The sequence below is a fragment of the uncultured Faecalibacterium sp. genome, from assembly GCF_900066275.1.
Classification (GTDB): Bacteria; Bacillota; Clostridia; order Oscillospirales; family Ruminococcaceae; genus Faecalibacterium; species Faecalibacterium taiwanense.
Genome location: NZ_FMFG01000002.1, coordinates 63,044 through 120,112, shown reverse-complemented (window position 1 = coordinate 120,112; position 57,069 = coordinate 63,044). Strand labels below are relative to the sequence as shown.

Genomic DNA, 57,069 nt, shown 5'->3' with positions numbered 1-57,069 from the left:
GGAAACGCTGCGCCCGACCTATAAGCTGAGCGTCGGCGTGCCGGGCAAATCCAATGCGTTCCTCATCAGCGAAAAGTTGGGCATCCCGGAGCGCGTGATCGAAGCGGCACAGCAGCATCTTTCCGCAGAGGATAAGCGTCTGGATGCCGTTCTGGGACAGCTGGATGATCTGAAGCTGCAGCTGAAGGAAAGCCAGAACGAGGTGGAAGAGCTGAAAAATGAAGCTTCCCACCAGCTGGAAGCCGCGCAGAAAAAGCGTGATGAGCTGATCCGTCAGGGTGAAAATGAACTGGAAGCTGCCCGAGCCAAGGCTCGTGCGCTGGCACAGCAGGTGGAAAGTCAGGCTTACGCCCTGACCGACGAACTGCGTCAGCTGCAGAAGGACGAGCGCATGAGCACCCAGCAGAAAGCTCAGCGCGCCCGCGAGATCGCCAAAAAAGAATCGGAAAAGCTGTTTATCGGCTCCGAGGCGGTGCATAACCCCGTCAAGGAATTTGTGCCGCTGAAAGAGGTCAAGGTAGGGCAGGAGGTCTGCATTGCAGAGCTGAACCAGCTGGCTACCGTATTGGCCCTGCCGGATAAAAACGGCGATGTTCTGGTGCGTGCAGGCATCATCAAGACCAAAGTTCCGCTCAAGGGCTTGAAACAGCCGGAAAAGCTGGTCAAGGAAAAGAAACCGCAGACGAAAGCACAGCAGCGTTATTCTCGCCTGACCGGCGATGCCAACCGCCCGAACGGCAGGGTAGAGAGGGTACAGCGTTCCGCCAAGATGGAATGCAATCTACTGGGCCTGACGGTGGACGAAGCGCTGCCGGAGGTGGATTCCTTTATCGACCGTGCCATCCTGAACGGACAGACAGTGGTTTATCTGATCCACGGCAATGGAACCGGTGCGCTGCGCACAGCTATCCACAAGCATCTGCGCGGCAACCGCATGGTCAAAAGCTTCCGTCTGGGCCGTTATGGCGAGGGTGAAAGCGGCGTGACCGTGGTAGAGCTGAAATAAAGAAAAAGCTATCCGAAGGATTTTTCGGGTAGCTTTTTCTCACATTGAAGGAATTTGCAGAGCAGGATCGTATTCTATAAAGAATGCTAATATAAGGATGTAAGCCAAAATGGCAAAACGATATTCCAGAGCCGCGCACTCAAAAAGACGAAAACAGACTTCTCATGTGCTCAAAAATACGGTCATTCTGCTTTTTTGCGCAGTGGGCATCTGGTTTGGCAGCTCACTCTGGCATGCAGCGCTGACTCTGCAGACAGCTCAGCCAGCGGAAAGCATCGCCGGTGAAGAATTCCGTCCGCAGGTCGGTGATCCGCCTTACCGCGTGGTGATCGATGCCGGGCACGGTGGAGCAGACCCGGGTGCAAGGGGAGTGATCGAAGAAAAAGATATGACCGCAGCAACCGCCTCGGAACTGATCCGGCTGCTGCAGCAGGACTCTAATTTTATTCCGCTGCAGACCCGTGACAGCTTTGATGAAACCGCTACGCCCGCCCAGCGTGCCGCCAGAGCGGACGAACAGGCACCGCAGCTGTTGCTTTCCATCCACGGCAACTCAGCTGCAAATGGCTCCACTGCATCCGGCTTTGAGTGCTATCCGGCAGTGCCGGGCCGGACTTGGCATCAGGAAAGCTTTTACTTTGCGCAGCTGCTTGCCAAAGGAATGCAGGCTGCAGGAGCATCTCTGCGTGGGCGCGGGGGAGTCCGATACATTTATTATCTGGAAAACGATCAGAAGCAACTGGTGGAAAGTACCCACACCGAGGTGCGTTCAGAGCGAAGCTTTACGTTGCTGGAAGATGTAAATTGTCCGGCAGTGCTGGCAGAGCAATGCTTTGTAACGAATGAAGCAGATGTTGCACAGTTCGGCAGCGAAGAAGGTTGTAAAAAAACAGCCCGCGTTTATTACGAAGCAATCTGTGCATACTTTGGCACACAGCCGCAGGCCGAGCAGCTTGCCGGGTTCACTTTAAATTAAAAAGTATCAGCATAGCATCACCAAGGGAGAAGAAGCGATAACATTCTGAACCCAACACCATACAGCCATCAGTATTTTAAGACCGCTGAACTCATAACCAGAAGAGAAGGGCGGTCTTATTTTTTTGATTACATAATTTTCGTATAATGCACGTTATGCGAAACATAGGGAAGTGAAAAATCTCTATTTTCCTGCATCTGGCCTTTTTCCGCGACCTGCGGATCTGCAGCCATCTGTAATACCGTATGATTCAACTTTTGCGTTTTTTATATTTTTGTGTCTCATTAGTATTTTGGTGCTACAATCTTTTTATGGACTTACAAATTACAAAGCTGCACAGTCTGCCGCTGCCATGCGCGCTTGCATTTTATTTTTACAGATTCTCTTTTTATGTTGCTATAAGTTCGGTGGTCATTCTGATCTTTTTATTTTTCTGTGAACGACCATTTGCTCGTACGATTTCAAATCGCTGGCCAGATCACAGCTTATCATTCCATTATTTATATAAATATATCTATAAAAATACCGCCGATGACATGTCCGCACCTTGGACGCGTCACAGACGGTATCGTTTCATTTCATTTTATGGGTATTCTTATGTGGTTCAGGAATTTCCGTTTCCGGCGTTCGCATCAGGCTTCATTGCAAGCACGGAAGAATCCAGCCCGATGCCATCCTGAGCCGCACCCTCAAAGGCTTTCATGGGCGCAGACGAAAGCTCCTCATCCAGAGCTGAATCCTCTGCTGTCTCCCCTGTTTCCTTTTTTGTTGTATCCAAGATGTGAGAAGATGCTTTGAGCTTTTTGACCTTGCCCAGCGGGTTTTCTTCAATAGCCGCGCGCACCTGAAATTCCTGTAGGTGCGTATAAATTTGTGTGGTAGACACGTTGCTGTGGCCCAAAAGCTGCTTGAGTGTAAGGATGTCCACATTGCCGGTCTGATACATCAGAGTTGCGGCAGTGTGGCGCAGCTTATGTGTGGAAAAGCCTTTTAATCCGGCTGCTTTCATTGCACCGGTCACTAGCTGTTCTACCCTGCGGTTCGAGATACGCTCTTTGCGCCGTCGGGTAATAAAGACCGCCTTTTCCTGCGGCAGAAGTCCCTCCATCGTATTGCGTTTGCCCAGATACAGCCGCAATGCTTCCATGCAGGCATCATTCAGATAAACCATGCGCTCCTTGTGGCCCTTGCCAAACAGACGTATCTGGCGGTTTTCCAAATCAATGTCGTCCAGATTCATGCCGACAAGCTCTGCCAGACGCATTCCACAGTTCAAAAACAGCGTCACCATGCAATAATCCCGCTCCGGAAAATCGCTTTGGGTCTGCGTGCTTTCCAATAACTCCATGGACTGCTCCGCCGTCAGATATTTGGGCAGTACCTTATCCTGTTTGGGTGGGTGGATGGCCGCAGTCGGATCAGCATCCAGCCGGTTGACCTGATTGACCAGGTAATCATAAAAGCCGTGCAGGCTTGCCAGCCGCCGGGCCGTTGAGGACTTTTTGTTGCCGCACTCGCGGTTTAAAAAGTACAGATATTCGTAGATATCCTCCTTTGTTACGGAGGCCCAGAATGCGGTGTCCAGCCCTTTGGGGTCGATATCCTTCATCTCGCTGTCTTCGGGCACAAGCCCACGGCGGCGCTTCATAAAACGGCTGAATCCGCGCAGATCACAGTAGTAGCTGAACGCCGTGTTTGCGCTTTTGCCCGCGATCACTTCCAGATAGCGGACGTATTCCACAATGTCCGGCGCAGCATCATCGAAGGGCTTGTGCTTGCCGGGATTTTTCTCGTCCAGATAGATCGACATTGTTTTTCCTCTTATAAGCGGTCAGATTTCAGGGCATTGATCGCATCGGTGATATAAGCCGCGCCGATCAGCTGCATTCCAGGATAATCTGCCGGACTCAGATGATTCAGGCTGTGCTTCGGGATCACCGCACGTTCAAAGCCGATACGCTCTGCCTCATGCAGGCGCTGTTCCAGATTGGGTACGCTGCGCACTTCACCGCCAAGGCCGACCTCGCCAATGGCGATCAGCTTATCGCTGACGGGCCTGTCTAGCAGCGAGGAGACCATACTCAAGCAGACAGAAAGATCACAGGCAGTATCACGCAGTGCAATGCCGCCCACGATGTTGATATATACATCCAGATTTCCAAAGAAATACCCTGCACGCTTTTCCAGCACAGCGATCAGCAGATTCATGCGGTTGTAGTCGTAGCCGCTGCAGGCACGGCGCGGTGCTGGAAAATTGGTTTTGGTTGCAAGGGCCTGAATTTCGCTCAAAATGGGACGGCTGCCCTCCATGGTACAGGCCACACAGTTGCCGGAAACGCCAAGAGGACGGCCTTCCAGCAGCATCTGTGAAGGGTTTTCAATCTCAGCAAGGCCCTGCCCCGTCATATCAAACATGCCCAGCTCATTGGTGGAGCCATAACGGTTCTTGGCCGCACGCAGGATGCGGTACGGCAGCATTTTATCGCCCTCAAAGTAAAGCACCGTATCCACGATATGCTCCATGACTTTGGGGCCTGCAATGGCACCGTCCTTGTTCACATGCCCCACAATGAACATGGGGATCTCCTGCTTTTTGGCCACGGCCAGCAGGCGGGCCGCACTTTCCTTGACCTGACTTACCGTACCGGCGGAGGACGAGATATCCATGCAGCGCATCGTCTGGATGGAGTCGATGACCACGAGATCCGGCTTTTCTTTTTCGATCAGGCCGCAGATCTCGTCCACATCATTCTCCGCTGCCAGAAAAATGTTATCCTGCGGCACTTTCAGCCGGGCAGCGCGCAGCTTGACCTGCCGCACCGATTCCTCGCCAGTGATATACAAAACACTGTGCTGGTTGGAAATGGCACCGCACAGCTGCAGAAGCATAGTAGATTTGCCCACACCCGGCTCACCGCTCAAAAGCACAACGCCGCCCAGCACAATGCCGCCGCCAAGTACACGGTCCAGCTCCGAAATGCCGGTCAGAATACGGCTTTTTTCTTCGGTCATGCTGATCTCAGAAAGGCGTTTTGCGGTCAGGGTGGTCACCCCTTCCGGGCGGGCGGCTGCCGCCTGTTTGGCTGCGGCCGTACCTGCTTTGGGGGCTTCCGCTACAACGTCCTCGTTCATCGTGTTCCAGCTGCCGCAGCTTGGGCAGCGGCCCATCCAGCGGGGGCTTGTCTCGCCGCAGTTGGAACACACATATACAGTTTTCAGTTTTGGTTCCTTCATCAAAAAAAGCTCCTGTTACATTGTCTTGGCTTTATTATTCTCTATTGTAGCATATAACAAGCAAACCCGCAAGAAAAGCCCTTGCTCAAAGCCTGCTTCCAATGCTTGCAAGCGCTGCAGAAATGCCGCACAGCGGCACAAATAACGTCAGCGTCAGCAGATACTGCCGGATGAATCCATGTGGCCGGACGATCTCCCGGTCAGGCCCTGCTGCAAAAAAGGAACAGACGCGGATCTGGCTGCTCACCCGCAGAGAATCTGTGCCGAGCGTGCACAGCCCTGCAGAAGCAGCTGCCGCAGGCAGAAATGCAAGCAGCAGAAGCCACGTTTCCTTTTTCAGTGCCGTGTCGGAAAGCAGCTGCACAAACAGCGTCCCGTTTCCCAGCCCATAGAACATCGTAAACAAAAAGATCAAAACCGGCCCCAGTGCGGAAAAGCCCATCAGGAACAGAAGGGTCGCGGCCGCAGCCAGCGTAAGATATTCCATTCCGAAAAGGCTGGCCGCAGTATGTGCATCTGCAGCGGCAAACAGGCCGCGCCAGCTTTGCAGGTAATATTGCAGCCAGTCCGGCTGCTGCTTTTCGCAGAAAGCCAGAAGCACGCCAGCTGAGCCAGAGCCGATCAGAAAGGCACAGACGAGCAGCCAGCAGGTTTTCTGCCGGGTTTCCGTGTGATGTCTCTGCAGCGGTGAAGGCACTTCCGGTGCGGATCGTTCTGGCGGCAGTGTTTTCTGCGGCTGCGGCAGAAGCGCAGCTTCACCTGTGGGAAGCGGCTGCGCGGCTTCTGGCAAATGCGCTGGCGTTCCTGTTTGCTGATAGACCCACATGATCGAACCTCCTTGTTTTATTTGTTCAGCTGCGGCGCTTTTTCTCCCGGGTCACCATGCCCAGCAATCCGCCAATACTGCCGCACAGGATCAGCACAGCAAACCGCAGCAGCGGCGGCTCTTCCGTAAGCGTACCGGAAGGAACGCTGAGCACCACGAGCAATGCCGCATAAAACAGGCCCTGTACAAGCCCGCACAGCAGGCCGCGTTCCTTTTTGCAAAATGCAGCGATCCAACCGCTGCAAAGGCTCCCTGCACCAACGGCTGCTGTTGCCAGCGGCGGTGCGGCGGCACCAGAATAGCCCTGTGCTGTCATCAGCGCTGCCATTGCGGCCAGCCAGCCCGCTGTGACCATAACGCCGACTGCCCCCGCCAGCAGAAGAACCCGGAGTTCCGCCGGGAAAAGATTTTTCTCAGACATAAAAACGCGCCTCCCTGCCAGTAATCTATGCAGGAAGACGCGTTTGATATGCTCTTAATTGTTTGAAGAAAAAGCTTACTTCTTGTCAGCCTTGTCCATGTTCAGCTTTTCAACAGCGGAAATTGCAGTCTTGGTGAAGCGGATCTTCACACGGTCAGCACCGGTCTCCAGAACAAAGGTATCGTCCTTGATTGCAACAACACGGCCAATGACACCGCCAATGGTGGTGACCTGATCGCCGATCTCCAGGCTGCTGCGCATTGCGGCATCCTTCTTCTCCTGCTTCTTCTGGGGACGATAGATCATGAAGTACAGCAGAACCAGCATCAGAGCCAGTGTGAAGAACAGGCTGATGTAGCCTTCGGAAGTGGTAGTCAGAAATTGCATGGGGCAAAATCTCCTCTCAAAATTCAGATAAGCTTATTATACCTTTTTAAACGACCTGTTGCAAGGCTTATTCTCAAATTCGGGTATCCAGAAGCTTTACATATTTATCGTGGAAAGCCGTGAAGGTGCCTGCATCCAGCTCATCCCGGATACGCTCCATCAGATGGTTATAGAACCACAGGTTGTGCATGACGGCAAGGCGCATTCCCAAAATCTCCTCCGCTTTGAACAGGTGGCGGATATAGGCACGGGAATAGCTGCGGCAGACCGGACAGCCACAAGCAGGATCAATAGGGCGTTCATCGCGCTCATACTTTGCATTCTTGATGTTGATGATACCGTCCCAGGTGTTCAAGTGGCCGTGGCGTGCATTACGGCTGGGCATCACGCAGTCAAACAGATCTACGCCGCGGGCAACGGCCTCAATGATATTGCCGGGGGTGCCAACGCCCATCAGGTAGCGGATCTTATCCTTGGGCATGTGGGGCTCCACCTGACTGATCATTTCGTACATCACCTCGGTGGGCTCGCCCACAGCCAGACCGCCGATGGCGTAACCGTCCAGATCAAGATCTGCGATCTGCTTCATGTGCTCCACACGCAGATCAGCAAAGGTGCAGCCCTGATTGATGCCAAACAGCAGCTGATCGGGATTCACGGAAATGCCCTCGTGCTTCAGGCGGGCCATTTCAATCTTACAGCGTTTCAGCCAACGGGTCGTTCGTTCGCAGCTGGCCTTGGAATAATCGTGCTGTGCGGGGTTCTCTACGCACTCGTCAAAGGCCATGGCGATGGTAGAACCAAGGTTTGCCTGGATCTGCATACTCTCTTCCGGGCCCATAAAGATGCGGTGGCCGTCCAGATGGGAGGCAAAGGTCACGCCCTCTTCGGTGATCTTGCGCAGCTTTGCCAGACTGAATACCTGAAATCCACCGCTGTCGGTCAGAATGGGGCCGTTCCAGCGGGTAAATTTGTGCAGACCGCCCATATCGGCTACCAGCTTGTCGCCGGGGCGCAGATGCAGGTGGTAGGTGTTGCACAGCATGACCTGTGCGCCAATGTCTTTCAGGTCCTGAGCAGACAACCCGCCCTTGATGGCACCGGCGGTAGCCACGTTCTGAAAAGCGGGCGTCTGCACCGTGCCGTGCACGGTCTTGAACTCGCCCCGCCGGGCATCGTGTTCCTGCTTGAGCAGCTTATAGGTCGTCAAAGAAGGCATAGTTTTTGTTCCTTTCTGTGCACGGAAAACAGCCGTGCGATCTTCATGAAAAAGCCCGGGATCAGGCTCATCAACAACAGAATAGCGGGAAAAATAATCAAAGAATCAGCATCGCATCGCCAAAAGAGAAGAATCTATAACGTTCCTCCACAGCCACCTTATAGGCTGCCATGGTCTTTTCGTAGCCATACAGGGCCGACACCAGCATGATAAGGGTGCTTTCCGGCAGGTGGAAGTTGGTGATCAGGCCGTCGATGCAGTTGAACTTCACGCCTGGATACAGGAAGATAGAAGTGTTGCCGCTGCAGGCGCGAATCTCGCCGTACTTTGCGGCAACGGCTTCCAGCGTGCGGCAGCTGGTAGTGCCCACTGCGATCACACGGTGACCGGCAGCCTTGGTATCGCGGATCATCTGCGCGGTTTTTTCATCGATGCAGTACCATTCGCTGTGCATTTTGTGATCCGAGATCTCATCCTCCTGCACAGGGCGGAAGGTGCCCAGACCCACATGCAGGGTCACTTCGGCAATGTTCACGCCCTTGGCGCGGATGGTATCCATCAGTTCCGGGGTGAAGTGCAGGCCGGCCGTAGGGGCTGCAGCACTGCCAAGCTCCTTTGCGTAAACAGTCTGATACTGGCTCTGATCCTCCAGCTGCTTTGTGATGTAGGGCGGCAGAGGCATTTTGCCAAATTCGTCCAGCTTTTCATAAAGGGTCTCGGTATCGTAATAGAATGTAACGTACTTGTTGCCGTCCTCCATGGTCTCGTCTACCACGGCGGTCAGGCTGCCATCGCCAAAGCTCACTTTGGTGCCGGGCTGCATCCGCTTGCCAGGCTTTGCAAGGCACTCCCACTGGTCGCCCTTGACCTGACGCAGCAAAAGCAGCTCACACACAGCACCGGTGGGCTGCTTGACGCCCACGATGCGGGCAGGCAGGACCTTGGAATTGTTTACCACCAGCAGGTCGCCCGGCTCTAAAAATTCCGGTAGATCGTGGAAGATCTTGTGCTGGATGCTGTCGTCTTTCTGGCTCAGCACCATCAGCCGTGCAGAGTCTCTGGGGTCAGCCGGCTCCTGTGCAATGAGCTCTTTGGGTAAATCATACCAAAAATCTTTTTTTAACATAGCGTTCAATTTGCCTTTCCGATGATTGACACGGACACCGTATCAATGATATCATAAAATCTGTATAAACAGTATCTATTATATTGCATCGCTGTCCGGTTTGCAAGCCGTGAATCTATGTAATAGAAATATTTATTGAGTTCGCTTTCACGAAAGGAAAGGTGCTGGAAATGGAAAAACAGTATAAAGTGGGTATCGTAGGTGCGACTGGTATGGTCGGTCAGCGTTTTGTGACGCTGCTGGAAAATCACCCCTGGTTCAAGCTGACCGTTCTGGCTGCATCCGGCCGCAGCGCCGGCAAGACCTATGAGGAAGCTGTCGGTCCCCGCTGGGCCATGACCTCCCCCATGCCGGAAAGTGTCAAGAAGATGGTAGTTTTGGATGCATCCAAGGTGGAAGAGGTTGCTTCTCAGGTGGATTTTATCTTCTGTGCAGTCAACATGCCCAAGGATGAGATCAAGGCTCTGGAAGAGGCCTATGCAAAGGCTGAGTGCCCGGTGGTGTCCAACAACAGTGCAAACCGCTTTACCCCGGATGTGCCCATGGTGGTGCCCGAGATCAACGCCGACCACATCGAGATCATCCCCGCACAGCGCAAGCGTCTGGGCACCAAGCGCGGCTTTATTGCCGTCAAGTCCAACTGCAGCCTGCAGAGCTATGTTCCCGCCCTGCACCCGTTGATGAAGGATTTTGGTGTCAGCAAGGCTCTGGTGTGCACCTATCAGGCCATTTCCGGTGCAGGTAAGACCTTTGACCGTATGCCCGAGATCGTGGACAACGTGATCCCCTACATCGGCGGCGAGGAAGAAAAGAGCGAGCGCGAGCCGCTCAAGCTGTGGGGCCACATTGAGGGCGACCACATCGTCAACGCCGAGAAGCCCACCATCACTGCACAGTGCTTCCGCGTGCCTGTCTCCGACGGCCACACCGCTGCCGTGTTTGTAAGCTTTGAGAAGAAGCCCACCAAGGAGCAGATTTTGGAGGCATGGGCAAACTTCCGCGGCCCCGCACAGGAGCTTGACCTGCCCAGCGCACCCAAGCAGTTCCTGCATTACTTCACCGAGCCGGATCGTCCGCAGCCCAAGCTGGACCGCAACACCGAGAACGGCATGGCTGTGTGCATCGGCCGCCTGCGCGAGGACACCCTGTTTGATTACAAGTTTGCCTGCATGAGCCACAACACCCTGCGCGGTGCTGCAGGCGGCGGCGTTCTGCTGGCAGAGCTGCTGGCCGCAAAGGGCTATTTTGACTGAGTATATTTTGCGTGCAAACGCATCAAAAGGAGTTTTTAGTCTATGAAGAATCCTGTCTTTACCGGCGCGGGTGTTGCCATTATCACCCCGATGTACGAGGACGGAAGCATCAACTTTGACGAGCTGGGCCGCATTATTGAGGATCAGATCGCGCACCATACCGATGCCATCATCATCTGCGGCACCACCGGCGAGTGCTCTACTATGACCGATGAGGAGCAGCTTGCCGCCATCAAGTATACGGTGGATGTTGTCAACCACCGCGTGCCCGTCATTGCAGGCGCTGGCTCCAACGATACCGACCACGGTTGCGCACTGGCCGCAAAGTCTGCCGAATGCGGCGCAGACGCTCTGCTGATGGTGACTCCCTATTACAACAAGACCACGCAGGCTGGTCTGGTTGCTCACTTTACCGCCATGGCTGAGGCCGGAGGCATCCCGGTGATCATGTACAACGTGCCTTCCCGCACCGGCCTGAACATTGCCCCGGAGACTGCTCTGGAACTGAGCAAGCATCCTCTGATCAACGGCATCAAGGAAGCTTCCGGCAACATCTCTCAGGTAGCCAAGATCGCACAGCTGTGCGGCGACGAGCTGAACATTTATTCCGGCAACGACGATCAGGTGGTTCCCCTGCTGGCTCTGGGCGGCAAGGGCGTGATCAGCGTCGTGTCCAATGTCAAGCCGGAGCTGGTGCACAACTGCTGCAAGGCATTCTTTGACGGCGATACCGCCAAGGCGCGTCAGCTGCAGTTGGAAATGCTGCCGCTGGCTGATGCGCTGTTCTGTGAAGTGAATCCCATCCCGGTGAAGTACGCCATGAATGTGCTGGGCTGGGAAGCTGGCGAGTGCCGTCTACCTCTGGTAGAGCCGAGCGAGGCCCACAAGGAGCAGATTGAAAAGGCTCTGCGTGCAGAGGGTCTTATTACAGAATAAGTTTTTGGCTGCAAAATGCCCGGCGGAGCGCTCTGTCCGGGCATTTTGCGATATGCCGATATGAAAAACGGGCAGGAAAGGATAAAAATTATGACGGATATTGTGATTCAGGGCATCGGCGGCCGCATGGGCCATGTGCTGTGTGATATGATCGCACAGCGCGAGGACTGCCGCGTGATTGCAGGCATCGACATAAAGGATGGCGAACAGAACGGCATCCCTGTGTATGACAGCCTGGAAAAGCTGGACGGCAAGGGCGATGTGATCATCGATTTCAGCTCTCCGGCCGCTGTGGAAAAGGCTCTGCCCTACTGTGAAGCTCACAAGTTGCCCATCGTGGTGTGCACCACAGGCCTTTCGGAAGAGCTGCAGCTCAAGGTGGTGCAGCTATCCCGCACGGTGCCGGTGTTCAAGAGCGCTAATATGTCCATGGGCATCAATGTGCTGTCGGAGCTGTGCAAGCGCGCTTCGGCTATTCTGGGTGTGAACTACGATGTTGAGATCGTGGAGCAGCACCACCACAACAAGCTGGATGCACCCAGCGGCACCGCTCTGATGCTGGCCGATGCCATCAATGAGCAAAACAATGGCGAATATCATTATGTTTACGACCGTTCTTCTGTCCGCCAGAAGCGCGACCCGAAGGAAATTGGTATCAGTTCCGTGCGCGGCGGCAGCATCGTGGGTGATCACGAAGTGCTGTTCTGCGGCCCGGACGAGGTGATCACTCTCAAGCACACCGCTTACTCTCGCAATATTTTTGCAAACGGCGCTGTGAATGCAGCAGTTTACCTTGCAAAAAAGGAGCCGGGCCTGTACAATATGGGTGATATGATCGCTGCACTTTAAAAAGCCTGATTGCTCTGCTTTTGGCAGAAACATGGTGGAAGGATGTGGACGCGGATGAGCAAACAATCCCCGCAACAGCACCGGCGCAGACCGACTGCAAAACGCCGCGCCAGAAGGCAGGCTTTCTGGACAGCCGGAGCGATGCTGATCGTGTTTCTGTTCTGCCTGCCATTGCTGCCAAAGTTCTTTCTGCAGGAAAGCATACCGACGGCAGAACCGGTGAGCACGGAAAGCTCTTCTGCAGGTTCTACCACTGTATCACAGCCGGAAGAAGCAGAGCCTGCGCCAGAGCCGGAACCGCAGCCGCTGGTTCAGATTGTCCGCTTTTCTGCAACAGGAGATAATCTGATCCACGCACCCATTTATAAGCAGGCGCAGCGCCGCGCTTCCGGAGAGGAAGCTTACAGTTTCGATTACTGTTACGAACATATTGCGCCTTTTTATGCACAGCATGATGTGAACTGGATCAATCAGGAAACGCTCTGCACGGATGAATTGGAGCCATCCTCCTACCCATGCTTTTCTACGCCGGGCGATTGCGCCCGTGCGCTTTACCGAGCGGGTGTGCGGGTGTTCAGCCTGTCCAATAACCACACCTACGATAAAGGCGCTTCCGGCATTGCCGCTACCCTGCGCTTCTGGGGCAGCATGCCGGAGGACGTTGTAACAACCGGTTTGTGGAAGGGAGAAAGCGACTACGGTCATATCCCGCTGCAGACTGTCAATGGTGTAACGATCGCGTATCTTTCCTACACAGAGCATACCAATGGCATCCCGCAGAACAGCTCCATGCAGGCCAATGTGATCTATACCAGCCAGACCGATGTGATCGAGCAGCAAGTAAAAGCGGCACGTCAGCTTGCAGATTTTGTGGTGGTGGGTGTGCACTGGGGCGTAGAAAACAGCCATGCCATCGCAGATCCGCAGCGAACTCTGGCGCAAAACCTTGCAGACTGGGGTGCAGACTTGATCATTGGCACCCACCCGCATGTGCTGCAAAATGCACAGTGGCTGACTGCAGCAGACGGCAGGCAGGTGTTCACGGCCTATTCTCTGGGCAATTTTATCAGCACGCAGGAAAAGCCCGATCAGCTGGTCGGCGCAATTTTATCGGTTCAGCTTGAAAAAACGACCGAACCGGACGGCACTGTCCGTTGCAGCGTGCTCTCTCCCAGACTTCTGCCGACGGTGACCCACTATGATGCAGGCAAATCCAATGTGCGTACCTACCTGTTCCGCGATTATACCGAAGCCCTTACAAAGGCCCACGGAGTACGACAGGCGTATCCAGATTTCAGCCTGGAAATGATTCAGTCCATTGCCCGGGAAAATATCGACCCGGAGTTTTTGCAGCTTACCTGAATATTTTTGTATTGTTGAAGCCCGCCTTTCGGGCAGAACGGAGGATCCTTATGTACGGAGTATCGAAGATCAATATTGAGCCGAGCCTCATGATGATCAGTGTGCAGGATGTAGAGTTCAAGGGCAACAGCCTCGCACGTTACCTGCAGATCTTTGCAGATAACGGTGTGGTCGTAGATATGATCAGCCAGAGTGCGCCCCATGGCACCACCATCGATTTCAGCTTTACCGCTTCCAGCAGTGATCTTCCGCTGGTGATGAAGGCTATTTCCGTTGCAAATCTGGACAAGGATGCCAAGGCTTCCCCGCTGATCAGCGTGGGTTATTCCAAGCTGAACCTGTTTGGTGAAGAAATGGTCACCAGCTGCGGCGTAGCTGCCCGTGCACTGAATTCTCTGGCAATGGCCGGCATTGAAGTACTGCTTATCACCACCAGCGATCTGGATATTTCCCTGCTGGTCCACGCAGAGAATGAGGATGCAGCATACGAAGCATTGAAGAAGGCTTACGAGCTGTAAATTCTGCAAGCAAGCGAGCAATCCTCCATCAAGTGAAAAAATGCCGGTGCACTCCAAAACAGAGTACACCGGCATTTTCATGTTCAATATTTTTACAGAGTGACCTTGTGGTAGATCTTCTTGCCCTTCTTGATCACAATACCCTTTGCCAGCTGCTCAGCAGTGAAGCCAACGGTGGGAGCGGCTACCTTCTCGCCATCCACCAGAACACCGCCCTGCACGACCAGACGGCGTGCCTCGCCGTTGGATGCTGCCAGACCAGCCTTGACCATCAGGGTCAGGATACCGATGGAGCCATCGGTCAGGTCGGCATCGGTCAGCTGAGTAGAAGGCATGTGCTCGGTATCCATTGCGCTACCGCTGAACAGTGCGCGGGCAGCATTCTGGGCCTTCTCGGCCTCTTCTTTGCCATGGACCATGCTGGTCAGCTCGTAAGCCAGAATTTCCTTGGCTTCGTTCAGGCGCTGATCCTTCCATGTGCTCATCTCGTCGATCTGCTCCAGCGGCAGGAAGGTGAGCATACGAATGCACTTCATCACATCGGCATCGCCCACATTGCGCCAGTACTGGTAAAACTCGAATGGACTGGTCTTGTTGGAATCCAGCCAGACAGCATTGCCGGCAGTCTTGCCCATCTTCTTGCCCTGAGAGTCGGTCAGCAGGGTGATGGTCATAGCATAAGCGTCCTTGCCCAGCTTGCGGCGGATCAGCTCGGTGCCGCCCAGCATGTTGCTCCACTGGTCGTCGCCGCCGAACTGCATGTTGCAGCCGTAGTGCTGGAACATGTAGTAGAAGTCGTAGCTCTGCATGATCATGTAGTTGAACTCGAGGAAGGACAGGCCCTTCTCCATGCGCTGCTCGTAGCACTTGGCGCGCAGCATGTTGTTCACGGAGAAGCAGGCACCCACATCACGCAGCAGTTCCACGTAGTTCAGGTTCAGCAGCCAGTCTGCATTGTTCAGCATCAGTGCCTTACCCTCAGAGAAGTCGATGAACTTTTCCATCTGCTTTTTGAAGCATGCGGCATTGTGGGCGATATCCTCTTTGGTCAGCATCTTGCGCATGTCGGTACGGCCGGAGGGGTCGCCGATCATGGTAGTGCCGCCGCCAATCAGGGCAATAGGCTTGTTGCCTGCCATCTGCAGGCGCTTCATCAGGGTCAGGGCCATAAAGTGGCCTGCGGTCAGGCTGTCGGCAGTGCAGTCAAAGCCGATGTAAAAGGTTGCCTTGCCATTGTTGATCAGGTCGATGATCTCTTCATCAGTGATCTGGGCTACCAGGCCGCGGGCCTTGAGTTCTTCATACAGAGTCATGATTTTTTCCTCCTGTTTGTGGGCAGAGGGAAAAATAAAACACCCCCTGCCAAAAATGAATTTGGCAGAGGGCGAGAAAATTCGCGGTACCACCTCTGTTTGCCGCTTCCTCACAGAAACGACCTCACGAGTGCACACCCCAGAGTAGAGAGACACTCCTGCGTTTGTAACGCTCGCACGCGGCACAGCCTACTAACCTGAACGGCATTCAGCCTGCAGCTCCGGGAGGTACTTCCCCTGCTGCTCTGCGGCCCCTTACACCAACCGGGGTTTCTCTGGGCAGAACACTTCAAGGTACTTGTTCCCTTCATCGCCATTAACAAGGACTACTTTATCACAATGCTTCGGGCTTGTCAACCCCTTATCTGCAGCGGCTTATTTTGGCTTATTTTGCGCCAAGACCCAGCATTTCGCGGGCATTGGCACGCGAAAGCTCGGTAACGTGGTCGCCGGAGATCAGCCGGGCCAGTGCTTCCACTCTGCCCTCCTCATCCAACGGATGGATCTCGGTATAGGTGCGGTCATTGGCTACATTTTTCTGAATCAGCAGATGGCAGTCCGCCAGTGCAGCGATCTGGGCTGTATGGGTGATGCACAAGATCTGGTGGCCCTGTGCGCTCTGGCGCAGTACCTCACCAATACGCCCGGCGGCTTTGCCAGAAACACCGCTGTCGATCTCATCATAGATCACGGTAGGCACGGCATCCTTATCGGCCATTGCATTTTTGATGGCCAGCGTGATGCGGCTCAGCTCGCCGCCGGAAGCAATTTTTGCAAGGGGTTTGGGCGCCTCACCGGGGTTTGTGGAAATGTAGAACTCGATGCTGTCCTGCCCATGGCTTGCCAGCGGGCCGCGGGTATGGCGCAGTGTCATGCGCACGCCCGGCATGTTCAGAAAATCCAGCGTGCCGGAAATACGCTTGTTCAGCTCTTCAAAAGCGCGCAGGCGCGTCTGGGTCAGTGCTTCTGCCTTTTCACGGGCCAGCGCATAAAGGCGGAGCTTTTCTGCCTGCAGGTGGTCATGCCGCTCCTGTGAGGACTGGATGCGCTCCAGTTCTTCCCTTGCATTCTGTCCAAAAGCAATCACGTCTTCTACCGTATCACCATATTTGCGCTTGAGCTTGTAGATCAGATCCAGACGCTGCTCAATCTCGTCCAGCTCCGCATCGTTGGTATCATAGGAATCCAGCCGACCGATCAGATCTGCGGCAACATCCTTTGCATTGTAATACAGATCCAGCAGCTGACTGGATGCACCGGCAAGTGCATCATCCAGCTGCGCGGCAGCATCCACTGCATTGGATGCCTCGCCCAGCAGATCGACTGCGCCGGAGGCCTCGTCATCGCCCGAAAGCAATGCATAGCTCTGTGCGATCTTATCCCGGATGGCAGATGCATTGGCAAGGATCTTGCGGCGGCTTTCCAGCGCCTGTTCCTCTCCGGCGGTCAGTCCGGCATCCTCGATCTCCTGCACCTGATAGCTCAACAGATCGATCCTGCGTTGCTTTTCGGCTTCGTCGGTGATCATGGCATCCAGCTCCCGCTTGATGCGCACAAGCTCCCGGTACAGGACATAATAGTCCTGAAACTCCGCGCTGTTCTGCGCATAATCATCCAGAATGCCCAGATGTCTTGCCGGGTTCAGAAGGCCCACAGAGTCGTGCTGACCGTTGATATTGATAAGTCCTCCGCACAGCTCCCGCAGAACCGCAGCCGTTGCAGGCATTCCGTTGATGCGGCAGGTGCTTTTGCCCTCGGCTGTGATCTCGCGGCTGAGCATCAGTGCATCCGAGCGCTCGTAGCCCGCCTTCTCAAGGCTGTCCAGTACCGTACCGGGCACCTCCTCAAAGGCTGCACGGATTACCGCCTTGGAGGCCCCTGTGCGCACAAGATCCTTTGAAGTGCGGTTTCCCAGGATCGCATTGATGGAATCGATCAGGATCGACTTGCCGGCACCAGTCTCACCGGTAAGAACATTCAGGCCCGGCTTGAAATGTACTTCAGCCTTCTGGATCACAGCAACATTTTCAATTTGCAGGCTGCTCAGCATATCTTTTCTCCCGCGTTATTTTTATCCAATGTGTCTCGTCAGTTCCGAGCAGATCGTTTTTGCATCACGCTCCGACCGTGCAACGATCAGGAACGTGTCGTCGCCCGAAAGCGTGCCGACCACATTTTTCCACTGCAATGCGTCAAAAACCTCGCATGCGGCGTTGGCCATGCCAGAATAGCACTTTACCAGCACAACATGTCCGGCGTAATCTACCCCCAGCACGGATTCATGAAAGATCGTTTCAAACCTTCCCTGCGTTTTGGGGTTGAAGCTCTCGTTCCGGCTGGAGACATAGCGATACCCCTCTGCCGTGGCAGCTTTTACCAAACACAGCTCCCGGATATCGCGGGAAACGGTGGCTTGTGTTACCTCGAATCCCTCTTTGGAAAGGTGATCCAGCAGAACTTCCTGCCGGCTGATCGGGTGCTCCTGCACAAGCCGGAGAATCACCTGCTGACGTTCTCCCTTGCTTTTTACATCTTCCTTACGGCTGCGCGCCATCGTAAACTCGCCTCCCCTTTATCGTCTGCTGCGAAGCTTCTGGTCAATGGCCTGGAACTGATCTGCTTTTCCGAAGGTGATCAGCTTTACCACCTGATCGGAGAGCCTTACTTCAGCCGTTGCGCCGGCCTTGAGCGGACAGCCAGCTCTGCCATCGCAGCTGATAAACACTTCATCATCGGCCACCTGTCCCACACAGATATTCAGCTTGCGCTCCTGCGCAAACACCATGGCCGGGCTGGCCAGACTGTGCGGGCAGATAGGCGTTACAACAACGCCCTTCGTCTGGGAATCCAGGATCGGCCCGCCCGCCGCCAGCGAATACGCTGTGGAGCCGGTGGGCGTTGCAACGATCACACCGTCCCCACGGTAGTGCTCTACTAAAATATCATCGCAGTAAATGCTGAAATCGATCGCCTGCTGCAGGCGGCCCTTTGTGACCACCACGTCATTCAGGGCGTGGCCCTCCCAGCCATCGTGGCCAAGAACGCGGACATACAGCAGCATCCGGTTGTCTACGCTGAACTCTCCCCGTGCAACAGCGGAGAGCTTGGCTTCCATCTCGCTGACTTCGCAGGTAGCCAGAAAACCACAGCGTCCCAGATTGATGCCCAAGATCGGCTTTGCGTACCGGAGCGAAAGATTTGCCTCATGCAGAATGGTGCCGTCGCCGCCAATGGTCAGGATCACATCTGCCTGCTCAAGGCATTCCTCCAGCGGCAGATAAACCACTCCGGCCGTGCTGCAGCTTGTGCGCGGCTGTTCACACATCAGAACAGCTGCACCATGGTTCATTAGAATCTGCGCCGCGCGCAGTGCGATCTCGTTGGCAGAGGTCTTGCCGGGATTCGGCGAAATATAGATCGTCATGCGGGAAGCTCCTTTTTCTGGTCTGATGGCAGAGCCGCTCAGCGGTCCAGCGTGCTGTGGCTTGCCGCCACCACCTGCTCTGCAACGCTGTCGTCCAGCACGGAAGGTTCACCGCTCTTCTGCACGAACATCAGGTATTCAATGTTGCCCTCAGGTCCCTTTACCGGGCTGAAATCCAATCCGCGTACAGCAAAACCGTTTGCAGCAGCATAGCCCATGGCATTGTGCAGCACTTCACGGTGGGTAGCAGGGTCGCGCACCACACCGTTCTTGCCAACCTTTTCGCGTCCAGCTTCAAACTGCGGCTTGACCAGACAAACGCCCATGGCATCCGGCGTTGTGATTGCCTGTGCCACCGGGAAAATATGGTGCAGCGAGATAAACGAGACATCCACACTGAAAAACTCGATCTGCTCGGCAAGATCCTCCGGTTTGACATTGCGGATGTTCGTGCGCTCCATGTTCACTACGCGCTCGTCTGTGCGCAGACTCCATGCAAGCTGTCCATAGCCGACATCCACCGCATAGACCTTGACGGCACCGTTCTGCAGCATGCAATCCGTAAAGCCGCCGGTAGATGCTCCAATGTCCATGCAGACCTTGCCATTGGGTGTAAGCGGGAAACACTTCATAGCTTTTTCCAGCTTCAGGCCGCCGCGGCTGACATAGCCAATGTCGTGCCCGCGCACTTCCACCTTGGCATCTTCCTTGATCATCTCTCCGGCCTTGTCCACCTTTTGCTCATTGACAAAAACGATGCCGGACATGATCAGCGCCTTTGCGCGCTCACGGCTCTGTGTCAGACCATGCTGAACAAGATATTGGTCCAATCGAATCTTCACAGTAAATTTTCTCCTTTCGTCACGGCCATCTGCACGGCCTGTACAAGATGCGCTGCATCCAGACCGGTTGCCTGTTTGATCTGTGCCACACTGGCATGCGGAAGACACGCGTTCCGCACTGCACAATGGATAAAGCGCCCATTCCATCCGTTTTGCTGCAAAGCATATTCCAGATGTTCACCAATGCTTCCGTTTGCAATGCATTCTTCCGCAAACAGGATTATTTTATATTTCGACAGATCAGCGATCATTTTGTCTGTAAAGGGATATAGCTTTACAGCCTTTATCACATCACACACAATGCTTTTCTGCTGTAATTCACGTTCTGCCTGCAAAAGGTCGGCCAGTTCGTCGGCGTAACTCACCAGAACGATTGTTGCATCATCCGTCTTGCGCAGGAAATCATAATCTTCGCCGGTGCAGCCAAATTCCGCCAGAGCTGCATCCTGCCCACCGCGGGGATAACGAATTGCCCGTGGGCCATGGAAGCGGTCACTCAACAGCTGCTGCAGCCAGTAATTCAGTTCCTGATAATTGGAAGGCGCATACAGCGGCATTCCAAGCTGGCTCAGGAAAGCGGGATCGTAAATGCCCTGATGCGTTTCGCCATCCGCTGGGACAAAACCGGCGCGGTCGATGGCAAAAACTACATTCTCCCGCAGCAGATTTACGTCGTGGATGATCTGATCATAGGAACGCTGCAGGAAGGTGGAATAAATGCATACCACCGGCAGCATGCCCTGACTTGCAAGCCCGGCAGCAAAGGTCACAGCGTGCTGCTCTGCCATACCGACATCAAAAAAACGCTCCGGGTGGCTGTGCGCAAAAAACTGCAGGCCGGTGCCATACTTCATTGCAGCAGTGATGGCGCAGATATTCGGGTTCCGGTCGCCTTCCGTCACAAGAGCATTGCCAAATACCGTCGAGAACGATTCCTTTGGTGCCACCTCCGGGTCGGGCATTCCATCCGGATCAAATGCCGACACGCCGTGATAGTTGCCGGGGTTTACCTCGGCCGGCTGATAGCCCTTGCCCTTTTTTGTGATCACGTGCAGAAAATGTGGCCCTTGCCGGTTGCGGATGGTGCGCAGTGTGCGTTCCAGCTCTTCCACGTTGTGGCCATCCACCGGCCCGATGTACTGGAAGCCCATATCCTCGAACATGGTAGAGTGGTACATTGCCCGACGCAAAAGCGTCTTGCACTCGGTGATGTTTTTTTTCAGTGGAGCGCCTACCAGCGGTACTCCATCCAAAAAGCTGCGCACATTATCCTTGGCATCAAAATAGGCCGTGGTCGTGCGCAAATGAGTCAGATAGCGGGCAAGTGCACCGACATTTTTAGAAATGGACATTTTGTTGTCGTTCAGGATCACAAGAAGGTTGTCCAGCTGTTCAATGTTGTTCATGCCCTCGTAGACCATGCCGCCGGTAAAGGCACCATCGCCGATCACCGCGACCACAAGCCCTGCTTCATGATGCAGCTTTTTGGCCCACGCCATGCCGATCGCAAGCGAAAGCGCCGTGTTTCCGTGCCCGGCAATGAATGCATCGTGCTCACTCTCGTTCGGGTTCGGGAAACCGGAAATCCCGTCGAGCTGGCGCAGCTTATCAAACTGTCCGCGCCGACCCGTAAGGATCTTGTGTGTGTAGCACTGGTGACCGACATCAAACACGATTTTGTCCTGTGGTGTATCCAGAACACGGTGCAGCGCAACGGTAAGCTCTACCACGCCAAGGTTTGAGGCAAGATGGCCGCCCGTCTTGGAAATATTCTCCAGCAGAAACTGGCGGATCTCCGCGCACAGCTGTTTCACCTGCTGTTCATTCAGTTGCTTTAAATCTCTGGGCTGATTGATGCTGTCCAGCAGCAATGCTCCCATAAATCACACGTCCTTCAAATGAAGATTTTCTGTTGCTGCAGTGCATTCCTGCGTGAAAAAAGAATGTCTCAAGCCAGCGGATACAGGAAGCCGACGGCTGCGCCAACCAGTACGCCTGCCACGACCTGCAGCGGCGTATGGCCGACCATCTCCTTCAGATGCATGTTCTGCAGGAAAGGAGCATTCTTCTCGCTCACTTCGATCCACTGATCGATCATCTGGTTCAGGACCTTGGCCTGCTCGCCAGTCTCATGCCGCACGCCCATGGCATCGTGCATGGTAATGATTGCCACCACGCTTGCCACTGCAAAAATGGCAGAGTCAACACCCACACAGCGTCCGGTTGCAATGACCATGGCACAGACCGTTGCGCTGTGGGCACTGGGCATACCGCCATCACCCCACATGCGTTCCAACTGGAACTTGCCCAGCAGGATAAAATTGATGATGGTTTTAAGCACCTGCGCCACAAGCCAGCCGAGCAGTGAAACCGTAAGGATCTGATTGAAAGACAGGATGTTTTGAATAAGCTGCATAATCTTTTTCCTTTATTCTGTATGGATTATTTTTAGTTTTTACGCACAAGAAGCTGCTGCGCAAGCTGTTCCAGAAACGCAGCTTTTTCGCCAAAATTCCGGTGCAGTTCCGTGCAGGTCTCCTGATTCAGGTCATGTGCAAGCTTCATGGCACCTTCCGCACCATAAAGGGTCACAAAGGTAGTCTTTCCATTTTCGCTGTCGCTGCCAATGGGCTTGCCCAGCTGTTCCGGTGTGCTGGTAACATCCAGCACATCGTCCACGATCTGAAAAACAAGACCCAGACCATAAGCATACTGTTTCAGCGCTCTGCACTGTGCTTCATCCGCTTTGGCCGCAGCCGCACCCATCTGGATGGCTGCATTGATCAGCGCACCCGTTTTATTGCGGTGGATCAGCCGAAGCTGGTCTTCTGTTGCGGCCAACGCTTCGTATTTCAGATCCAGTTCCTGCCCATAGACCATGCCGCGGCTGCCAGCGCCTGCACCCAGTGCCCGCGCTGCCTGTACACAGACAGACGCATCTGCCGGGGCATTGGCGACTGTCTCAAATGCTTCTGTCAGCAGCACATCACCGGCCAGCATGGCAGTTGCTTCGCTAAACGCCTTGTGGCAGGAAGGACGGCCGCGGCGCAGATCATCATTGTCCATGCAGGGCAGGTCATCGTGAATGAGCGAATAGCAGTGCAGCATTTCTACAGCAGCTGCAAACTGCTGTGCCGCCTGCATACTGCCGCCCAGCATATCGCAGACGCTGAGAACAAGAACTGCACGGATCCGTTTGCCGCCGCCCATCAGGCTGTAGCGTGCTGCACGGCACACCTCGGATTCTTCCGGCAGAAAACGGCCGCAGGCCGTTTCCAGCGCGGCCATTGCCTGCGCCAGATAATTCTGATACTGCTCCTGATAGTCCATTAGCTTTCCTCCTGCACTGTGCCCGCAAGCTTTGCGTCGATCTCGTCGATCTGCAGCGATGTTTTTTCCAGTGCAGCATGGCAGTACTCCATCAGAGAAGCGGCCTCTGCATACAGTTTGACCGAATCTGCAAGGGTCGTATCCTCGCTCTGCATCTGTGCAAGGAGCGTATTCAGCCGTTCCATGCCTTCCTCAAAACTTTTGGGTGTTCTCATTGATCTCCTCCACCGCTTCCACCCTGCACTTTGCACGGCGGGAAGCGCTGCGAACATAGATTGTTTTTTCCGGCTGCAGATCATCTGCATTTAAAATAGTGCCGTTGGCTGCTGTGACCATCGTGTAGCCGCGCGCCAGCACCTTGTATGGATCCAGCGATCCAGTAAGTGCTGCCGCATGACCCAGCTGCAATTCTGCAGAATGCAGGCGTTTCTGCATCTGCTGACGGATGGCATCCTGCACCTGCTGCAGCTGACCCTGACTTTTTTGCCAGTTTCGGCGTGCAAGGCCCTGCTCCAACACAAAGTTGTATTGTTCCAGACCATTATAGCATAAATCAAAACGTTTTTGCATATTTTTGCGAATATTTTGCTGCAAATCCAGCAATATCCGCTCCTGCTCTGCCCGATCCGGTACGGCCAGCTCTGCTGCAGCCGAAGGTGTGGGGGCACGGCAGTCTGCCACAAAATCCAGAATGGTATAGTCGATCTCGTGGCCGATTGCGCTGATCAGTGGTTTTTTGCAGCGGTATGCAGCCCGGGCGATCATCTCTGCGTTAAAGACCCACAGGTCTTCCCGGCTGCCGCCTCCGCGTGCAACGATGATCTCGTCCACCTCTTTGCGCTGATCCAGCTTTTTGATGGCATCGGCCACCTGCTGCGCGGCTTCAAACCCCTGCACTGTCACCGGACACAGCAGCAGCCGTACCGATGGCCAGCGCCGTGTGAGCACATTGCGGATGTCCTGCAGGGCAGCTCCCGTCTTGCTGGTAACAACACCGATGCATTTAGGAAATTCCGGCAGCGGCTTTTTGTGCTCCGGTGCAAACAGGCCCTCCTGCTCCAGTTTCGCCTTGAGCTGTTCCAACGCCAGCTGTGCGGCACCAATGCCATCCGGGAACATATCGTTCACGTACAGCTGAAATGCGCCGTCGCGCTCATAAAGGGTAGCGCGGCAGCGCACGACTACACACATTCCCTCTTCCGGGCGGAAAGCAAGGCGGCGTGCATCAGTGCGGAACATTACCGCTTTGACGCTGCAGACATCATCCCGCAGAGAAAAATAGCAGTGCCCGCTGCGCGCATTCTGTACAAAATTTACGATCTCGCCGCGCAGGGCAAGGTCAAACAAAGCATCGTTGGCATCCAGCAGCGTTTTTACATAACGGTTGAGTGCTGAAACGGTAATCACTTCAGCCATAATCCGGCCTCCCGCGCTGCCAGGATCGAAACACCGATGGCATTATCGCTGGAATACTGTCCCGGCACAAAGTAGACCTGCGGCAGACGTTTCTGCACCCATGCACGGATGATATCGCTGCTCATCACTCCGCCAGCACATACCACCGGCAGGCCGGGGTATTCCTTCTGCGCAGCTTTGGTCATTTTTACCACTGTATCCGCCACACAGAGCAGGCAGTACTTGCACACATATTCCGGCGTTTTGCCTGCGGCAAGCAGGGCATTGCACTGGTTTTCCAGCCCGGAAAGGCTGCATTGCATCCCCTTCACGCTGGATTTTGGCTTGATCTCCTCAGTGCACTGTGCAGCCAGACGGGAAACCTCGGCACCCGCCGGGAAGCCAAAGCCAAGCCTGACCCCCACACGGTCCACAGCCTGTCCGGCATAAAGGTCTGTGCTGGTGCCAAGCGTTGTGATCCGGCGCACCTGATCGCAGAGCAGCAGGTCCGTGGTGCCGCCGGAAATATGGAACAGCAGAACTTTTTCAACAAACAGCTGTTCCCCCTTAGCTGCAAACAGCGCTGCGGCAGCGTGACCCTGCTGATGGGTCGTCAGCACAAGTGGGATTCCTTTTGCATGTGCAAAGGCCGTTGCAGCATTGACACCTGCAAGAAAGCAAGGCATATAGCTGCCTTCTACCGGGCGGGGCTTTTGCGATACGCCCACAGCATCAATCTGCGTCAGATCAAATTCCTGCGCCAGTTCCTGCATCATCTCCGGCAGCGCGACCGTATGATGAAACAGTGCATCGCTTTGCCGCAGGCCCAGCTGGCCCGCTTTTACCGGCAAAAAGCGCTTCTTTGCGCAAACAACCTCTCCAGCTGTATCAAACACTGCCAGAGAGGTTGCATAGTTGCTTGTATCAATGCCAAGCGTATAACGGCTCACTGTTCGGCCTGCTCCGCATCCAGACCGTGATCCCGGGCCACTGCGCCAAGCAGACCGTTCACGAACTGGTAATCTTCGTCCGCACCATACTTTTTCGTCAGTTCCACCGCCTCGTTGATGGCAACACCGGGCTTATTCTCGCCGCCAAACAGCATCTCGGCAACTGCCAGACGCAGGATGGTCAGGCTGACACGAGGCAGGCGCTCCATGGTCCAGTTGCGCAGATGTGCACGGATCTCATCATCCACCTCGGCAGAATGATCGTAGTATGCGTTCAGCAGATGCTTGCTGAAACCATCCACAGGGTGCTCTTCATCGTTTTCTTCATGGCTGGTAATGGCCTCTGCCAGCGGGATATCACCAAAGGTCTGCGAAAATGCCAGCAAAAATGCATTCTCGCGTGCTTCTCTACGGGGCAAAATATTTTCCATAATGTTCCTCTCGCAGCACGAAGCCTCTCCGGCCAGAGCACAGAGAGGATCGGCTTCCAATTCTGAATTTTATTTTACTTCTCTGCTGCAGTGGTTTCTGCAAGGCCGGCGATCACCAGATTGACGCGGCTCACAGTGACATTGGTCATGTTCTGCACAGCGTTCTTCACGTTTTCCTGCACCTTTTCGGCTACAGCAGGAATGCGTGCGCCAAAGCTCATCATCAGGTTCAGAGTGATGTTTGCGGTACCATCCCGCATTTCCACCACGACCGGAGACTGGATGCTGGATGCTTCCAGCAGATCCTTGAGCTTTTTATTTTGTCTGCCGCAGGAAACCTCGGCAACGCCGTCAATTTCCAATGCTGCGCAGCGTGCGATCTTGCCAATGACTTCGGTGGAGATCTGAAGGCTGCCGCCCCGAAGATCTGTATTCTGAAAATCCATTGTGTTGTCCTCCATTCAAAAGCGGGCACAGCCTGCTTTTTCTTGTTTGAAATGGTCCTGCCTGAAACGATCAATGCCATACGCAGGACAACATCATTCTTTATTGATAGAGTTATTATACCATCAAAGCGGGTGCGATTTCAATACTTGTTTCGGAAAACTCTGCCGCACCTTCTTATTTGACCTCCACCACCGTGATGTTCTGGGCAGTCACAGTGCTTTTGTTCAGCACCACATCCCGGATCTGTGCCACCTGTGCCGCTGTGAGCGGTTCACCGGAGGTCATCACGGTAAGGTCTGCCCGGCCGGACTGCAAAAAGCACAGGCAGTCTGCAAAACCTTTGGCTTTGATCAGCGTTTCGATCTCATTCTCCGCATTCAGATCTTCCAGATTTGCGGTCATCTGGGCGGTATATTCCTTCTTTTCCTCTGCGGAAAGCGACGAGGATTTCATCGTTTTCTTGATGGAATCCATCGCCTCATCGTGGGCCTTCTGCCGCTTGAGCCGAGCCTGCTCAAAAAACTTTGCACCGCTGTCACTGGCAACGCTTACAAGCTGCGCTTCACCATAGTTTTTGTTGGCGCTGGACACCGCTTCGGCCTCTGTGGGCAGCTCATCCAGAACCGTCTGCGCCTGTACCGGGACATCCTCAGCCTCTGCCGCGACCATTGCAGCATTGTCCGGCAGCTCCGTGGGCACATCGCTGCGGGCGTACTGCCAGTTCAAGTATACGGCGATCACCAATGCGGCAGCCAATGTAACAGCTGTGGCCCTGCGGGTATTTCTGGAAAGTGCTCTCATAAATCGTTCCTCCTTATAAAAGCTGCAGGGTCTCAGCCCTTGCGCTGTTCCACACAAATGCGGTTGGATGGCAGATCCAGCAGTGCGCTTACCAGTTCGGTGATCCGGGCAGCAACGCGGATGTCTCCGCCGCCCTCGCACAGCACGGCCACACCGCACACCTGCGGCAGACATACCGTTTCGGTCAGGGCTGAACCATCTTCCAGCAGGACATGGGTCTGCTGGGACTGCATTTCTCCGGACTGTGTATCCAGCGCATAAATGGCTTCTTCCCCAGTCTCCAGCGTGACCATCACGGTCGTTTTGCCAGCACCTCTCATCTGTGAGATCAGATGTTCCAGCCGGTTCTCCAGCTGTGCCTGATATTCCGTGCTGCTCTGGGCAGACTTTGTGTTTTTTGTGCTGCCCGCTGCCGTGTTCTGCGGAAAAAGTTCCGACAGCAGGATCAGCAGCATTGCCAGAACGCCTACTGCCGCAGCAAGCCTTGCTCTGCCCTGTTTCCCTTTACATTTCCGGGCAAAATCTTTCACGGAATCTCCGAACGAAATGCCCCCTGCTTCTTTCATTCGGTGTCCTCCTGTACTTCCAGTATCGGTGCCATGCCAAGCTCCTGCTGCAGATATGCCGCGATCCGGCTCTGCTCTGCGGATGTGCACGCCGCCGGGAGGATCACAAGCACCTTTTCTGCCCGAACGGTCTGTTCTGTCCGGGTCAGTGTGATCTCCAGTTTCACCTTTGTACCAAAGCGCCGCTCACACTCTGCGCAAAGATCCGCTTCCAGCCGTTCCTGCGTTCCCTGCAAGAGCGATGTCTCCGTACTCTGGATGCTGACCGCTGCCGGAGCAGCCGCCGCTGCACTTTTCAGTTCCAGCTTCATCTGCGGGGCCAGCCGGAACAGGATCACTAGAATATATAGCCCGGCAACGGCTTTTATGCATCTGCCCGCCCAGCCTGCGCCCGCCAGCAGCGTCGTGATCTCCGCACAGATACAGGCAATGCAGAACGCTGATGCCGCCGTCTGAAATGCGTGCATTTCCTATCCGCCTCCCGTCATCATCAGAAGCCTCACACCTACCGTCAGCAGTTCAAAAAACAGTGCCGTTACTGCTGCCATGCATTTTACCGCTTCGGCCATGCAGTCAAACAGCGCCTGACAGCGCCGGTTCTCCGCAAGGCCGCACAGAAGCCTGCATCCTGCAAGGAATAGCAAATGGAGCAGAAGCTGCAGATACAGTGGCAGAAATTCGGCCCCGATCACGGCAAGTGCCGCAAAACCCAGACTGCTTTTGAGCAGCTGCATCCCGGCAAAAAATACTTCTGCCGTATCGCTCAGAGCCTGCCCGATCACCGGCACGCCGCCGGTAAGCAGCTGGCCCAACCGCAGTGCAGAACGGTCCAGCTGAACTGTTACCGCTCTTTGCAGCCCTAACAGCACTGCAAAAATCCGCCCAGCCCAGACAAGCCCCCTGCGCAGCAAAGCGCCCATGGCACGGCACGTTTCCGAAAGCCCCTGCTGGGTGCTGATGCAGCACGCCATGCTTACCGCAAGGTAGCTCTGCAGCAGCGGACTGACCACAAGCACCGTACCCTGTGCCAGAAAGCACAGTCCGGTCAGCAGCAGACCGCTTGCCGCTGTGCTGGCATTCACCTCTCCACCGGCAGCGAGCACACCGCTGTACACCGGAAGAAAACCCAGAAGGTAGTTTTTCCACCCCTCCATCCGCTCACAGATCAGCTGTGCAAGGCTGATCAGATCTCCCCACAAAAGAGTGCCGCAGCCCACAGCCGCAGCCAGCTCCAACAAGGCGCTGTCGGCTGCTCCTCCCACCAGAAATGAAAGCACGATCAGCAACAGTAAAAACAGCAGAACATCCGCATAGCAGTGTGCCATCTGCCGGATCATCTCTGCCGGTGATCCCGGCAGGAGCGCGAGCAGAGATTTGAGCGGATCTTTGGCAAAGGACTCTGCACTTTGCGGAGCTTTTTCCAGATAAGGCTGCCAAAGCTCCTGTCCGGGCAGGCCCTGCAGCTGTGCCGCAGCGGCATCAGGTGCAAAAGCCAGAAAGCATACGGTGCACAATACAAACGCTGCCGCTTTTTGCAGGAATTTTTTTATCATGCGGCAAGCCCCCAGATCTTCTGGCAGATCTCTTCCAGCAGAGGAAATGCTGCCGCCAGAACCAAACATCGGCCCGCAAACCCGGCGCACCATGCCAAAGTGTCCGCACCAGCTTCTTCGCACAGGGTCCGCGCGTAATCGGTCAGCAGCAAAATTCCGGCACAGCGCAGCAGACAGGCAAATGCAGGCCCGTCCACCCGGCGGCTGAAAGCCAGTACATTCCGAAGCAGCTCCTGCACCGCCACTCCAAGCTGCAGCAGCACAAACAATGCTGCGCCAACGGACAGCAGAAACGCATAGGCCGGTGCATCCTTCCGCAGCAGAAGCTGCGCCGCTGCAAAGACGACCACTGCCCCCAGAATGGAAAAAGATGTACTCATAGTGCAAACAGCGACTTGATGGTAACGAACAGTGCGCTGATCTGCTTGACAAGGATGGAAAGCACTACCACAAGACCCGCAAGGGTCGTCATCATGGCCTGATCCTCCCGGCCGGAACGGATCAGCAGCTGGTTCAGGACAGCCACGATAATACCGATCGCTGCAATTTTGAACACAAGGTCGATCTCCAAGTTTTCGTCCTCCTGCCACTACAAAAGAATCAGTGCTGCCACCGCGCCGGCTGCAAGGCCAAGCCTGCACGGTAAGCCTTGCCCGGATGCCGCTTTCTGCTGCGCCTGGTGCAGGAATGCTTCAAAACGGGCAGAGTAATAATCCAGTCGTTCGCATTCCTGTGCCGCTTCGCTTTGGCCAAGGCCGGCAAAGCACTGCTCAAAGCAAAGGCGTTCCGCATCATCAAATCTTTCCGGTGCCGGAATTTCCTGCAGTTTAGGTGCTGCATCGCTTTCCAACAGCTTTTCCTGCACGAGACACCGCTGCAGCTGTTCCAGATCCAGCCTGCGGTAAGCGATCTCCTGCCGGATGCGCTGCAGCAGCTCCACGGTGCGCTGCAACTGCAGGATATGCTGCTCTGTTCTGGCCTGAAATGCAGAGCCGGTCAGCCACCCGCACAGCAGGAGCAGTGCAGCCGCTGCCCAATGGAAAAGCCGCATCATACCGTGCAGACCCGCCGGACTTTTCCCGGCGTTGTGCAGCCGTGCAGCAGTACAAATACACGCAGCATTCCATGCCGCTGCAGCGCCTGCACCTGCGGCCGCCGGGCGGCTTCTTCTACGCTTGCGGCATGGACGCTTGCAACAAAGTCCACCCCGCTGTAAAAGCCCTGTTCCAGCGCTGCAGTTTCGGCAAGCGTGCCCAGCTCGTCCAGCAAAATAACCTGCGGCGAAAGCGTGCGCAGTGCCATCTGCACAGCCCGTTCCTTAGGGATGCCGGACAGCAGATCCAGCGGCGGCATCTTCTCGGAATCACCCGGCGGAAAGATCTCGCAGCGCTCGTCCACCACGCAGGCTCGCCGCTGCATCCCGGCCAGTTCTCGTGCGATCTGACGCAGAAGCGTCGTCTTGCCGCTGTCCGGTTCGCCGACCAAAAGCATCCCAATAAAATGCTTTTTCAGTTGCACCAGAAGTTCGTCCGGCAGCTGTACCGGAACCGCCCTTGCAATGCGCAGGTTCAACCCCTGCACCTGCTGCAGAACCGTCTGGCCGTCGCGATCCACATAGCGTCCTGCCACACCCACCCGGCAGCCGGAGGGTGTGGTCAGAAATCCATGCGCAAGCTCCGTCTGGTGTGCATGTACCGCGCCGCCGCACAGGGTGTGAAAGATCTCTTCGATCTGAAACTGATCCAATACACACTCCCTCAGCTGCAGCGGGCACTCCGGCAGGTCCTGCAGCGGGAGCTGCCGACCCGACAGTGTAACAAAAGCACCACAGCCTGTCCGGAACCGAAGTTCATGGATCTGCGCTGCCGTCTGTGCTGGCAGCTGTCCCAATGGCCCGGCCAGCCATGAGGGAAGCAGGCGTATCGCCCGATAATACTCATCCACACTGTCCTCTCCTTTTTCAGGCTCATTGCCTGCTATGAGTATATGCCTGTCCCTGCCGGATAGAACCTGCGGACATAAAAATATCCCCGCAGCACAAAACTGCGGGGATATCCATTGGAACGGTTTTATCAGATGTTTTCGTCGCTGATCATTGCCAGAAATTCTGCCTCGGTCAGCACCGGGATGCCAAGCGCCTGCGCCTTGGTCAGTTTGGAGCCTGCTGCCGTGCCTGCCACGACATAGGCCGTTTTCTTTGAAACAGAACCGCTGGCCTTACCACCGTTTTTCACGATCAGTGCTTCCGCCTCATTGCGGGAAAGAGTTTCCAGCGTGCCGGTGACCACCAGCGTTTTCCCTGCCAGCTTATCACCTTTCGGTTCGCCCTTCCACTGCATATTCAATCCGGCATCGGCCAGACGATGGACAAGGTCGGTCGTTCCCTCTTTTGCAAAGAATTCCACGACGCTCTGCGCCATTACGCCACCAAACCCATCGATCTCGCTGATCTGCTCTGCACTTGCTTCCCGGACAGCCTGCAGCGTACCGAAATGCTCTGCCAGCAGGGCTGCAGCTTTATCGCCAATGTTGCGGATGCCAAAGCCGAACAGGAGCTTATCCAGATTGTTCTGCTTGGAAGCCTCGATGGCGTTCAGCAGGTTATCGGCGCTCTTCTCCTTGAACTTATCCAGCGTCAGCAGCTGTTCCCGTGTCAGCGTGTAGATATCCGCTGCGGAGTGCACCATGTCCTTCTCCACCAGCTGGGTGGCAACTGCTGTGCCAAGGCCCTCGATATCCATTGCATCGCGGGAAGCAAAATGGATGATATTGCGCAGTGCCTGTGCCGGGCACTCGGGGTTAACACAGCGCAGAGCTGCTTCATCCTCCAGATGAACGACTGGCGCACCGCAGGAGGGGCAGACCGTGGGCATCTCATAGGGCTGTGCATCCTCTGCGTGATTGGTAACACCGATCACTTCCGGGATGATATCACCCGCCTTGCGCACCTGAATGGTATCGCCGATGCAAAGGCCGAACTGATGGATAAAATCCTCATTGTGCAGGGTCGCGCGGGCAACGGTAGTACCCGCCAGAAAGACAGGGTCAAAGCAGGCCGTCGGGGTAAGAACACCGGTGCGGCCAACTGCGACCTCAATGCTGCGCAGCGTTGTCTCCTTTACCTCTGGCGGATACTTAAACGCAATTGCCCAGCGTGGGAATTTGTTGGTGGAACCCATCAAATCGCGCTGTGCAAAATCGTTCAGCTTGATTACTGCACCATCCATATCAAAATCCAGTTTGGCACGGTTCTGGCCGATCTGCTCGATCTCGGCAATGGCCTGCTCAATGTCATGCACGATATGATAGCGCGGCGAGACCGGCAGGCCAAGGCTCTTGAGGTAATCCAGGCTTTCGGCATGTTTGGTAAGCGTTTTGCCGCGGATCTGCTGCACATTGAAAACAAAGATAGAAAGGCCCCGGCTTCCGGTGATCTTTGCATCCTTCTGGCGCAGCGAACCGGCAGCCGCATTGCGCGGATTTTTAAAGGGCGCTGCGCCCTGCAGCTCCTGCTCTGCACACAGCTTCTGGAACGCGCCATGCGGCATATATACTTCACCGCGCACTTCCAGAAATTCAGGTGCATCCTTCAACTTTTTGGGAATGCTGCGAATGGCGCGGACATTGGCAGTCACGTCCTCGCCCACCACGCCATCGCCGCGGGTAGAGGCACGAACCAGCTCACCGTTTTCGTATTCCAGACTGCAGGAAAGGCCATCGATCTTGATCTCCACCACATACTCCGGCTCTATGCCGGCTTCCCGCACGCGGCGGTCAAAATCCCGCAGCTCATCATACGAAAATGCATCCAGCAGGCTTTCCATTTTTACCGCATGGGTCACCTTGGGCAGCTTGCTGCTGGCCGTGCCGCCTACCTTCTGGGTAGGCGACGATGCCGTGACCAGCTGCGGAAACTGCGCTTCCAATTCTTTCAGTTCCCGGGTCAGAGCATCATACTCAAAATCTTCAAGCTCCGGGGCATCCTGGTCATAGTAAAGCCGATTGTTTTTCTCGATCACAGCGCGCAATTCTTCCACGCGCTTTTTTGCCTGTTCCAACTCCAAAAGTTCCACTCTCCCGCTATCCGGTTTCTCCCGCGCTGCCGTCCGGCACTACCGCCTGAAAATGCATCGCAGAAAACTATTTTGATTATAACACATCCAGCCGCGCTCTGCAAAGAGAAAGCGGATACAATTTGTATAAGTGCTTTGAAATCTGCATGTGTAATCGTTTTCAATCGCCGCTGCAGATTGATTTAAAATCAACATGCGAAGATACTCTTTGTTTATTCTTTTGATAAAGAAACGTTTTATCGTTTGATTTCTCCACATCCATAACGAGTGAATCGTCCTGTGGTATCGTTGAGTCGCCAGCCAAAATACACACAGAAAGGGCAACGCATTCGTCGTGAATGCTTCAGGCCTTGCCCCCCGCATCGTCCTCATGATGGTCGTGTTCAGTTCGTCACCACGGCAAAGAAAGCCGGTGTGGATGAGCATGTCATTAAAAAGATTGTCGGCCACTGTATTGATGATGTTGCCGAAAAGTCGTATACTAAAAGAGGCATTGAGTGGATTCGTCATTTCATGCAATGCATCGTACCATCCTAGATTTTGTACTATTATTTTAGGAGAAAAGCTGTTCCGATTTGTGAACTAAGTATCATACCGTTTCAAGAGGAGATCAAGCCGCCATGGATTGGGAAACATTAAGATCAAGCTGTCTTGCCTGCACCCGCTGCGAGCTGTGCAAGACCCGCACCAATGTAGTGTTCGGTCAGGGTGTGGAAGATGCCGAAGTTCTGTTTGTGGGCGAAGGCCCCGGCCAGAATGAGGATGAGCAGGGTCTGCCCTTTGTGGGGCGCAGCGGCCAGCTGCTGGACAAATATCTGTTTGCCATCGACCTTGACCGCACGAAGAACTGCTATATTGCAAACATCGTCAAGTGCCGCCCGCCGCAGAACCGTGACCCTCAGCCTGCTGAGAGCGAAGCCTGTATGCCCTGGCTGCGGGAGCAGTTCCGCCTGCTGAAGCCAAAGATCGTGGTCTGCCTTGGCCGCATTGCCGCCCAGCGGATGATCCGAAAGGATTTCTCCGTGACCAAGGAGCATGGCCAGCTGTACGAAAAGGGCGGCATCCTGTTCATGGGAACCTTCCACCCTGCCGCTCTGCTGCGCAGCCCGCAGAACAAGCCTGCAGCCTTTGCTGATTTTACTGCCCTGCGGGACAACATTGAAACGGTGTGCAAACATACCTATCATAAAGACTGAATCATTCCCGCTGCAAGAACCAAACACCTTCCTTTTGCATACTCTAAAACAAAAAGAGAGGTGTTCGATTATGGAAACTGCACGACATGATTCCATTGATTTCTTTCTGGGTGCCACAACGCCTGCCGGTTTCAAGGGCTATTTTGAACCGCTGCGCCACGAACCCGGTATGCAGATGTACCTGATCAAAAGCGGGCCGGGCTGCGGCAAATCCACCCTGATGAAGCGGCTTGCCCGTGCTGCCGAACAGCGCGGCGAACTGACGCAGCGCATCCACTGTGCCAGCGACCCGGACAGTCTGGACGGCGTGATTCTGCCCGGGCAGCACAGGGCCATCGTGGATGCCACTGCACCCCATGTGGTGGAGCCGGATGCTCCCGGTGCGGACGAAGTGGTAGTGAGTTTGTACCACACCATCGATACAGAAAAGCTGCACCAGTGCACCGATGAGGTCAAGGCGCTGTTTGCCCGCAACGCCCTGCTGCGCAGCCGCGCTGCACGATATATTGCATCGGCAGGCAGCCTTTTGCTGGACAGCCGCCGCGCCGAAGCCTGCAGCGCCAATTTCGACAAGGTGCGCCGTTATGTCAAACGGCTGTGCACCCGGGTGATGCCGCGCACGGAAGGCATTGGCAGCGAAGAGCTGCGCCTGCTTTCCGCCGTCACCCCCAAGGGTGAAATGTTTTATCAGGGCACTGCACAGGCATTGGCGGATAAGTTTATCGTGTTCCGGGATGATTACGGCGCAGTGTCCCGCCTGCTGCTGGAGCTGATTCGCGCCGAAGCCCTGACGCGGGGCTACCACATTATTACCTGTCCATGCGCCATGCACCCGGAGGATAAGATCGACCATATCCTGATCCCGGAGCTGAAGCTTGCCTTCCTGACGGATAATCGCTGGCATCCGGTGCATCTGCCCAGTGTGCAGGCTGTGCGGTGCACCCGCTTCCTTGACAGGGAAAATCTGGCAGCGTACCGGGCACGGCTGCGCTTTAACGAGCGTGCTGCCGCCGAACTGCTGGAACAGGCCAGTGCCCTGATGGCACAGGCCAAGAGCTGCCACGATGAGTTGGAGACCTATTACCGTGCAGCGGTGGATTTTGGCAAAGTGGATGAAGCGGCAGCAGAATGCATGGAGATGTTCGGCCTGAAATAATCAGTTTACGTCGACGAACCGGTAATTTCTCTTCAGACACGATTCGGGCCATTCCATCGCCCGCCCTATTGCCTCACGGCAACAGGGTCCCACCCCAGCGGACGGTCTTCAGAGAAACTCCCGGTTCGTCAATGTATCCCAAAAGCGGAGGTGAAATGCTTTGGCAACGGTTCATCTGCCCATCCGGCAGCTGGTGGAATTTCTGCTGCGGACCGGCAGCATTGACAGCCGGTTTACAGGGTTTGACCGTGCACTGGAAGGTGCCCACATCCACCGCAAATTGCAAAAAGCTGCCGGAGACGGCTATCAGGCTGAGGTATTTCTCTCCGTAGAGCGGCAGGCAGAGGACATCACTTTTACCCTTGAGGGCCGGGCTGACGGCATTTTTACCGATGAGACTGGCACGGTAGTCATTGATGAGATCAAGACCACCGCTGTGCCGCCGGAAGAGATCACTGAGGATATGAACACCTGCCACTGGGCACAGGGCATGGTGTACGGTGCCATTTATGCCACACAGCAAAGCCTGCCGGAACTGAACGTCCGGCTGACTTATTATCAGATAGACACCGATCAGATCATCCGCTTTATCCGCCGCTTTACACAGCAGGAGCTGGATGAATTTCTTGACAAATTATTGTGCCAGTATGCTCCGTGGGCACAGCGCCGGATAGAGTGGGATGTAAAGCGTACTCAGAGCCTTGCGGCACTGCAGTTCCCGTTTGCGCAGTACCGGCCCGGACAGCGGGCTATGGCGGGCGAGATCTACCGCGCCTGCCGCGCTGGCAAGACCGCCGACTGCAAGGGCGGTACGCGGCTGTTCTGTCAGGCTCCTACCGGCATTGGCAAGACCATGAGCGCGCTTTTCCCCGCGCTGAAAGCCATGGGCGAAGGCAACGGAGAAAAGCTGTTCTATCTCACGGCCCGCAACACGACCCAGACTGCCGCCGAGGATGCCTTGACCCGGCTGCATACGGCCCAGCCAGAGCTTGCCCTGCGCAGTGTGACGCTGACCGCCAAGGAAAAGGTCTGCCTGCACCCGGACGCAGAGGGACATCCCGCCTGCCTGCCGGAGCTTTGTCCCTACGCCAACGGCTACTACGACCGCATCAAGGATGCACTGACAGCTCTGCTGGACGGTACCGGCAGCTTTGACCGCGCAGCGCTGGCCGGGGCGGCAAAGCGTTTTTCGGTGTGTCCCTTTGAGCTGGGGCTAGACCTGAGCGAGTGGTGCGATGTGGTCATTGGGGATTACAATTACCTGTTCGATCCGGTGGTGCACCTGAAGCGGTTCTTTGATTCTTCCGGCGACTGGTTGTTTTTGATCGATGAAGCACATAACCTGCCCGACAGAGCCAGAGCAATGTATTCTGCACGCTTTTGTAAAAGCAGCCTGACCGAGGCAAAACGCGCATTGGGCAAGGGCAAAAGTGCTTTAAAGACCGCTCTGACCAAAGCAGACAAAGCCCTGCTGGAAGCCCGGAAAGCCTGCATACAGCTTGCACCCCGGCACAGCAGCCAGACCGATGCCGCAGACCCGGCACAGACCAGTCTTTTGCCTGAAAACACTGCCCCCGCACTGGAACTGCCCGAACCGCTGTATGCACAGGACAGTACTGTGTTTTTGCAGGAGCCGCCCTCTGCCCTGCTCAGTCCGCTGCGGGCCGTACAGGCACCTTTGCAGGACTGGCTGGAAGCGAACCCGGATGCCGAAGTACACGCACAGTTGCTGGAGCTTTATTTTGCTGTACAGGACATCACCCGTGCCGCCGAACGATACGACAGCCACTTTGTCACTCAGCTTACCGCGCGCGGCAGAGAGCTTGAATTGCAGCTGCTGTGTCTGGACCCGGCACCTTTTGTGGATGCCAGCCTTGCCGCAGGGCGCAGCGCAGCGCTGTTCAGTGCAACACTGGCTCCGCCCTCGTTCTACCGCAGTGTTCTGGGCTGCAGCGATGCACGTGCCGTCGCACTGGACAGTCCCTTCCCGGCTGAAAATCTGGGGCTGTATTGCCTGCCGAATATCTCTACCCGCTACCGCGACCGCGAAGCCAGCGTGCAGGCAGTTTCGGATGCACTGGCCCGGCTGGTGCAGGCCAGAACGGGAAACTACTTTGCCTTTTTCCCAAGCTACGCATATCTGCGGCAGGTACACGAAGATTTTGCAGCACGTTACCCGGGCATTCGCACCCTTGTGCAGGAAAGCCGGCTGGATGATGCCGCTCGGGCTGAATTTCTGGCTCAGTTTGTGCCGGACCCGGCCGAAACGCTTCTGGGCTTTGGCGTGATGGGCGGCATCTTTGGTGAGGGAGTTGATCTTGCAGGCAGCCGCCTGATCGGGTGCGCCATTGTGGGTGTGGGCCTGCCGCAGGTAAATCCGCAGCAGGAAATGCTTCGCCGTTATTATGACGCACAGAACGGCTTTGGATTTGATTATGCCTACCGCTATCCCGGCATGAACAAGGTACTGCAGGCCGCAGGGCGCGTGATCCGCACGCCGGAAGACAGAGGTGCGGTGCTTTTGCTGGACGACCGGTTTGCCCAGCAGGAATACATCCGGCTGTTCCCTCCTCACTGGCGGCATATCCGCTATCTGCGCAGCTGCGAAGAACTGGCCGCTGCCCTGCAGGACTTCTGGAATAAATGAGACCCAAACAAAAAGGCACTGCCGCACCCAAAACAGGAGCGGCAGTGCCTTTGCTTCTTTTTTGTTTTATTTTGCTGCTTTCCGGTTCTGCTGCAGGCTATCCCACGAGGGCATTTCATTGCGCAGCTTTTCCCACATGGGCATTGCCGTGCCGGTCTGCCTGCGCAGAGCATCGAACGCTTCGTCCAGATACTTCATTTCGGACACTGCGTGCATGGCGTGATCCGAAACGCACAATCTGCCCAGCGGTGTTTTTGTCATGGTAAACACCATCGCTTCCATCTTACGGCGGGCCGATGTGCCGGGCTGGAAATTATCGGTGTTGTTGGCATCGTTCACCGGGATGCCCGCATCCTTGAGCATCAGGCAGGCTTCATAGGCGGCATCCAGAATGGCACCGCGCTGCTGCTTGGTGGCCCGGTGCAGATCGCCGTTGCAGGCATAGCACACATAGCACGCCGGCAGAACGAATGCAATGTGGCACTTGAGCCATTCATCCATATCGCCATAGAAGGTCAGCTTGTATTTTGCACCGTCAAAGGCGGTCTTGAGCCGGGTTCGGAAGGTGCCAGAAAGCGGAGTTGTGGCACCGCCCACCGTCATGCCAGCACTGGCGTACACACTGACCACATGGTCGTGTTCACGGCGGCCTGCCGTGCCCTGAAAGCCGAATGCGATCTTATCCGCCGGGCGCTGCATGAATTCCAGCACCTGCTTTGCCTGCGGGTTATTGCCCACAAACACAAAATACTGGCTCTTGTTGGCCTTGAGCACAGGAAGCACATCCGGCAGCTGGCCCGCCTGCACGACCACAAAGACGAGATCATAATAATCATCCGGGGCAAGAGTGTCCACGGTTTTGATCCGTTCCGTTGTGGTCTTGCGCTGCACCCAGTGGCGGATGACCAAACCCTTCTGGTCGATCATTTCCTTCCACTCTCCGCGTGCAAGCAGCGTGACAACGTTCTTTTTGTTCTGCATCAGCACATGGGCCAGCTCGCAACCCAAAACGCCTGCACCGTAAACCAGAATCCTCATCCAGATACGCCTCCCTTATGTGTGTTAAGGTTTGCTTACTTTTTCAAAAACGAGAAAAAGCCTTTTTTCTCGTAAGGTGCACTGCTTACGCCCTTGACCTCATAGCCGGTTGCATTGATGGCATCCCGCAGCTTCTGCTCGTCCAGCGGCTGTTCCGAGTGGATCACCGTCTGGGCTTTTGCATGCGAGGACGACACCCTTTTTACCTCCGGGAAGGCCTTGCGCACGGCTTCGTTGACATGGCTCTCGCACATGCCGCACATCATACCATCTACTTTTACGATCGTTTCAATCATTTTATTCCCCTCCAGATCTTCTGCGCGCATCGGCCCGTTGACGCAGAATCTGTTAGGAAGCGCTAACCGCAGTTTCAAACAAAACGCCGTCGGGAACTGCCCGGCAGCGGTGCGGAGCGGTTCCCTGTTCTGTGGTGGGTCTGCTCAGAAAATGCACGCATGATTTCTTGTCTTCATCATATCACACCAGTGGGCTAAATGCAAGATGAAAAATACCCCATCCCGGTTTTTGCGCTTTTCACTCATGCACCCGGTATCCTGCTGCCGTGGTCAGTATTCAATGCCCTGCCGGGCGGAAATTCCCCTCTGGTAAGGGTGGCGGTGGCACTTCATCTCCGTGGCATAGTCGGCGGCATCCAGCATCCACTGCGGCGCAGCATGGGCAGTAAGCACGCATTCCTGCTCTGCCGGGCGTTCCAGCACAGCCTTTTGCAACAGGGCTTTATCCACCATATCCAGTTCCCATGCGCTGCCTGCTTCGTCCAAAATCAGCAGGTCGGCAGGGTCGGCCATGGCAGCTGTGAGGTTCGCATTCTGCAGCTGGCGGGTGGCTTCCTTTTCCGCTTCGTTCATCTGGAACACGAATTTCTGCCCCGCCTTGCCGCGGTACACCTTTGCACCCAGCTGTTCCAGCAGCGGCACCTCGCCGCTTTTGCCGCCTTTGAGGAACTGCAGGATCACCACCCGCTTTCCGCTGCCCATGGCCCGCAAAGCAAGGCCCATGGCAGCGGTGGTCTTGCCCTTGCCATCACCGTAATATAGATGTAACAGCCCTGTACGCTTCATGGTCATTTCTCCTTTTGTCTTTGCGTTTATGGTAACACAAACCCAGCAAAAAAGGAAGAGAAAGCACCCGAAGGCGCTTCCTCTTTCAAACAATGCGATATTTACTGATACAGAGGGAAATCCCGGGTCAGCTTCAGCACACGGTCACTGATCTCGTCCTTCTTCTCGTCGTAGTGCCAGATGCAATCGGCGATGCAGTCGGCGATCACCTTCATCTCGGCCACGCCCATGCCGCGGGTGGTAACAGCCGGGGTGCCCAGACGCACGCCAGAAGTCACGAACGGGCTGCGGGTCTCGCCGGGGACAGTGTTCTTATTGGCGGTGATGTGCACGCTGTCCAGACGTGCTTCCAGCTCCTTGCCGGTGCACTCCTCGTCACGCAGGTCGATCAGCATGAGGTGGTTGTCGGTGCCGCCGGATACCAGCTTGACACCGCGTGCCTGCAGCTCTGCTGCCAGAGCCTGTGCATTCTCCACGATCTTGCGGGCATATTCCTTGAACTCCGGCTTCAGTGCTTCACCAAAGCAGACAGCTTTTGCGGCGATCACATGCTCCAGCGGGCCGCCCTGGGTGCCGGGGAACACGGCAGAATTGATGCGCTTTGCAAGAATGGGATTGTTGGTCAGGATCAGACCGCCGCGGGGGCCGCGCAGGGTCTTGTGGGTGGTGGTGGTCACAACATCAGCATACGGCACAGGGCTCTGGTGATAGCCGCCTGCCACCAGACCGGCAATGTGGGCCATATCCACCATCAGATATGCACCATAGCCGTGGGCAATCTCAGCGATCTTCTCAAAATCGATGGCACGGGGATATGCAGACGCACCGGCCACGATCAGCTTGGGGCGCACCTTCTTAACCTGCTTTTCCAGCTCAGCATAGTCGATCACGCCGTCGGCATTGACACCGTAAGAGACAAAGTTATAGTTCTTGCCGGACATGTTCACCGGAGAACCGTGGGTCAGATGGCCGCCCTGAGACAGGTCCATGCCCATGACAGTATCGCCCAGATCCAGCAGAGCAAAATAAACTGCCAGATTGGCCTGTGCACCGGAGTGGGGCTGAACATTGGCATATTTCGCGCCGAACAGCTTGCAGGCACGCTCGATGGCAATGTTCTCCACCTCGTCCACATAGACACAGCCGCCATAGTAGCGCTTGCCGGGCAGGCCCTCGGCGTACTTGTTGGTCAGGATGCTGCCCATTGCGGCCATGACGGCGGGAGAGACGATATTCTCACTGGCGATCAGTTCAATGTTCTGGCGCTGACGGTTCAGCTCGCGATCCATGGCTGCGGCCAACTCCGGATCAACGGTATTGACCAGACCGATGGTGTCCATCATTTCATTGTACATAATATTCTACCCCTCTCAATTTCCGGAGAAAGCCCCGGATCTCTGGATCTCTTCAAGCCACCCTGCTCCGCGCACGAACCGAATTGCTTTCTTTTATCATAGCAGAAAGCTGCAGAATCTTCAACTTCCATTTTGCCAAAAGGCTTGCTTTTTTCGTCTGAAGTGTTTATTATACTTGTATAAAAATGCAGTGCCGTTTTTGTATATTTTTCAAGTCAGTCAACCTTCAGATGAAGCGAGGTGTTCTCTGGTGACGGTCAGTGAAGCAAAGCAGACCCAGCGCAAAGCGGGCCGTGCCGCACGCAAGGCTCTCGGCCCGGAAGAACGTAAGGCTGCAAATACCGCTTTGTGCGCATTCCTCTGGCAGCTGGCTGCCGTGCAGAATGCGCAGACCATCCTGCTGTACGCAGCGTTTGGTTCCGAAGCCGACCTTTCTGCCCTTGCGGAAAAGGCGCAGGCGCAAGGCAAAACGTTGGCCTATCCGGTGTGCGGCGAGGCGTATTCCCTTACAGCCGCTGTGCCCGGCCCGGACGGCTGGGAGATGGGACAGTACGGCATCCGCACCCCCATCCTGAGCCGGTCGGAGATCCTGCTGCCGGAAGCGCTGGATCTGGTCCTTGTACCCTGCACGGCTTTTGATGCAGACTGCTTCCGGGTCGGCATGGGCAAGGGCTATTACGACCGGTATCTTCCCCGCTGCAAAAACGCGGTGAAGATCGGCATTGCATTTGAGGCACAGCGGGTGGAACATGCTGCCGTAGACGAGCACGACCAGCGGCTGGATGCCTACGTAACAGAGAGGGGTATTTACAAATGGAAATGACTAAGCTGAGCTGTGAGAAATTTCTCGCAGAGCTGGCCAGCAAAGCACCCACGCCGGGCGGCGGCGGAACGGCGGCGCTGGTGGGTGCTGCCGGTGTAGCGCTGGGCAATATGGTGGGCAACCTGACCACCGGCAAAAAGAAATATGCCGCCGTGGAAGCAGACATTCAGGCACTGAACACAAAGGCCGATGCCCTGCGCAAAGAGCTGGAGGCGCTGGTGCAGGCCGATGCCGATGCCTTTGCGCCGCTGGCTGCGGCCTACGGCCTGCCCAAGGACACACCAGAGCAGGCTGCACACAAAGCCGCCGTGCTGGAAAAGGCGCTGGCTGCCGCCTGTGCCGTGCCACTTGAGGTCATGGAAAAGTGCGCCGAGGGCATTGCTCTGGTGGAAGAATACGCCGCCAAAGGCAGCGTGATGGCCGTCTCAGACGCAGGCTGTGCAGCCGCTCTGTGCAAGGCAGCCTTGCAGGCCGCAAGCCTGAATGTGTTCATCAACACAAAGCTGATGGCAGACCGTGAGCGCGCTGCTGCGTTGGACGCAAAAACAGACAAACTGCTGGATGAATTTGTGTCGCGGGCAGACGCTGTTTTTGCATCCGTGACGAACAAATTGCGGAATAAGTGAGGAAAAGTATTATGGCAACGATTTTGAAGGGCGCACCCGTTGTAGCCGCTATGAACGAACGCAATGCGGCGCTGTGTGAGCAGCTCAAGGCAAAAGGCATCACTCCCACGCTGGCCGTGGTGCGTGTGGGTGAGCGGGAGGACGACCTCTCCTACGAGCGCGGCGTGATCGCCCGCTGCGGCAAGGTGGGTGTGGAGGTAAAGCAGTTTCTTCTGCCCGCCGATGCTTCGCAGGACGATCTGCTGAAGGTGATCGCCGAGGTGAACGCAGAGGATACCATCCACGGATGCCTGCTGTTCCGTCCGCTGCCCAAGCAGTTCAATGACCGCACTGTGCGTGCGGCGCTGGCTCCGGAAAAGGACATTGACGGCATCACGGACGATTCTCTGGCCGGTGTGTTCACTAATACCGATCTCGGCTATGCTCCCTGCACCGCGCAGGCCTGCCTTGAGATCCTGAAGTATTACAACATTCCGCTTTCCGGCAGGCGCGCTGTCGTAGTGGGCCGCAGCCTTGTGGTAGGCAAGCCCGCAGCCATGATGCTGGACCGCGAGAACGCCACCGTGACCATCTGCAATTCCCGCACGCAGAACCTGCCCGCCATCTGCAAGGAAGCAGATGTGGTAGTAGTGGCCATGGGCAAGATGGGTGCCGTGGGTGCCGACTGCCTGCGTGAGAGCCAGACCGTGGTAGACGTGGGCATCCATGTGAACGAAAAGGGCAAGCTGTGCGGTGACGTAAAGTTCAGCGAAGCAGAGCCGGTAGTGGATGCCATCACGCCGGTACCCGGCGGTGTGGGCACTGTGACCACCTCGGTGCTGGTGGGCCATGTCGTGCAGGCTGCAGCAAAAAAGGCCGGGCTGTAACGAATGATAGAACTATAAAAGACGCTTGATACGCTGCTGTATGCTTCCCTGCCGGGAAAACATATTCAGACAAGACCAAGCGTCTTTTTTGATTGCTATATTTTAGCCGCGGACAATGAGCAGCAGCAAAGCCGAAGCCACACACTGCATGATCAGCCAGCGGGCCACCACCTGCTCGTCGCTCCAGCCCTTATTCTTGCGGGCGTGGTCGTGCAAAGGGGTGCGGGTGTTCTTGAGGATGGAAATGTGCAAAAAGCGCTTCAGGCTGATCTTCAGGATGCCCAGACTGCCATCCACGATGAACACGATGGCTGCCAGCAGGAAGGCAAACGGATGGCCGCATTTGAGGGACAGCATTGCGATAAAGAAGCCCATTGCGCGGCTGCCGGCATCGCCCATCAGCAGGCTGGACGGCTTTGCGTTGGACCACAGATAGGCCAGCAGCGCACCCATGAACACAACACCTGCGGTGCCATACTCGGCCAGCTCTGTTTTATAGGCCAGCAGGTAGGTTCCGATGGTCACCACTGCAACACTTGCCGAAAGGCCGTCCACGCCATCGGTGCAGTTGACCACATTGATGCTGGTCCAGATCAGAATAACGATCAGCAGCAGGTACACAGCATACGGCAGAGTGAAGCTCCACTGCAGGAAATTCACACCGCAGCCGTTGAAGTTGAGGTAGGTCACACCTGCAACAATGGCAATGGCAAAATCAATGATACCCTTTTTATACTCGTTCCATGCAGTTTCAGCAGCATCGTCAAAGTAGCCGGACAGCATGGATGCAATGAGCAGGATGGTGTAGATGACGTATTCCACCTTGAACGGCAGGAATGCCAGCGATACCAGTGCGATGCACAGCACGAAGATCAGGCCGGACCCACGGGCCTTACCCTTGGAAAGCGCACCGTTCACCGCAAACTCGCGGCCATGGTCGTGCGGAAGCTTATCGTGAAAAACGGAGTCCATCAAAGCCGTAAGGGCAAACGCCAGCAGGAATGCCAGAGCATCGACACCGCGCTGTCCTACGACCGAAAGCAGTGATTCGATCATATTCAAAGTTCCTCTTTCTTTTATGTTTGTGAGAGAAGTGTATCACGCTATCCATAAAAAATCAATCATTCCCGGAGAAAAATCCACGTTTGATTGACTTTCTGCAGCACCGCACTTATAATAGTATATCAGTCTGTCGAAAAAGTTATTGTTTCTATAAAAGGAGAACTCATGTCCATCTCTCTTGAGCAGCTTTCGGCGCAGATGCGCCGGGGCGAACAGGTGCCGCTGCGGCACACCATGCAGGTGGTGCTCACACTGAGCATCCCATCCATCCTGCAGCAGATCGTGGTAACTGCGGTGGAGTACATCGACGCAGCCATGGTGGGGCATATCGGTGCATCTGCTACGGCATCCATTGGCATCGTCAGTTCCAGCACGTGGCTCATGCATGGAATGCTGGCCGGTCTATATATGTCCTTTGCCATTCAGGTGGCACAGTATCTGGGTGCAGACCGGCAGGACGATGCACGCGGTGTATTGCGCCAATCTATGATCTTCAACCTTGTGGTGGGCCTTGCAGCTGCGGCCTTCGGCATTGGCATCAGCCGTTTTCTGCCCGGATGGCTGGGCGCCGACCCTTCCCTGCAGGCGGATGCTTCGGCCTACTTTGCCATCTGGTCGGCTTCCCTGCCCTTTTTGATGATCATGGGAACCTACTCCTCCATGCTGCGTTCCTCCGGCGATGCCCTGACACCGGGCCTTATCAGCGTGCTGACCTGCGTGCTGGATGTGATCTTTAACTTCTGCCTCATCAATCCCACCCGTGAGATGGTGGTGTTTGGCCGCACAATGACCGTCTGGGGCCTTGGCTGGGGGGTACCGGGCGCAGCACTGGGCACCGCCCTTGCTACCGCTATCAGCGGTGTGCTGACCCTTGCCATCCTGCTGCTGCGGGACGGCCCGCTGTGCATCCGCAAGCCCGGCTCCTGGCACATTACCAAAGCCTGCCTGCAGAACCTGTGGAAGGTAGGCGCACCGCTGGCCGCAGAGCGTGCAGTTCTTTCCTCGGCGCAGGTGCTGCTCATCCGCATCGTATCCGGCCTTGGCACCACCGCCATTGCTGCCAACAGTCTGGGTGTGAGCGCCGAAAGCCTGTGCTACATGGCAGGCTATGGCATTCAGGATGCATCCCTTGCACTGGTGGGGCAGGCCGTGGGCGCAAACCGTCGGGATATGGCAAAAAACTTTGCCTGGCTGTGCACCGGCATGGGCATAGGCATCATGGCGCTGACCGGTGTTGGCATGTACATTTTTGCGCCAAACCTGATGGGTATTTTCACCGCAGATGCGGCAGTTATTGCGCTGGGCGCACAGGTGCTGCGCATTGAAGCACTGGCCGAACCGATGTTCGGTGCCAGTATCGTTGCCAGCGGTGCCATGCAGGGTGCCGGAGACAGCACGGGATGCTTTGTGCTGAACCTTGTCAGCATGTGGGGCATCCGGCTCACGCTGGCTTCCCTGCTGGCTCCGCATTTTGGGCTGGTGGGCGTATGGATGGCCATGAGCTTTGAGCTGACCATGCGCGGTGTGCTGTTCCTTGTGCGGCTGGTACGCGGCAGATGGCTGGACAAAGGGGCATTAGCCTGATCGACCGCTGGCGGATATATTTTCCTCTAAATAACAGCTCCCCGGCCGGGAACCGCACTGCGGGACCTGACCGGGGAGTTTTGCTGTGGTTATATGATTTGAGAAGAAGAAAAAATGGAGAACAAGTTACTTTCTGCCGTGCAGGATGGGAGACAGCGGCTTGTAGATCAGCATGCACAGCACTGCATCCAGCAGGCCTTTGACCAGCGTGAAGGGCATATTGAAGATGACAAGGCACTTGATGAGGCTGTCTGCAGAAGGCAGGATGGCCTGATACATGCCGAGGATGGCTTCCAGCGGCATGTGGTAGAACTGCACATAGGCCGGATAGGTGATGAAGTAGTTGGACGGTACGCTGAACACAGCCATGGCTGCAGCGCCTGCAATAGCACCAATGATGGCGGTCTTGCGGCTCTTGTGGTGCTTATAGATAACGCCTGCCACAGCGGAGAAAACCGCACCCAGCATGAAGTTGCACAGCTCGCCCACGCATGCAGTGGAAGTGCCCTTGATAACGATGTGCAGCAGGTTCTTCATAAAGCTGATGACCACACCGTACACCGGGCCGAGAGCAAAGGCACCCAGTAGAGCCGGCAGGTCAGAAAAGTCCATCTTGACGAAGGAAGGAATGAGCATCGGAATGGGAAACTCAATGAACATCAGGATAAAGGCCACCGCACTGAGCATGGCGGCAACAGTAAGATTGTGAGTCGTGCTTTTTTTCATGGTAATGATCCTTCCCGGGGTAAGATGCCCCTTACAAAAATTGTTCCGAAAGCTCTTTTCGTATCTTGTTTTTTGGAACGGGAAGGACAAATAGAAAAGCGCCCTGCTGCAACAAAAACACTGCAACAGGGCGCGTAGACAACGATTTGCCTGCCGTTTCTTGCATCCGGACTATACCGTTGGTCCCGGAGTTGCACCGGGTCAGCACCCTTGCGGGTGGTCGCGGACTTTACCGCCAGTGGGGAATCTCACCCCGCCCTGAAACGAACTTTCTGGCACAAAGTATAGCGTGGCAGGCCCAGCTTGTCAAGAGGGCATCTTAAAATTTGTGCAAAAAATGTCAAAGTAATTCTTTCAAGCTCCCTTCTCTGTAAGCTCTTGCCCGGGTGGGTGCGGTATGGTATCATAGATGGGTCGTATAAAATTCAGGAGGTTATCATGATCTTTTCTATTCGTGATCTTTCGTTTGAGTTTGGCTCTGTGCTGCTGGAGGGTTGGTTTGCACTGGCTGCGCGCGCAGGGTGCGCGCTGCTCATTCTGCTTGCCGCATGGCTGGTACGCCGCTGGCTGAGCAAAAAGGGCATTCCGGCACTGCTGGCCCGCAAGTGGCACTTTAACGGCACTCCCATCCTGCTGCGCAGCTTTGCGGTACCCATCCAGCGCATGTGCACTGCGGTTGGCGTATATCTGGCGGCAGCTTCCCTGCCCTGGGCCATTCCCGGCATTGCCAAGCTGCTGTTGGTCTGCTTCCGCCTTGTCATGACCCTGCTGGTCTGCGAAGGCCTGTATGCGGCATCGGATCTGGCCGACCTGCTGCTGGCTTCCTGCAGCCCGGAGATCCGCTCCAACAAAACACTCTGCTCTTTGCTGGACACCGCTTACAAGGTGCTGGTGATCGTGCTGTGCGTGGCAGCGTTGGCACAAGAAGTGGGCTTTCCCATCGGCAGCATTGTCGCCGGTGCCGGTCTGGTTGGTCTGACCATCTCGCTGGCCGCACAGGAAAGCGCCAGCAACCTGTTTTCCGGCATCGTGATTCTGCTGGACAAGCCCTTCTCGGTGGGCGACTGGATCACTGTGGGCGATGTGGAAGGCGAAGTGATCGACATCAACTTCCGTTCCACCCGCATCCGCTCGCTGGATAAAACCATCAATGTGGTGACGAACAGTAAGATCTGCTCTTCCACCGTGCAGAACGCCGCCCTGCGCACCATGCGGCCCTACAAGTTCAATCTGGGTGTCACCTATAGCACCACCCGCCCGAAGCTGGAACAGCTGATGAAAGACTTGCAGACCATGCTGGACGCAAGCCCTTACACCAACAAGGGTACCAACATCGTACAGCTTGCAAACTTTGGCGATTCCAGCATTAACATTCTGGTCTCCGCCTACCTGCTGACTAACGCCTACGCGGAATTTTTGCAGATGCAGAACGACCTGAACCTGAACATTATGGACATCATGCAGGCCGACGGTGTGGATTTTGCGTTCCCCTCCACCAGCGTGTATATCGAAAAGAACTGAGCAAACCTGTAAAGAGGCTATTGCAAAATAGCGCCAACGAAAAGCGGAAAGCAAAAATCTCATCTTTTTCCCTCAAAAAGAGTAGAATTTTTTGGAACTGAAAATGCAAAAAGCTGAGCACCTGCTTTTTCACAGATGCTCAGCTTTTCTATACTCATTTTTTGAAATCTGCCTTTGAGGCCTCAACATTCTGCCCGTTTTGTACGGTGAATGCGGCGGCTATTTTCAATCAGTCAGCTCAAGACTGGCAGGCAGTGATCAGGCTCATCTTGTAGACCTCGTCGGCGTTGCAACCACGGGACAGGTCGTTGATGGGAGCGTTCAGACCCTGCAGGATGGGGCCGTAAGCTGCATAACCACCCAGACGCTGAGCAATCTTATAGCCGATGTTGCCGGCCTCGATGCAGGGGAAGATGAAGGTGTTGGCCTGACCAGCCACCTTGCTGCCCTTGCACTTGACCTGTGCAACTTCGGGAGCAACGGCAGCGTCAAACTGCAGCTCACCGTCCACAGCCAACTCGGGATCCATTTCCTGAGCCTTGATCACAGCGTCATGGCTCAAAGCAACGGTGCCGCCCTTGCCGGAGCCCTTGGTGGAGAAGCTCAGCACAGCAACCTTCGGATCGATGCCGAACAGCTTTGCGGTCTTGACAGTCTCAACAGCGACCTCAGCCAGCTTTGCAGCAGCAGGGATCTTGACCTCGCCGGTAGCCTTATCAATGGTATCGGTATAGTCGATGTTAACAGCGCAGTCGCCCATGGCAATGCGCTTCAGGCCCTCTTCACCGCAGTCACGGTCCAGAATGAAGCAGGAGCTGACCAGATGTGCGCCCTTCTTAGTCTTGACCAGCTGCAGAGCGGGACGAATGGTGTCGGCAGTGGAGTAAGTAGCGCCGCCCAGCAGGCAATCAGCCTTGCCCATCTTCACCAGCATGGTGCCGAAGTAGTTGGACTTCTTCAGCAGAGCGGTGCACTCCTCAGCGGTCTGCTTGCCCTTGCGCAGCTCCACCATGGTGTTGACCATCTCATCAAAACCGGCATAGTTCTCGGGGTCGATGATCTCGGCAGCGGAAATATCAAAGTTACCGGCGGCAGCAGCAGCCTTGCACTCAGCCTCGTTGCCCACCATGACGACCTTCAGCACGCCCTCGGCCAGCAGCTTTGCAGCGGCCTCCAGAATGCGGGGATCATTGCCCTCGGTGAAAACGATCGTCTTGGGATTTGCCTTCAGCTGTGCTACCAGCGGTGCAAACATATCAGCCATTGTGATTACCTCCGAATTTACTTTCCAATATTCACATCCAGATATCTGTTGGACACAAGGATGCCTTTCTCTTTTATTCTAGCACATACGGCAAAAAGTTCAAGACAAAATTGGCTTTTTATGCTACAATTTTTGCCTCACGCATCATCGTTATTTTCCTGCCAAAGTAGTAAAACACGCCCTGCGTATTCCTTCACAATTTCCCGTAAACCACCTTCCACAAATTTCAATTTTAAGCTATGCACTTTTCATTCACGATTTTTCTTTTTTAAAAATGCAGAAAGTTCCAGTCAGTTCATGTATTTTTTACGTTAAAACGCAAAAAAAGAGCCATCCTCCCGATTCTTCGAGAGAACAGCTCCATAGTATTGGCTTTATAAATATCAGATAGAAATGGTGTTACACACGTCGATCAGCACCGGGTCAAGCGTCTTGGTCATTTCAAGAGCTTCATCCACAGGGTAATCCACCAGCTTTTCGCCCTTCATGCCGACGATGCGGTTATACTTGCCCTGCTCCAGCAGGCACACGGCATGGTAGCCCATTGCAGAAGCGTTCACACGGTCACGCAGAGTGGGAGAACCACCGCGCTGGACATGGCCCAGAATGGTGGCGCGGGAGTCGATGCCGGTGCGTGCCTGAATCTCGTTTGCGATCTCCTGTGCATGGCCGACACCCTCGGCAACGATAATAATGAAGTGACGCTTGCCGGTCTTCTGAGTCTCAGCGATCTTATCCAGAATATCACGCTGCATGTCAAATTCCTTCTCCGGCAGTAGAACAGCCATAGCGCCGGAAGCAATTGCAACATTCAGAGCAATATAACCGGCGTTGCGGCCCATGACCTCGACCACACTGCAGCGGTCATGGCTCTGGGTGGTATCGCGCAGCTTGTCGATCATCTCCAGCGCGGTATTCATGGCGGTATCGTAGCCAATGGTGTAATCGGTGCAGGAAATATCGTTGTCAATAGTGCCGGGCAGACCGATCATCGGAATGCCGCGGTGGGCCAGCTCACGAGCGCCGCGGTAAGAACCGTCGCCGCCAATGACCACCAGCGCATCAATGCCCAGTTCGCGGCACTTCTCTGCACCCTTGTCCTGACCTTCCTTGGTCTTGAATTCCAGACAGCGGGCGGTATACAGAATGGTACCGCCTGCAGAGATGATGTTCGATACACTGCGCAGGTTCATCTCAAAGCATTCGCCGTTCAGCAGGCCATTGTAGCCACGCTGAATGCCGATCATGCGGTAACCCTTATGCAGGCCGGTACGGACTACGGCGCGCACGGCAGCGTTCATGCCAGGAGCATCACCACCGCTCGTCAATACGCCAATCGTTTTGATCTGCTTTTCCATACGAGAGTTTCCCTCCAATTTGTTTCTTCATTTACCCAATGGTATCACAGCGCTCTCCGTTTTAACGCTGTCCAAAGCACTTCATTTGCCTTGAATCATTATAACACAAACGCCTTATTTTGGAAACAGCCATCCCGCCGGATTTGCGTTAAGATTCGTGCACGGAAATGTCATTTTGTTGCAATGTTGTCCGTTCCGACCAGCCTTTCCAGCTCTTTGAACAGCAGCGGATGGCCGGATGCGTACAGATGGCGCGGCACACGCAGATACTGCTTGGTATCGGTCAGATACAGGAGCACCGGCATGTCCCCATCAAAAATGCCAAGCAGATTGACCACCTTTGCATATTCCCTGCTGCTGCGGGAAGGCACACGGATATACAGCTTCTTTGCTGCCGTTTTCATCGGGTCCGGCCTGCCGTTATCCAGTCGGGCCGGATCGTAATTTTCGACCGGGACGATGCTCTCTGCCAGCAGCTTGGAAGCTTCATCCTCCCGTACCGACAGTCTGCCATCGATCACGACGACTGCATTTTCGTGCAGTGAATCCCGGAAAGCATCCAGCACCTTTGGGAATACGATCACTTCCATGGTGCCGGTCAGATCTTCTACGCTGGTAAAAGCCATCATGCTGTTGGACTTTGTGGTCATCATGCGGCTTTTTACCACCGCGCACACAATGCGCACTTTTTCTCCATCCTTCACATGGGCATCTTCCCCTGTTAGCGCCTTAATGGTGTGGGATGCAATGCGTGCCGATTGTTCCCGGTAAGCATCCAGCGGATGACCGGACAGATACAGGCCGCTGACTTCCTTTTCCTGCTGGAGCAGCTCCTTATGGCTGTACTCCGGCAGCTGCTTTATTTCATAGTTATCCTCGGAAGCACCGCTCTGTGCTTCCCCGCTCATCACCGAGAACAGATCCAGCTGTCCATCCAGATTGCGCCGAGAGTCGGTCTCAATGCTCTTCAGAATGCCCTCTACGGCCTCCACATGGCTGTGGCGGTTGTTGCCCAGATGATCGAATGCGCCGGCCTTGATGAGGCACTCCACTGCCCGGCGGTTCAGTTCATTGCCATGCATCCGCTTGCAGAAATCGTACAGGCTGGTGTAAGGCTTCTTCTGCCGCCCCTTCACCACATTCTCGATCAGGTTGCGGCCCACATTTTTGACCGCATTCAGGCCAAAGCGGATCTGACCGCTTCCATCCGCCGTGAAGCCGCCGTTGGAAACATTCACATCCGGCGGCAGCACCTTGATGCCAAGGCGGGCACACTCGCCGGAATATTCAATGACCTTATCCGTGTTATCCAGCACACTGGTCAGCAAAGCCGCCATGAACTCACTGGGATAATGGCACTTGAGGTAGGCCGTCTGGAATGCCACATAGGCATAGCAGGCCGCATGGCTCTTATTGAACGCATATGAAGCGAAACTGGACATTTCATCGTAGATCTCATTGGCCACTTTCTCAGAGATGCCGTTTGCCACACAGCCGGGGCATTCGTTGCCGGGATCGGTGCAGCCGTACACAAAGTGCTCTCGCTCGGCCTCCATGACGGCATGTTTCTTTTTGCTCATGGCACGGCGGACATTGTCTGCCTGACCAAAAGAAAAACCTGCCAGCTCCCGGAAGATCTGCATGACCTGCTCCTGATAGACGATGCAGCCATTGGTCACATCCAGAATGTGGGCCAGCTGTGGGGTCTTATAGCTGATTTTGTCCGGCTCGTGGCGGTTGCGCAGGTAGGTGGGGATCGAATCCATGGGGCCGGGACGGTACAGGCTGATCAGAGCGATAATGTCTTCTAGGTTCTGCGGCTGCAGGCCCACAAGCACCTGCTTCATGCCGGAAGATTCCAGCTGGAACACACCCTCGGTGTCTCCCTGTCCCAGCATCCTGTAGGTGTCCGGGTCGTCGTAATCCAGCTTCTGGATGGAAAACTCCGGGTGGTGCTTCTGCACAGCAGTTTCCGCGTCATGAATGACGGTCAGCGTGCGCAGGCCCAGAAAGTCCATCTTCAAAAGGCCAAGTTCTTCGATCTCGGTCATGTTGAACTGGGTCACAGGCAGGCCGTCGTTGGTGGCCAGCGGCAGATAGTAGTCCGTAGGCTCCGGGGTAATGACGACACCCGCCGCATGGGTGGAAGCATGGCGGGGCATGCCCTCCACCTTCAAGGCCGTGTCGATCAGCTCTGTGACCTGCGGGTCGGTATCGTACATCCGCTTAAGTTCCGGCGATACCTCCAACGCACGCTTCAGCGTCATTTTCAGCTCCATGGGCACCTGCTTTGCCACAGCATCTACCTGCTGATACGGAATGCCCATCACGCGGCCCACATCGCGGATGGCGTTGCGGGCGGCCATGGTGCCAAAGGTGACGATCTGAGCCACATGGTCGGCACCATATTTCCGGTTGACGTAATCGATCACTTCCTGACGGCGCTCGTAGCAGAAGTCCACATCAAAATCTGGCATACTGACGCGCTCCGGGTTCAGGAAGCGCTCAAAGATCAGGTTATAACGGATGGGGTCGATATCCGTGATGCCCACGCTGTAAGCCGCAATGCTGCCTGCGCCGGAGCCACGGCCCGGGCCTACCGGGATACCCTGACTCTTGGCGTAGTTCACGTAGTCCCACACGATAAGATAGTAGTTCGTGTAGCCCATCTTTTTGACCACGCCGATCTCGTATTCCAGACGGTCTTTGTTGGCCTGCGGAACATTGGGGCCGTAGCGGCGCTCCAGACCTTCCCAGCAGAGCTTTTCAAAAAACGCCTGATTATCCATACCGTTCGGCGCTTTGTAATATGGAATTTTAGTGTGTCCAAAATCAAAATCAAAGTTACACTGTTCGGCAATTTTGGCGGTATTCTCGCAGGCTTCCGGCACCATGGAGAACAGCTCGTACATTTCGTCTGTCGTTTTGACATAGAACTCGTCGGTCTGGAACTCCATTTTATCCGCATCCTGAATGGTCTTGCCGGTCTGGATGCAGAGCAGGATGCCCTGCATTTTGGCATCCTCCTTGCGCAGATAGTGGGAGTCGTTGGTGGCTGCCATGGGAATGCCGGTCTCCCGTGCAAGCTTGATGAGCTGCGGCAGCACAGTATTATCCTCTTCCAGACCATGGTCCTGAAGCTCGATATAATAGTTTCCCTCGCCGAAGAGGTCTCGATACCACAGCGCTGCTGCTTTGGCGCGCTCATAATCGCCCGCCAGAATAGCCTGTGGAACTTCGCCTGCCAAACAGGCCGACAGGCAGATCAGACCTTCGTGATATTTTTCCAGCAGTTCCTTATCAATGCGGGGCTTGGAATAAAAGCCCTCCACAAAGGCGGCCGACACCATTTTGATCAGGTTTTTGTAGCCGGTCTCATTTTTGCACAGCAGGATCAGGTGGTTGTTGCCGTCGATCTTATTTACCTTGTCAAAGCGGGTGCGGGTGGCCACATACACCTCACAGCCGATGATAGGCTTGATGCCAGCCTTTTTTGCAGCCTTATAAAACTGCACGCAGCCGTACATCACGCCGTGGTCGGTGCAGGCAATGGCGGTCTGTCCGCACTCTTTTACGCGATCCATCAGCTGGTCAATGCGGCAGGCACCATCCAGCAAGCTGTACTCTGTGTGGATGTGCAGATGGACAAAAGGCCGGGTATTGGCTAATGCTTCGCTCATGCTTTTGCCTCCTGTTCCAGATTCTGCCGCAGCGTTTCGGCCAATGCCTCCAGCTTCTTCATCCGGTGCGACAGGCCGGATTTGCTCACGGGCGGCTCAAAGCAGCCGCACAGCGCTGTGAGCGAAAGATCCGGGTACTGCATCCGCTTGGCAGCGGCTTCCTGCAGTACCTCCGGCAGAGTGCTAAGGGCATCCTGCTCTTCCAGAAAGCGGATGGCCTTCAGCGTCTGCGCATTGGCACGGGCCGTTTTGCCAAGGTTTGCCGTATCACAGTTGGTCTGTCGGTTGGTCTGGTTGCGCACCTGTTTGAAGGCTTTTTGTGCATGCATTTCCTCTGCAGCGTTTCCAGCGCCCATAAAGCTGAGCAGCCGTTCCACATTGGCCCCGGTCTTGACGTAGATCAGGTTCACGCCGTTGCGGCGGGTGCGGTGCGGTGCAAACTCATGCTCTGCCAGCAGCGCTTCAAAGTCCCGTGCCAGATTGGTGCGGGAGGTAAGAAATTCCAGATTATATTCTTTCTGCGGATCAATGACCGTTCCACTGCACAAAAAAGCTGCGCCAATGTACGCACTGACGCAGGTCTGACAGCGGATAAGGCGGGGATCGATCTGCAGGCTGGTCTCGCTGCCCGTGGTGCCGAACAGCTCGTGCACCCGGGCCACCTGCTCCGGCGCGCGAATGTTGAACTCATACAGCACGCCGCTGGGTCGCTGCTTGTGCAGGATCTCGCCCTGCACGCCGCAGCGTGCGAACAGCTGCTGGGCAGCCTGCACCGTCTCCTGCTGCTCGGTCTGCACCACCAGACCCTTTGCATCAAAATATTTGGCAAAGCACGCAATGCCATAAGCTGCCGCACGCACACAGCAATCCTTCTGTATACTGCGCTGCGCGATCTCCTCCCGCGCGCGGGATGCAAAACTACTCATACTTCCTCGAATTCTGTCAGCGTTTGGCATCGCGGTGCTGCACGCCCGGCTCGTAGCCGAGTTGCGTGCAATACTCCGCGATCTTACGCGCAAATGTAATGGAACGGTGCTTGCCGCCGGTACATCCCACCGCAATGGTCAGCTGGCTTTTGCCCTCCTTGACGTACAGCGGCAGTGCATACTGCAAAAAGTTCTCATACCGCTTGAGCAGTTCCTGCGCTTCCGGGTGGCTCATGACAAAATCCACCACATCCTGATCAAGGCCGGTCTTATGCTTAAGTTCCGGCACGTAGAAGGGGTTGGGCAGGCAGCGCACATCCAGCACAAGGTCTGCCTCCGGCGGGATGCCGAATTTGAATCCAAAGGACATCACGGTCAGGCGCATGGCACCCTTGGCTCCGCCATTTTTTGCAAAAAGATCGCAGATGCGTTCTTTGTTTTGTGCTGTAGAAAGTAGGGCGGTATTGATGACGTAATCTGCACGCTCCTGCAAAGGCTTCAATATTTTGCGTTCCTTTGCAAAGGCCTCCCGGGTGGAAATGCCCTCGGCAATGCTGATGGGGTGGCGGCGGCGGGTCTCGCTGTAGCGGCGCATGAGTACATCGTCCGGGGCATCCAGAAATAGAATTTTATAATCCACACCCTGCTCATCCAGCTTGTCAAGCGCACGCTCGATTTCTTCGCTGGTGCGGCAGCCGCGCACATCCATGGAAAGAGCCACCCGCTCCAGCTGGCTGTCGCCCGCTTCCGAGAATGCAGTGATGCTGGGCAGCAGTCCGGCCGGAACATTATCTATACAGAAAAAACCGATATCTTCCAGCGCATTCATAGCCACCGACTTGCCTGCACCGGAAAGTCCGCTGACGATCAACAGCTCCATAATCTGATCTACCGCTCCTTTTTTGCTTTTTCCGTTATCGG

Annotated in this window: 55 protein-coding genes, 1 riboswitch and 1 other annotated feature (1 of these 57 running past the window's edge); of the genes, 15 read left to right on the top strand and 40 right to left on the bottom strand. The window is 55.3% G+C overall.

Going from position 1 to position 57,069, the window contains the following annotated elements:
* A protein-coding gene (locus tag QZL71_RS01455) for an endonuclease MutS2 (RefSeq protein ID WP_294647448.1) crosses the window boundary here: on the top strand, positions 1–1,006 show its 3' portion. The gene continues 1,406 nt to the left of window position 1, outside the view; 1,006 of the gene's 2,412 nt are visible here — the last part of the coding sequence; its start codon lies beyond the left edge, outside the window; its stop codon occupies positions 1,004–1,006.
* Positions 1,007–1,172: 166 nt separating this feature from the next.
* Complete coding sequence (locus tag QZL71_RS01450) at positions 1,173–1,982, top strand: N-acetylmuramoyl-L-alanine amidase family protein (protein WP_294647446.1); 810 nt, start codon at positions 1,173–1,175, stop codon at positions 1,980–1,982.
* 604 nt (positions 1,983–2,586) lie between these two features.
* On the opposite strand, the gene QZL71_RS01445 is transcribed toward QZL71_RS01450, so the two are convergent.
* The 7 genes from QZL71_RS01445 to queA form a co-directional block, all read right to left on the bottom strand.
* The gene (locus tag QZL71_RS01445) at positions 2,587–3,792 is read right to left on the bottom strand and encodes a tyrosine-type recombinase/integrase (protein WP_294647445.1); all 1,206 of its coding nucleotides are present in this window, start codon (positions 3,790–3,792) and stop codon (positions 2,587–2,589) included.
* Between the two features lie 11 nt (positions 3,793–3,803).
* Complete coding sequence (gene radA, locus QZL71_RS01440) at positions 3,804–5,216, bottom strand: DNA repair protein RadA (protein ID WP_082210849.1); 1,413 nt, start codon at positions 5,214–5,216, stop codon at positions 3,804–3,806.
* A gap of 85 nt (positions 5,217–5,301) precedes the next feature.
* A complete protein-coding gene (locus QZL71_RS01435; RefSeq protein WP_294647444.1) occupies positions 5,302–6,042 on the bottom strand; it encodes a hypothetical protein in 741 nt (246 codons plus the stop codon).
* Positions 6,043–6,067: 25 nt separating this feature from the next.
* Positions 6,068–6,463, bottom strand: a complete 396-nt coding sequence (locus tag QZL71_RS01430) for a TIGR04086 family membrane protein (protein ID WP_294647442.1) — start codon at positions 6,461–6,463, stop codon at positions 6,068–6,070.
* A gap of 75 nt (positions 6,464–6,538) precedes the next feature.
* Positions 6,539–6,850, bottom strand: coding sequence for a preprotein translocase subunit YajC (yajC, locus tag QZL71_RS01425; protein WP_005942086.1), 312 nt, complete (start codon positions 6,848–6,850; stop codon positions 6,539–6,541).
* Positions 6,851–6,923: 73 nt separating this feature from the next.
* A complete protein-coding gene (tgt, locus tag QZL71_RS01420) occupies positions 6,924–8,069 on the bottom strand; it encodes a tRNA guanosine(34) transglycosylase Tgt (protein ID WP_294647441.1) in 1,146 nt (381 codons plus the stop codon).
* Positions 8,070–8,166: 97 nt separating this feature from the next.
* Positions 8,167–9,195 (bottom strand): tRNA preQ1(34) S-adenosylmethionine ribosyltransferase-isomerase QueA, encoded by a 1,029-nt coding sequence (gene queA / locus QZL71_RS01415; RefSeq protein ID WP_294647439.1) that lies wholly within the window; start codon positions 9,193–9,195, stop codon positions 8,167–8,169.
* A 170-nt stretch (positions 9,196–9,365) separates the two neighbouring features.
* Between queA and asd the strand changes: the two genes are divergently transcribed.
* From asd to QZL71_RS01390, 5 genes are all read left to right on the top strand, one after another.
* Positions 9,366–10,448, top strand: coding sequence for an aspartate-semialdehyde dehydrogenase (gene asd, locus QZL71_RS01410; RefSeq protein ID WP_294647437.1), 1,083 nt, complete (start codon positions 9,366–9,368; stop codon positions 10,446–10,448).
* Between the two features lie 42 nt (positions 10,449–10,490).
* Positions 10,491–11,384, top strand: a complete 894-nt coding sequence (gene dapA, locus QZL71_RS01405; RefSeq protein ID WP_294647436.1) for a 4-hydroxy-tetrahydrodipicolinate synthase — start codon at positions 10,491–10,493, stop codon at positions 11,382–11,384.
* A 90-nt stretch (positions 11,385–11,474) separates the two neighbouring features.
* Entirely contained in the window at positions 11,475–12,233 is a 759-nt protein-coding gene (dapB, locus tag QZL71_RS01400; protein WP_097775500.1) for a 4-hydroxy-tetrahydrodipicolinate reductase, read from the top strand.
* A gap of 54 nt (positions 12,234–12,287) precedes the next feature.
* Complete coding sequence (locus tag QZL71_RS01395; protein ID WP_294647435.1) at positions 12,288–13,595, top strand: CapA family protein; 1,308 nt, start codon at positions 12,288–12,290, stop codon at positions 13,593–13,595.
* Between the two features lie 50 nt (positions 13,596–13,645).
* Positions 13,646–14,113, top strand: coding sequence for an ACT domain-containing protein (locus QZL71_RS01390; protein ID WP_097775498.1), 468 nt, complete (start codon positions 13,646–13,648; stop codon positions 14,111–14,113).
* A 92-nt stretch (positions 14,114–14,205) separates the two neighbouring features.
* Here the strand turns inward: QZL71_RS01390 and tyrS are convergent, their stop codons facing one another.
* The 22 genes from tyrS to ligA form a co-directional block, all read right to left on the bottom strand.
* Positions 14,206–15,426 carry a tyrosine--tRNA ligase gene (tyrS, locus tag QZL71_RS01385; RefSeq protein ID WP_294647434.1) on the bottom strand — a complete coding sequence of 407 codons (1,221 nt, stop codon included), beginning with the start codon at positions 15,424–15,426 and terminating at the stop codon, positions 14,206–14,208.
* A 64-nt stretch (positions 15,427–15,490) separates the two neighbouring features.
* Positions 15,491–15,746 (bottom strand) — a binding site (T-box leader).
* Between the two features lie 65 nt (positions 15,747–15,811).
* Positions 15,812–17,476 (bottom strand): DNA repair protein RecN, encoded by a 1,665-nt coding sequence (gene recN, locus QZL71_RS01380; RefSeq protein ID WP_005942064.1) that lies wholly within the window; start codon positions 17,474–17,476, stop codon positions 15,812–15,814.
* 21 nt (positions 17,477–17,497) lie between these two features.
* Positions 17,498–17,980: an arginine repressor gene (locus QZL71_RS01375; protein WP_005942062.1), complete on the bottom strand. Its 483-nt coding sequence runs from the start codon at positions 17,978–17,980 to the stop codon at positions 17,498–17,500.
* 18 nt (positions 17,981–17,998) lie between these two features.
* On the bottom strand, positions 17,999–18,850 hold the full coding sequence (locus tag QZL71_RS01370; RefSeq protein ID WP_005942060.1) for an NAD(+)/NADH kinase: 852 nt from the start codon (positions 18,848–18,850) through the stop codon (positions 17,999–18,001).
* A gap of 38 nt (positions 18,851–18,888) precedes the next feature.
* A complete protein-coding gene (locus QZL71_RS01365) occupies positions 18,889–19,692 on the bottom strand; it encodes a TlyA family RNA methyltransferase (protein ID WP_005942058.1) in 804 nt (267 codons plus the stop codon).
* Positions 19,689–21,572, bottom strand: coding sequence for a 1-deoxy-D-xylulose-5-phosphate synthase (gene dxs / locus QZL71_RS01360; RefSeq protein ID WP_294647432.1), 1,884 nt, complete (start codon positions 21,570–21,572; stop codon positions 19,689–19,691). Before dxs ends, QZL71_RS01365 begins: the two co-directional genes overlap by 4 nt.
* Positions 21,573–21,640: 68 nt before the next feature.
* Positions 21,641–22,108, bottom strand: a complete 468-nt coding sequence (locus QZL71_RS01355; RefSeq protein WP_005942054.1) for a divergent PAP2 family protein — start codon at positions 22,106–22,108, stop codon at positions 21,641–21,643.
* Between the two features lie 32 nt (positions 22,109–22,140).
* Positions 22,141–23,022 (bottom strand): polyprenyl synthetase family protein, encoded by an 882-nt coding sequence (locus QZL71_RS01350; protein ID WP_294647430.1) that lies wholly within the window; start codon positions 23,020–23,022, stop codon positions 22,141–22,143.
* Positions 23,022–23,237: an exodeoxyribonuclease VII small subunit gene (gene xseB / locus QZL71_RS01345; protein ID WP_223387585.1), complete on the bottom strand. Its 216-nt coding sequence runs from the start codon at positions 23,235–23,237 to the stop codon at positions 23,022–23,024. The genes QZL71_RS01350 and xseB overlap by 1 nt, the downstream gene beginning before the upstream one ends.
* The gene (gene xseA / locus QZL71_RS01340; protein WP_294647429.1) at positions 23,215–24,438 is read right to left on the bottom strand and encodes an exodeoxyribonuclease VII large subunit; all 1,224 of its coding nucleotides are present in this window, start codon (positions 24,436–24,438) and stop codon (positions 23,215–23,217) included. The genes xseB and xseA overlap by 23 nt, the downstream gene beginning before the upstream one ends.
* Complete coding sequence (locus QZL71_RS01335; RefSeq protein ID WP_294647427.1) at positions 24,426–25,367, bottom strand: glycoprotease; 942 nt, start codon at positions 25,365–25,367, stop codon at positions 24,426–24,428. The genes xseA and QZL71_RS01335 overlap by 13 nt, the downstream gene beginning before the upstream one ends.
* On the bottom strand, positions 25,364–25,798 hold the full coding sequence (gene nusB, locus QZL71_RS01330; RefSeq protein ID WP_005942043.1) for a transcription antitermination factor NusB: 435 nt from the start codon (positions 25,796–25,798) through the stop codon (positions 25,364–25,366). The genes QZL71_RS01335 and nusB overlap by 4 nt, the downstream gene beginning before the upstream one ends.
* Before the next feature lie 74 nt (positions 25,799–25,872).
* Complete coding sequence (locus QZL71_RS01325; protein ID WP_242702820.1) at positions 25,873–26,244, bottom strand: Asp23/Gls24 family envelope stress response protein; 372 nt, start codon at positions 26,242–26,244, stop codon at positions 25,873–25,875.
* 175 nt (positions 26,245–26,419) lie between these two features.
* Positions 26,420–27,046: a SpoIIIAH-like family protein gene (locus QZL71_RS01320; RefSeq protein WP_005942037.1), complete on the bottom strand. Its 627-nt coding sequence runs from the start codon at positions 27,044–27,046 to the stop codon at positions 26,420–26,422.
* A 32-nt stretch (positions 27,047–27,078) separates the two neighbouring features.
* On the bottom strand, positions 27,079–27,612 hold the full coding sequence (locus tag QZL71_RS01315; protein ID WP_294647425.1) for a stage III sporulation protein AG: 534 nt from the start codon (positions 27,610–27,612) through the stop codon (positions 27,079–27,081).
* Entirely contained in the window at positions 27,609–28,079 is a 471-nt protein-coding gene (locus QZL71_RS01310; RefSeq protein ID WP_120079282.1) for a hypothetical protein, read from the bottom strand. Before QZL71_RS01310 ends, QZL71_RS01315 begins: the two co-directional genes overlap by 4 nt.
* 3 nt (positions 28,080–28,082) lie before the next feature.
* On the bottom strand, positions 28,083–29,165 hold the full coding sequence (locus QZL71_RS01305; protein ID WP_294647424.1) for a stage III sporulation protein AE: 1,083 nt from the start codon (positions 29,163–29,165) through the stop codon (positions 28,083–28,085).
* Positions 29,162–29,545 (bottom strand): stage III sporulation protein AD, encoded by a 384-nt coding sequence (locus tag QZL71_RS01300; RefSeq protein WP_097777774.1) that lies wholly within the window; start codon positions 29,543–29,545, stop codon positions 29,162–29,164. Before QZL71_RS01300 ends, QZL71_RS01305 begins: the two co-directional genes overlap by 4 nt.
* Positions 29,542–29,736: a stage III sporulation protein AC gene (gene spoIIIAC / locus QZL71_RS01295; RefSeq protein WP_005942027.1), complete on the bottom strand. Its 195-nt coding sequence runs from the start codon at positions 29,734–29,736 to the stop codon at positions 29,542–29,544. Before spoIIIAC ends, QZL71_RS01300 begins: the two co-directional genes overlap by 4 nt.
* An 18-nt stretch (positions 29,737–29,754) precedes the next feature.
* Complete coding sequence (locus tag QZL71_RS01290; RefSeq protein WP_294647422.1) at positions 29,755–30,219, bottom strand: hypothetical protein; 465 nt, start codon at positions 30,217–30,219, stop codon at positions 29,755–29,757.
* A complete protein-coding gene (locus QZL71_RS01285; RefSeq protein ID WP_294647421.1) occupies positions 30,216–31,109 on the bottom strand; it encodes an AAA family ATPase in 894 nt (297 codons plus the stop codon). The genes QZL71_RS01290 and QZL71_RS01285 overlap by 4 nt, the downstream gene beginning before the upstream one ends.
* 128 nt (positions 31,110–31,237) lie before the next feature.
* Positions 31,238–33,238 carry an NAD-dependent DNA ligase LigA gene (gene ligA, locus QZL71_RS01280; RefSeq protein WP_294647418.1) on the bottom strand — a complete coding sequence of 667 codons (2,001 nt, stop codon included), beginning with the start codon at positions 33,236–33,238 and terminating at the stop codon, positions 31,238–31,240.
* A 620-nt stretch (positions 33,239–33,858) separates the two neighbouring features.
* On the opposite strand from ligA, the gene QZL71_RS01275 reads away from it, so the two are divergent.
* The 3 genes from QZL71_RS01275 (at position 33,859) to QZL71_RS01265 (ending at position 38,237) form a co-directional block, all read left to right on the top strand.
* Positions 33,859–34,434, top strand: a complete 576-nt coding sequence (locus QZL71_RS01275) for a uracil-DNA glycosylase (protein WP_005942018.1) — start codon at positions 33,859–33,861, stop codon at positions 34,432–34,434.
* 70 nt (positions 34,435–34,504) lie between these two features.
* A complete protein-coding gene (locus tag QZL71_RS01270) occupies positions 34,505–35,590 on the top strand; it encodes a hypothetical protein (protein WP_207698067.1) in 1,086 nt (361 codons plus the stop codon).
* Between the two features lie 160 nt (positions 35,591–35,750).
* The gene (locus QZL71_RS01265; protein WP_294647416.1) at positions 35,751–38,237 is read left to right on the top strand and encodes an ATP-dependent DNA helicase; all 2,487 of its coding nucleotides are present in this window, start codon (positions 35,751–35,753) and stop codon (positions 38,235–38,237) included.
* A gap of 66 nt (positions 38,238–38,303) precedes the next feature.
* Here the strand turns inward: QZL71_RS01265 and QZL71_RS01260 are convergent, their stop codons facing one another.
* From QZL71_RS01260 to glyA, 4 genes are all read right to left on the bottom strand, one after another.
* The gene (locus QZL71_RS01260; protein WP_097775482.1) at positions 38,304–39,275 is read right to left on the bottom strand and encodes a ketopantoate reductase family protein; all 972 of its coding nucleotides are present in this window, start codon (positions 39,273–39,275) and stop codon (positions 38,304–38,306) included.
* 35 nt (positions 39,276–39,310) lie between these two features.
* Positions 39,311–39,571 (bottom strand): heavy-metal-associated domain-containing protein, encoded by a 261-nt coding sequence (locus tag QZL71_RS01255; protein WP_294647414.1) that lies wholly within the window; start codon positions 39,569–39,571, stop codon positions 39,311–39,313.
* 270 nt (positions 39,572–39,841) lie between these two features.
* The gene (locus QZL71_RS01250; RefSeq protein ID WP_097775481.1) at positions 39,842–40,357 is read right to left on the bottom strand and encodes a cob(I)yrinic acid a,c-diamide adenosyltransferase; all 516 of its coding nucleotides are present in this window, start codon (positions 40,355–40,357) and stop codon (positions 39,842–39,844) included.
* Between the two features lie 101 nt (positions 40,358–40,458).
* Entirely contained in the window at positions 40,459–41,712 is a 1,254-nt protein-coding gene (gene glyA, locus QZL71_RS01245; protein WP_005942005.1) for a serine hydroxymethyltransferase, read from the bottom strand.
* 250 nt (positions 41,713–41,962) lie between these two features.
* Here glyA and QZL71_RS01240 point away from each other — a divergent pair, with 250 nt between their 5' ends.
* From QZL71_RS01240 to QZL71_RS01230, 3 genes are read left to right on the top strand one after another with little or no spacing between them, the layout of a single operon-like run.
* Positions 41,963–42,535, top strand: coding sequence for a 5-formyltetrahydrofolate cyclo-ligase (locus QZL71_RS01240; protein WP_120079304.1), 573 nt, complete (start codon positions 41,963–41,965; stop codon positions 42,533–42,535).
* The gene (locus QZL71_RS01235) at positions 42,526–43,161 is read left to right on the top strand and encodes a cyclodeaminase/cyclohydrolase family protein (protein WP_294647412.1); all 636 of its coding nucleotides are present in this window, start codon (positions 42,526–42,528) and stop codon (positions 43,159–43,161) included. The genes QZL71_RS01240 and QZL71_RS01235 overlap by 10 nt, the downstream gene beginning before the upstream one ends.
* Before the next feature lie 11 nt (positions 43,162–43,172).
* On the top strand, positions 43,173–44,027 hold the full coding sequence (locus tag QZL71_RS01230) for a bifunctional 5,10-methylenetetrahydrofolate dehydrogenase/5,10-methenyltetrahydrofolate cyclohydrolase (RefSeq protein ID WP_294647410.1): 855 nt from the start codon (positions 43,173–43,175) through the stop codon (positions 44,025–44,027).
* A gap of 102 nt (positions 44,028–44,129) precedes the next feature.
* On the opposite strand, the gene QZL71_RS01225 is transcribed toward QZL71_RS01230, so the two are convergent.
* A complete protein-coding gene (locus tag QZL71_RS01225; protein ID WP_005941994.1) occupies positions 44,130–45,083 on the bottom strand; it encodes a phospho-N-acetylmuramoyl-pentapeptide-transferase in 954 nt (317 codons plus the stop codon).
* A 171-nt stretch (positions 45,084–45,254) separates the two neighbouring features.
* Between QZL71_RS01225 and QZL71_RS01220 the strand changes: the two genes are divergently transcribed.
* Positions 45,255–46,673 (top strand): MATE family efflux transporter, encoded by a 1,419-nt coding sequence (locus QZL71_RS01220; RefSeq protein WP_097775476.1) that lies wholly within the window; start codon positions 45,255–45,257, stop codon positions 46,671–46,673.
* A gap of 126 nt (positions 46,674–46,799) precedes the next feature.
* Here QZL71_RS01220 and QZL71_RS01215 read toward each other — a convergent pair whose 3' ends face one another.
* Positions 46,800–47,399 carry an ECF transporter S component gene (locus QZL71_RS01215; protein WP_005941988.1) on the bottom strand — a complete coding sequence of 200 codons (600 nt, stop codon included), beginning with the start codon at positions 47,397–47,399 and terminating at the stop codon, positions 46,800–46,802.
* A 150-nt stretch (positions 47,400–47,549) separates the two neighbouring features.
* Positions 47,550–47,669, bottom strand: a riboswitch (FMN riboswitch).
* A gap of 168 nt (positions 47,670–47,837) precedes the next feature.
* Between QZL71_RS01215 and QZL71_RS01210 the strand changes: the two genes are divergently transcribed.
* A complete protein-coding gene (locus tag QZL71_RS01210) occupies positions 47,838–48,920 on the top strand; it encodes a mechanosensitive ion channel family protein (RefSeq protein WP_294647408.1) in 1,083 nt (360 codons plus the stop codon).
* Between the two features lie 238 nt (positions 48,921–49,158).
* On the opposite strand, the gene pta is transcribed toward QZL71_RS01210, so the two are convergent.
* From pta to rapZ, 5 genes are all read right to left on the bottom strand, one after another.
* Positions 49,159–50,184 carry a phosphate acetyltransferase gene (gene pta, locus QZL71_RS01205; RefSeq protein WP_294647406.1) on the bottom strand — a complete coding sequence of 342 codons (1,026 nt, stop codon included), beginning with the start codon at positions 50,182–50,184 and terminating at the stop codon, positions 49,159–49,161.
* 383 nt (positions 50,185–50,567) lie between these two features.
* Positions 50,568–51,542, bottom strand: coding sequence for a 6-phosphofructokinase (gene pfkA / locus QZL71_RS01200; RefSeq protein WP_005941980.1), 975 nt, complete (start codon positions 51,540–51,542; stop codon positions 50,568–50,570).
* Positions 51,543–51,712: 170 nt separating this feature from the next.
* Positions 51,713–55,222, bottom strand: coding sequence for a DNA polymerase III subunit alpha (locus QZL71_RS01195; protein ID WP_294647404.1), 3,510 nt, complete (start codon positions 55,220–55,222; stop codon positions 51,713–51,715).
* Positions 55,219–56,148, bottom strand: a complete 930-nt coding sequence (gene whiA, locus QZL71_RS01190) for a DNA-binding protein WhiA (protein WP_207698058.1) — start codon at positions 56,146–56,148, stop codon at positions 55,219–55,221. The genes QZL71_RS01195 and whiA overlap by 4 nt, the downstream gene beginning before the upstream one ends.
* Positions 56,149–56,164: 16 nt before the next feature.
* Positions 56,165–57,028: an RNase adapter RapZ gene (gene rapZ, locus QZL71_RS01185; protein WP_005941973.1), complete on the bottom strand. Its 864-nt coding sequence runs from the start codon at positions 57,026–57,028 to the stop codon at positions 56,165–56,167.
* Positions 57,029–57,069: the final 41 nt, after the last annotated feature.

Excerpts from the sequence above, each read along its gene's own strand:
- QZL71_RS01445 (WP_294647445.1), bottom strand. The coding sequence starts at position 3,792 with ATGTCGATCTATCTGGACGAGAAAAATCCCGGCAAGCACAAGCCCTTC.
- radA (WP_082210849.1), bottom strand. The coding sequence starts at position 5,216 with ATGAAGGAACCAAAACTGAAAACTGTATATGTGTGTTCCAACTGCGGC.
- QZL71_RS01435 (WP_294647444.1), bottom strand. The coding sequence starts at position 6,042 with ATGTGGGTCTATCAGCAAACAGGAACGCCAGCGCATTTGCCAGAAGCC.
- QZL71_RS01430 (WP_294647442.1), bottom strand. The coding sequence starts at position 6,463 with ATGTCTGAGAAAAATCTTTTCCCGGCGGAACTCCGGGTTCTTCTGCTG.
- yajC (WP_005942086.1), bottom strand. The coding sequence starts at position 6,850 with ATGCAATTTCTGACTACCACTTCCGAAGGCTACATCAGCCTGTTCTTC.
- tgt (WP_294647441.1), bottom strand. The coding sequence starts at position 8,069 with ATGCCTTCTTTGACGACCTATAAGCTGCTCAAGCAGGAACACGATGCC.
- queA (WP_294647439.1), bottom strand. The coding sequence starts at position 9,195 with ATGTTAAAAAAAGATTTTTGGTATGATTTACCCAAAGAGCTCATTGCA.
- asd (WP_294647437.1), top strand. The coding sequence starts at position 9,366 with ATGGAAAAACAGTATAAAGTGGGTATCGTAGGTGCGACTGGTATGGTC.
- dapA (WP_294647436.1), top strand. The coding sequence starts at position 10,491 with ATGAAGAATCCTGTCTTTACCGGCGCGGGTGTTGCCATTATCACCCCG.
- dapB (WP_097775500.1), top strand. The coding sequence starts at position 11,475 with ATGACGGATATTGTGATTCAGGGCATCGGCGGCCGCATGGGCCATGTG.
- QZL71_RS01395 (WP_294647435.1), top strand. The coding sequence starts at position 12,288 with ATGAGCAAACAATCCCCGCAACAGCACCGGCGCAGACCGACTGCAAAA.
- QZL71_RS01390 (WP_097775498.1), top strand. The coding sequence starts at position 13,646 with ATGTACGGAGTATCGAAGATCAATATTGAGCCGAGCCTCATGATGATC.
- tyrS (WP_294647434.1), bottom strand. The coding sequence starts at position 15,426 with ATGACTCTGTATGAAGAACTCAAGGCCCGCGGCCTGGTAGCCCAGATC.
- recN (WP_005942064.1), bottom strand. The coding sequence starts at position 17,476 with ATGCTGAGCAGCCTGCAAATTGAAAATGTTGCTGTGATCCAGAAGGCT.
- QZL71_RS01375 (WP_005942062.1), bottom strand. The coding sequence starts at position 17,980 with ATGGCGCGCAGCCGTAAGGAAGATGTAAAAAGCAAGGGAGAACGTCAG.
- QZL71_RS01370 (WP_005942060.1), bottom strand. The coding sequence starts at position 18,850 with ATGACGATCTATATTTCGCCGAATCCCGGCAAGACCTCTGCCAACGAG.
- dxs (WP_294647432.1), bottom strand. The coding sequence starts at position 21,572 with ATGGGAGCATTGCTGCTGGACAGCATCAATCAGCCCAGAGATTTAAAG.
- QZL71_RS01355 (WP_005942054.1), bottom strand. The coding sequence starts at position 22,108 with ATGCAGCTTATTCAAAACATCCTGTCTTTCAATCAGATCCTTACGGTT.
- QZL71_RS01350 (WP_294647430.1), bottom strand. The coding sequence starts at position 23,022 with ATGGACTATCAGGAGCAGTATCAGAATTATCTGGCGCAGGCAATGGCC.
- xseB (WP_223387585.1), bottom strand. The coding sequence starts at position 23,237 with ATGAGAACACCCAAAAGTTTTGAGGAAGGCATGGAACGGCTGAATACG.
- xseA (WP_294647429.1), bottom strand. The coding sequence starts at position 24,438 with ATGGCTGAAGTGATTACCGTTTCAGCACTCAACCGTTATGTAAAAACG.
- nusB (WP_005942043.1), bottom strand. The coding sequence starts at position 25,798 with ATGGAAAATATTTTGCCCCGTAGAGAAGCACGCGAGAATGCATTTTTG.
- QZL71_RS01325 (WP_242702820.1), bottom strand. The coding sequence starts at position 26,244 with ATGGATTTTCAGAATACAGATCTTCGGGGCGGCAGCCTTCAGATCTCC.
- QZL71_RS01320 (WP_005942037.1), bottom strand. The coding sequence starts at position 27,046 with ATGAGAGCACTTTCCAGAAATACCCGCAGGGCCACAGCTGTTACATTG.
- QZL71_RS01315 (WP_294647425.1), bottom strand. The coding sequence starts at position 27,612 with ATGAAAGAAGCAGGGGGCATTTCGTTCGGAGATTCCGTGAAAGATTTT.
- QZL71_RS01310 (WP_120079282.1), bottom strand. The coding sequence starts at position 28,079 with ATGCACGCATTTCAGACGGCGGCATCAGCGTTCTGCATTGCCTGTATC.
- QZL71_RS01305 (WP_294647424.1), bottom strand. The coding sequence starts at position 29,165 with ATGATAAAAAAATTCCTGCAAAAAGCGGCAGCGTTTGTATTGTGCACC.
- QZL71_RS01300 (WP_097777774.1), bottom strand. The coding sequence starts at position 29,545 with ATGAGTACATCTTTTTCCATTCTGGGGGCAGTGGTCGTCTTTGCAGCG.
- QZL71_RS01290 (WP_294647422.1), bottom strand. The coding sequence starts at position 30,219 with ATGATGCGGCTTTTCCATTGGGCAGCGGCTGCACTGCTCCTGCTGTGC.
- QZL71_RS01275 (WP_005942018.1), top strand. The coding sequence starts at position 33,859 with ATGGATTGGGAAACATTAAGATCAAGCTGTCTTGCCTGCACCCGCTGC.
- QZL71_RS01270 (WP_207698067.1), top strand. The coding sequence starts at position 34,505 with ATGGAAACTGCACGACATGATTCCATTGATTTCTTTCTGGGTGCCACA.
- QZL71_RS01260 (WP_097775482.1), bottom strand. The coding sequence starts at position 39,275 with ATGAGGATTCTGGTTTACGGTGCAGGCGTTTTGGGTTGCGAGCTGGCC.
- QZL71_RS01255 (WP_294647414.1), bottom strand. The coding sequence starts at position 39,571 with ATGATTGAAACGATCGTAAAAGTAGATGGTATGATGTGCGGCATGTGC.
- QZL71_RS01250 (WP_097775481.1), bottom strand. The coding sequence starts at position 40,357 with ATGAAGCGTACAGGGCTGTTACATCTATATTACGGTGATGGCAAGGGC.
- glyA (WP_005942005.1), bottom strand. The coding sequence starts at position 41,712 with ATGTACAATGAAATGATGGACACCATCGGTCTGGTCAATACCGTTGAT.
- QZL71_RS01235 (WP_294647412.1), top strand. The coding sequence starts at position 42,526 with ATGGAAATGACTAAGCTGAGCTGTGAGAAATTTCTCGCAGAGCTGGCC.
- QZL71_RS01230 (WP_294647410.1), top strand. The coding sequence starts at position 43,173 with ATGGCAACGATTTTGAAGGGCGCACCCGTTGTAGCCGCTATGAACGAA.
- QZL71_RS01225 (WP_005941994.1), bottom strand. The coding sequence starts at position 45,083 with ATGATCGAATCACTGCTTTCGGTCGTAGGACAGCGCGGTGTCGATGCT.
- QZL71_RS01220 (WP_097775476.1), top strand. The coding sequence starts at position 45,255 with ATGTCCATCTCTCTTGAGCAGCTTTCGGCGCAGATGCGCCGGGGCGAA.
- QZL71_RS01215 (WP_005941988.1), bottom strand. The coding sequence starts at position 47,399 with ATGAAAAAAAGCACGACTCACAATCTTACTGTTGCCGCCATGCTCAGT.
- QZL71_RS01210 (WP_294647408.1), top strand. The coding sequence starts at position 47,838 with ATGATCTTTTCTATTCGTGATCTTTCGTTTGAGTTTGGCTCTGTGCTG.
- pta (WP_294647406.1), bottom strand. The coding sequence starts at position 50,184 with ATGGCTGATATGTTTGCACCGCTGGTAGCACAGCTGAAGGCAAATCCC.
- pfkA (WP_005941980.1), bottom strand. The coding sequence starts at position 51,542 with ATGGAAAAGCAGATCAAAACGATTGGCGTATTGACGAGCGGTGGTGAT.
- QZL71_RS01195 (WP_294647404.1), bottom strand. The coding sequence starts at position 55,222 with ATGAGCGAAGCATTAGCCAATACCCGGCCTTTTGTCCATCTGCACATC.
- whiA (WP_207698058.1), bottom strand. The coding sequence starts at position 56,148 with ATGAGTAGTTTTGCATCCCGCGCGCGGGAGGAGATCGCGCAGCGCAGT.
- rapZ (WP_005941973.1), bottom strand. The coding sequence starts at position 57,028 with ATGGAGCTGTTGATCGTCAGCGGACTTTCCGGTGCAGGCAAGTCGGTG.